This is a genomic window from Arthrobacter sp. UYP4 (genome assembly GCF_057291175.1).
Genome location: NZ_JBXAVU010000001.1, coordinates 737,161 through 794,831, shown reverse-complemented (window position 1 = coordinate 794,831; position 57,671 = coordinate 737,161). Strand labels below are relative to the sequence as shown.

Below are 57,671 nucleotides of genomic sequence, written 5' to 3'. Positions count from 1 at the left end.
GGCCTCTGCCGCTCTGGTCACCCGGGGAGACATCTACGTGGAGGGCGCGCGCCAGCTCGACCTCACGGCCTTCCTCAACACCTACCGGAAGATCGGCGGCGCCTTCGACGTCGACGACGACGGCATCCGCTTCTACCACCCGGGCGGCGCGCTGAAGCCGCTGGTGCTCGAGACGGACGTGCACCCCGGCTTCATGACGGACTGGCAGCAGCCCCTCGTCGTGGCCCTGACCCAGGCCACCGGCGTGTCCATCGTGCACGAGACGGTCTACGAGAACCGCTTCGGCTTCACGGAGGCGCTGATCCGCATGGGCGCCAACATCCAGGTGCACCGTGAGTGCCTCGGCAGCGTGCCGTGCCGCTTCGGCCAGCGCAACTTCCTCCACTCCGCGGTGATCTCCGGGCCCACCCAGCTCCACGGCGCCGACATCGACGTGCCCGACCTGCGCGGAGGCTTCAGCCACCTGATCGCGGCCCTCGCGGCCGAGGGGGTCTCCCGGGTCACCGGCATCGAGCTCATCAACCGCGGCTACGAGCGCTTCCAGGACAAGCTCGAGGGCCTGGGCGCCGACTTCGACATCACGGAGGACGCCCCGGCTGCCGCCGTGGCTCTCTCCTAGGCGACCCGGCACATGGGGGAGTCACGGGGCTCGCGCGCCATGTTCACGTTCCTCGCCTCCTGGGTGAGGCCGGTCATGAACGCACTGATGGACAAGGAATGGCAGGGGCAGGAAAAGCTGCCCCGCGGGACGGGCATGATCGTCTGCCCGAACCACGTCACCGAGATCGACCCGGTGGTCGTGGGTCACTTCCTGTACAACCAGGGGATCATGCCGCACTTCCTCGCGAAGGCGTCACTGTTCGACGTGCCCGTGGTGGGGTTCCTCCTGCGGTCCATCAAGCAGGTACCCGTGGAGCGCAGCTCCGCCGGCGCCAACCGCTCCCTCGAAGCGGCGCGGGACGCGCTGGCCGACGGCGGCGGGATCATCATCTACCCGGAGGGTACCCTCACCCGGGATCCCGGCATGTGGCCCATGAAGGGCCGCACCGGAGCGGCCCGCCTCGCCCTGCAGACGGGGGCGCCGGTGGTGCCCATGGCACACTGGGGCGCGCACGAGGTCTTCCCCCGCTATGCCAAGCGCTTCTACCTCTTCCCGCGCAAGCGGTCCCGCGTGCTGGTCGGCGAACCCGTGGACCTCTCCGAGTTCCGGGACGCCCCGCTGACGAAGACGACGCTCGACGCGGCGACGGACCGCATCATCGATGCGATCACGGAGCTGCTCGCGGAGCTGCGCGGAGAGGAACCGCCGACGGAGCGCTGGGATCCCGCGCGAAAGCAGCAGAAGCGGACCGGGCGCGATTTCGAGGCACAGGACGGCGACGGGCAGCCCGGCGCGCCGATGGACGAAGGGACACCGTGACGATCCGAACCGACGTCCGCGCGACGCCGCCTGCGAAGATCGCGGTGCTCGGGTCCGGCAGCTGGGGGACCACGTTCGCCAAGGTACTGGCCGACGCGTCCGCGTCGACCGCCGTCATGCTCTGGGCCCGCCGTTCGGAGGTGGCCGACGAGATCACCGACGACCACCGGAACTCCCGGTACCTCGGGGACACCCTGCTGCCCGGGAACGTCACGGCCTCGGCCGACGCGGAGGCCGTCCTGGCCGGGAGCGACCTCGTGGTCCTCGCCGTACCCGCGCAGACCCTGCGAGCCCAGCTCCCGGCGTGGCGCCCGCTCATCCCGGCCCACGCCGTCGTCGTGTCCCTGATGAAGGGCCTGGAGGTGGGCACCGATGCCCGCATGAGCGAGGTGATCGCCGAGGAGCTCGCGCTGCCGGCGGAGCGGATCGCCGTCGTGTCCGGACCCAACCTCGCCATGGAGATAGCCCGTGAGGAGCCGACGGCTTCCGTCGTCGCGTGTCCCGACCACGACACGGCGACGTGGATCGCGGCCGCGAGCACGGCCTCCTACTTCCGGCCCTACACGTCCACGGACGTGATCGGGGTGGAGATCGGCGGGATCGTGAAGAACGTCATCGCCCTGGCCGTGGGGATCTGCGAGGGGCGCCGCATGGGCGACAACACCAAGGCCTCCGTGATCACGCGCGGACTCGCCGAGACCACACGCCTGGCCGTGGCGCTGGGCGGCAAGCCCGAGACGATGGCAGGCCTCGCGGGCATGGGCGACCTCATCGCCACCTGTTCCTCGGCGCTCTCGCGCAACCACACCGCCGGGCACCTGCTGGGCCAGGGACTGACCCTCGAGCAGGTGACGGTGCGGATGAACCAGACGGCGGAGGGCATCAAGTCGGCCCAGGCCGTGCTCGACCTGGCCACCCAGCTCGGCGTCGACATGCCCATCACCGGCAGCGTGGTATCCGTCCTCCAGGGGCACCTGTCCGTCAACGACCTCGGGCCACGCCTGCTGGCCCGCAACCTCAAGCCGGAAGGCGATTCCGCACCGTGACCACCGTGACCACCGAGACCCCCGCCTCCTCCCGCAAGCCGCGCGTGCTCGTCCTGTTCGGCGGACGGTCGAGCGAGCACGCCGTGAGCTGCGTGACCGCCGCCGGTGTGCTGGAGGCCATCGACCGCACGCGCTACGACGTGGTGCCGGTGGGCATCGCCAAGTCGGGGCAGTGGTCCCTCGTCTCCGCCGACCCGTCCACGTGGTCGCTGCGCTCCGACGTCCTGCCCGAGGTTCCCACCACAGGGCACGCCGTGGTGATGGGAACGGCGGCCGACGGCAGCGCGGGCCAGGAACTGCTGGTCGCCGCCCCCGGGGCGGTGCCGCGCAGCATGGGCGGTGTCGACGTCGTGCTTCCCCTCCTGCATGGTCCGTTCGGCGAGGACGGTACGCTGCAGGGCATGCTGGAGATGGCCGACATGCGGTACGTCGGTGCCGGCGTGCTGGCGTCCGCGGTCGGGATGGACAAGCACTACATGAAGGTCGTCTTCTCGGCGGCCGGCCTCGAGGTCGGCCCGTACGAGGTGGTGACGGACCGCCAGTGGCGCACCGACGCCGAAGCCGCCCTCCAGCGCGCCGCCGCCCTCGGCTTCCCGGTGTTCGTCAAGCCGGCCCGGGCAGGGTCCTCCATGGGCATCAGCCGGGTCGAGGGGATCGGGGATCTCGGGGCCGCCATCGAGGCCGCGCGGGTCTTCGATCCCAAGGTCGTCATCGAGGCCGGCATCGAGGGACGGGAGATCGAGGTGGCCGTCCTGCAGGGCCGTGGCCTCGACGCACCGCGCACATCCCTTCCGGGCGAGATCGCGATGCAACCCGGCGACCACGCGTGGTACGACTTCGAAGCGAAGTACGTCGACGGAGCCGCCGCGGAGCTGTCCTGCCCCGCGGACCTCCCGCCCGAGGTGATCGACCGCGTGCGGCGGCTCGCCGGCGAGGCCTTCGACGCGATCGGCGGCGAGGGGCTGTCCCGCGTGGACTTCTTCTACACGCCCGACGGCCGCCTGGTCATCAACGAGATCAACACCATGCCCGGGTTCACGCCGATCAGCATGTACCCGCAGATGTGGGCGAAATCCGGACTCGGGTACACGGAACTCATCGACGAACTGATCGGCCTGGCGCTCGACCGCGGTACCGGACTGCGCTGACGGCGGGCCGTCCGGGTCCCTGATGGGGTGCCCGAGCGGCATCCGGACGGAGTGCCTAGGCCAGCGCCAGGACGCCGAGGAGCGAGACGCCCGTCAGGAACAGCGTCGACACCGCCCCCACAGCTGCGAAGCGCCCGCCCGTGCGGAGCAGGCGCCGGACGTCGATGCCGGCCCCGAGACCGAACATCCCCGCGGCCAGCAGGATCGTGGTCAGTGTGCGGCCGGTGTCGAGGACGGGTCCGGGCAGGACGCCGAGCGACCGCACGAGGACCATGGCGAGGAACCCGACGACGAACAGGGGCACGAGGGGTGTGGCCGGACGCAGGGAGCGCTTCCCATCGTCGGTCCCCTCGGTCCCGGCCGCCGCGGCCGCGGTCACCCGCCGTCGTTCGCCGATGCTCGCCACCGCCGCGACCGGTGCCAGCAACAGGACCCGGCCGAGCTTGACCACCGTCGCCGCTGCGAGCGCGGTGGCCCCGGCGGTGCTGGCTACGGCCACCACCTGCGCCACCTCGTGGACGGCGAGCCCCGACCAGATCCCGAACTCCGTCGCATCGAGGCCGAGGACCGCGTTGAGCAGCGGCAGGACGAGGATCATGAGGGACCCGTAGAGCGTGACCATCGCGACGGCGGAGGCCACCTCGTCGTCGTCGGCGTCCACGATGCCCTGCATCCCCGCCACGGCGGACGCGCCGCAGATCGAGAAGCCTGCTGCCATGAGCAGTGCGCCGGCGCGGCTGAGGCCGAGCCGTTGGCCCACCCACTGTGTGGTGTAGAAGCTGCCGGCGACGCACGCGACGATCAGCAGGATGACCTGGGGGCCCAGGGCCAGGATGTCCGGAAGGGCCAGCTGGAGCCCCAGCAGCACGACGCCGGCGCGGAGCAGGCGCTTGGTCCCCCCGCCGATGCCCGTGCGGAGCGTCGCCCCGTAGAACCCTGAGTTGCCCAGCAGGATCCCGAGCACCAGGGCGATGACCAGGGCACCGAGCACGGTCTGGACGCTCGACAGCACCAGGGACGCGGCCACACCGGCGGCCATGACGAGAAGACCCGGGACCCACGCCCGAAGCTGTGGGTCCCGGGTCTCCGGGGTGGTGCTGCGGCTGCTCATCCGGGGGTCGATCCTTCCGGCCGCCCGGAGGCGGCGTGGTGCTGTCCGGATCGATTGTGCCAGAGGAAGGACTCCCTCCCCGGCCGGCGGCGGCCTCTTGCGACGGCCGTCAGATGATGGTGTCCGTCAGCGCATTGGGTGTGCCGAACCGGTGGGCCGTGATGCTGATCGCCTGTTCCTGCACGAACGGCAGCAGCTCCACGCGGCCCGACTCGGTGACGGGCTGCGCATAGATCGCCAGATCGGGTCGGCCACCGGTCGCGGCGGCCAGCGGTGCCGGGTCCTGGCCGATCAGCCGGACGCGCCGTACGGGGAGCGAGGCCGCCCGGGCCAGCCAGGCGCCGTCGTCCTCGGTCGTGACGCTCTCGGCCTGGGCCTCGACCACGGTGCGGAGCGCGTCGGGAAGCTCGGCGGCGCTCGATACCGCGATCGGTGCATCGGCGGCGCGGGCGGCGAGGAGGACCCGCACGAGGTCGGCGATGGGTGCACCCTCGGCCAGGCGGATGGTCACGGGGTGGGCGAGGTAGCGGAAGAGGTTCCGTTCCACCGCCAGCGCCGAGATGTCCTTCACCTGCCCGAACTCGCTGTTCCAGCTCGCGGCATCCGACGCCGCGGAGCGTTCGAGGCGGGCGAGGTCCGTCCCGCTCAGGCCGGCGGCGCGGGCCGCGGTGAGCAGGGGAGCGGCTCCGGGGAGGGGAGCGTCAGTGGCGGTCGACTGCCGCGGGGACCAGGAACCGAGGCCCACGAGGTAGTTCGGGCCGCCCGCCTTCGTGCCCGCTCCCACCGCCGACTTCTTCCAGCCGCCGAAGGGCTGGCGCTGGACGATCGCGCCGGTGATGCCCCGGTTGATGTAGAGGTTGCCCGCCTGGACGCCCTCGATCCAGGTGTCGATCTCCCGGCTGTCGAGCGAGTGGATGCCTGACGTCAGCCCGTAGTCGATGTCGTTCTGCAGGGTGATGGCCTCCTCGAGCGTCGCGGCGGTCATGATGCCGAGGATCGGGCCGAAGTACTCCGTCAGGTGGTACGTCGATCCGCGCTTCACGCCGTCCCGCACGCCGGGGCTCCAGAGGCGGCCGGACTCGTCGAGCTGCTGCGGCTGCACCAGCCAGGACTCGCCCTCACCGAGCGTCGTCAGGCCGTCGAGGAGCTTTCCGGCGGCCGGTTCGATGACCGGACCCATCTGCGTGGCGGGATCCGACGGGTAGCCGACGGTCAGCGACGTGACGGCGTCGAGGAGCTGGTTGCGGAAGCGCTGCGACGTGCTGACGCTGCCCACGAGGATCACGAGGGACGCGGCGGAGCACTTCTGGCCGGCGTGACCGAACGCGGACTGTGCCACGTCCTTCGCGGCGAGGTCGAGGTCGGCACTGGGCGTGACGATGATCGCGTTCTTGCCCGACGTCTCGGCGAGCAGCGGGAGGTCCGTCCTGAAGGAGCGGAACAGCTCCGCCGTCTCGTAGCCACCGGTCAGGATGACGCGGTCCACCCGCGGGTCGGAGATGAGCCGGCGTCCGAGGTCGCGCTCGTCGACCTGGACCAGGCGCAGGACCTCGCGCGGCACGCCCGCGGCCCAGAGCGCCTCCACCATGACGGAGCCGGAGCGGCGCGCCTGTGATGCGGGCTTGATGATCACGGAGGACCCGGCGGCGAGTGCGGCGAGGGTGGAGCCGGCGGGGATGGCGACCGGGAAGTTCCACGGCGGTGTCACGACCGTGAGCCGGACAGGCGAGAACGAGGCGCCGTCGACGTCGTCGAGGTCCCGTGCGCGCTCGGCGTAGTAGTGCGCGAAGTCCACGGCCTCGGAGATCTCGGGGTCGGACTGGTCGAGGGTCTTGCCGGTCTCTGCGGCCATCACCTCCATGAGGTCCGCCCGGCGGGCCTCGAGGGCGTCACCGGCGCGGTGCAGGATCTCCGCGCGCTCCGCCCCCGTCAGGGAACCCCAGGACCCGGCCGCCTCCACGGCACCGGCGACGGTGTCCTCGAGGTCGGCGACCTGTGTGAGCGTGGTGGCGGCGACGGTGTCCTTGCCGAGGTCGGAGCCGGCGACGCGCTCGAGGATCGCCCGTCCCCAGTTCCGGTTGGCCGGAAGGGAGGGATCCGTGTCGGGTGTGTTCTCGAAGCCGGTGCCCGGATGGGGCGCTGCCGGGACGGTGCGGTCCTGGCGGCGGTTCGGGGCGGGGACGGAATCGTCGAGCTGTCCGAGTGATGCGAGGAAGCGGTTCTTCTCGCGCTCGAAGAGGGCCTCGTTGTCGGAGAGTTCGAAGACGGCGGACATGAAGTTGTCCTGGCTCGCTCCCTCCTCGAGGCGGCGGATGAGGTACGCGATCGCGACGTCGAACTCGCTCGGGTGCACGACGGGCGTGTAGAGGAGCAGCGAGCCGACGTCGCGCTTGACGGCCTCCGCCTGTCCCTGCGCCATGCCGAGGAGCATCTCGAACTCGATGCCGGAGCGGACGCCGCGTTCGCCGGCGAGCAGCCAGGCGAAGGCGAGGTCGAAGAGGTTGTGGCCGGCGACGCCGATGCGGACGTTGTCGATGCGGCCGGGCTGCAGCGCGTAGTTGAGGACGCGCTTGTAGTGGGTGTCCGAGTCCTGCTTCGAGCCCCACGTGGCGAGCGGCCAGTCGTGGAGGGATGCCTCGACCTGTTCCATCGGGAGGTTGGCGCCCTTGACCACGCGGACCTTGATGCCGGCGCCGCCCCGGGCCCGCCGGGCGGCGGCCCACTCCTGGAGGCGGATCATCGCGGCGAGGGAATCGGGGAGGTAGGCCTGCAGCACGATCCCGGCTTCGAGGTCCAGGAACTCGGGGCGTCCCAGGATCTCCATGAACACCGCGATCGTGAGGTCGAGGTCCTTGTACTCCTCCATGTCGAGGTTGATGAACTTCGGCTTCTCGGACCGGGCGGCGAGGGCGTAGAGGGGAGCGAGCTTCTCGGCGACGTGCTGCACGGCTTCCTCGAAGGCCCACGCCGGGTGCGGCGCGACGGTGGAGGACACCTTGATGGAGACGTAGTCGACGTCCGGCCGTTCGAGGAGCCGGACGGTGCCGTCGAGGCGGCGCTCGGCCTCGTGGTCGCCGAGCACCGCTTCGCCGAGCAGGTTGACGTTCAGGCGGATGCCCTCGCGCTTGATCCTGCCGATCGACCTGCCCAGCTTCGCGTCGGAGGCATCGATGATGAGGTGTCCCACCATCTCGCGCAGCACGCGGCGGGCGATGGGAATGACCACCTGCGGCAGCACCGGGGCGACGGCGGCGCCGACCTTCACGGCCGAGCGCATGTACCAGGGGAGGAAGCCGGGCACCTTCGGGGCGATGGCGCCGAGGTTGCGGGCCGCGACCGAGAGGTCCTCGGGTCGGATGACGCCGTCGACGAAGCCGACGGTGAAGGCGAGCCCGTCGGGGTCCTTGAGGACGCCGGCGAGCTGCTTGGCCGAGGAGTCGACGGGCACCTTGGACGCCTCGGTCAGCCAGTGCCGGACGAGGGCGATCGATGCGTCCGGCAGCGTCGCCGGGATCTCGGTGGTTCCGTCGGCGCCGCCGGAGAACCGGGGGGTCTCGTCGTCGCGCTCGGGGTGGGAGGCGGTGGACGGGACCAGGGGCGCCGGGGTGCCGGCGATGCCCTCGAGGGGCGGTATCTGGGTTGTCATGGCAACGGCTTTCGGTTGGACGGCTTGCGCCGGGCACAGGATGAAGCAGCTACTTCACGTCCAGTATCCGCGGACCCGTAGGATTAGGAAAAGCGATGATTACCGAACGGTATTCGTTGGAAGAATCGAATCGACGGAGTGCCCAATGCTCGATCTGCGCCGACTGCGCCTGCTGCGCGAACTGGCGATCCGCGGCACCCTCGCGGACGTCGCCGCGGCCCTGAGCTACAGCCCGTCCTCGGTCTCGCAGCAGCTCGCCCTCCTGGAGAAGGAAGTGGGGGTGGAGCTGCTGCGGAAGTCCGGCCGCAGGGTGGTCCTGACCCCGCAGGCGGAGGTCCTCGTGGGACACACCGCGGAACTCCTCGAGACCCTGGAGCGGGCCGAGTCGGATCTCGCCGCCTCCCTGACCACGGTGTCCGGTTCGGTCCGCGTGGCGGTCTTCCAGTCCGCGGCCCTGGCGCTCATGCCGGAGGCATTGACGGCCATGAAGCGGGACTATCCGGACGTGCGCGTGGAGATGGTGCAGCGCGAACCGGAGACCGCGCTGTACGAGACGTTCGCCCGCGACTTCGACCTCGTGATCGCCGAGCAGTATCCGGGCCATGCGGCGCCGCGGCACGCGGAGCTCGACCACATCCCCCTGACCGAGGATGCCATCCGGCTCGCCGTCCCGCCGCCCGGCCTGGACTACGCCGGGATCTCCTCCGTCGCGGAGGCGTCGGGTGCCGCCTGGGTCATGGAACCGCGCGGAGCGGCGTCCCGGCACTGGGCGGAACAGGCGTGCCGGCGGGCCGGCTTCGAGCCCGACGTCCGCTACGAGACGGCGGATCTCCAGGCGCAGATCCGGCTCATCGAATCGGGCAACGCCGTCGCCCTCATGCCGGACCTCGTGTGGACCGGACGGAGCGTGCCGGTGCAGCTCCTCGACCTCGACGACAGCCCCCGGCGCTCCATCTTCACCTCCGCGCGCACGGCCGGCGCCCGGAGGCCCGCGGTCCTGGCCGTCCGAGAGGTCCTCGGGCACGCCGCGGCCGGCGTGCGTCCTCCGCAGCAGGCGCAATAAACGGCACGCAGGACCCGTTAAGCCCTGAGACGCATGTTTTCGTGTCGCCCCGCCTCGCTTCTAAGGTTGTTCCATGTCCATCCAGTCCACGCAGCTCGGGTCCGCCTCCGTGCCTGCCACCATCGAGAGGGTCGTGGAGACCGTCCTCCCCACCCGGCACGGGACATTCCGCATGGTCGGCTACCGTGACAACGGCGGGACGGAGCACGTCGCGCTGGCGCAGGGGATCGACGACGACGCCCGGGGTACCGCCCACGCGGCACCCCTCGTCCGCGTCCACAGCGAGTGCCTCACGGGCGACGCGTTCGGTTCATGGCGCTGCGACTGCGGGGAACAGCTCGACGCCGCGCTCGCGGCCATCTCGGAGGAGGGCCGCGGCGTCGTGGTCTACGTGCGCGGACACGAGGGACGCGGGATCGGGCTGCTCGCCAAACTGAAGGCGTACGCGCTGCAGGACGAGGGCGTGGACACGGTGGATGCGAACACCGCCCTCGGACTGCCCGTGGATGCCCGCCGCTACGACCAGGCGGCCGAGATCCTCCAGGACCTCGGCATCAGCGCCGTGCGGCTGCTCTCGGGGAATCCCGCGAAGGAGGAAGCGCTGGAGGACCTGGGGATCAGTGTCCTCGAGCGCCGCGGACTGCCTGTGTCGGAGCGGTCGGAGAACGCGGCATACCTGGCGACCAAGCGTGCACGCATGCGCCACGACGCGGCGCCGGCCGACGACGCCTGGGCCTCGCTCCTCGACGGCACCGTCCCGGCGGCCCCCGCACCGGGCGAGGCGGAGGAGCTCACGCACCGCTACGGGTACCTCGCGGCCGCGACCGGGCAGATCGTCGTCGGACAGCTGCGCCAGAGTCTCGACGGCTTCATCGCCTCGCGGTCCGGCGACGCCGGCTTCCATGAGGATCGCGGCGACCACGGGCACCTCCAGCGGCTGCGGGCCCTGGCGGACGCCGTCGTCGTCGGCGCGTCCACGGTGCTCGCGGAGGACTGCTCACTCTCGGTCGACGACGTACCCGGCAGCAGCCCCGTGCGCGTCGTGCTCGATGCAGCGGCACGGGTGGACGCCGGCGCGCGCGTCCTGGCCGACGACGGCGTCCCGACCCTCTGGATCATCGCGCGCGACGCCGCGGTGCCGGAGGCCCTGCCGGCCTCGGTGGAAGTGGTGCGGCTGCCCGCGGAGGACTTCGCTCCGCGGCGTGTGCTGGAGATCCTCGCCACGCGGGGTCTGCAGAAAGTGCTCGTCGAGGGCGGGGGCAACACCGTCTCGCGGTTCCTCGACGCCGGCCTGCTCGACCGGCTGTACCTGACCACTGCTCCTGTGCTGGTGGGCGACGGCGTGCCCGGTATCCGCTTCTCGGGCTCGGATGCCCTGGCCGAAGCGCGGACTGCGCCGGTGCGGCGCTTCGTCTTCGGTCAGGACATCTGCACGGAGTTCAACTTCGCCGCGGTGCGGTAGGACGGCTCAGATCTGACCCTGAACCGACGGGTGTGGCCTATAAGGTCAGTTATCGATCGACCCTAAGCAATGGATCGGTGGATCGGTGCGCTGGTGCGCTGGTGCGCTGGTGCGCTGGTGCGCTTGTGCAATGCTGCATGATAGGCACTCATATCAGAATCCCCAAGGTAACCGCTCCGCGCCCTCCTACTATTTGTGGAGCCCCTTGCGAGCACTCGTGAACGAATCGCTTGCCGCACGACGTGGGCGCAAAGCCCGAGCAACTCGAAGGCAGCGAACGAGAGGTCCCGCGCTTCAGCGACCGCCAGCGGTCAGGGGTCAGGAGTCCCATTGATAACATGAAGGCAAGTAGCCCGGCTATAGAGCAGGTAGTACATGTCGCCGTACACGGAGAATCAGGTCTCGTTCGATGCACGCAAAGCGCTAATGGGATCGCCAGTAGCACACGGTGACATCAACAAGATCGCCGGTCGGAGTATCACGGGGTGGCTCTACTCACCCACACGGGAAGTCACCCCGGTACTCTTCGTTGACGGGAGGCCGGCGACCCTCGTCAAGTGGCCGCTGGCACGGGGTGATGTATCCAAGACCCTGGGGATCAACGACGCCACAGGATTCGAGTTCCGAATCAACGGAGCGGCATCGGGAGCAGCGATCCAGCTTTTCGCCCTGAGCAAGCAGCAGCTGTACCCGGTCAGCTCGCGTCGCATACACGAGCCCGTTTCGGATTCGAATCCGTTCCGTCAACTCGAGCGCATAGCCACCATCTCTCGCCATAGCGACGCGGTAGCGGTCACCTCGTGGGACGGCGCGCACAACCCGATCGGCAGGGCGAAGGTGCTCTACGACATTGCTGTCCATAGGCGCCCAGCTGCGATCATCACGTACTTGTTCCGTGAGTTCGGAGGGAAGCTATGGGAGCCTTTAGCAGAAAGTGACATCGCACTACTGACCATTCCATGGGAGGATCGCGCTCGCTATCATAAAATGCTGCGTCAGATGAACGTAAACTTTGACACAGTTTGGATCGCTAAACCGAGGCTTCCCAACTTCGAGTTGGCCGCGCAGGTAGCCTCGCCAGACGCCAAACTTATCCTCGATCTGGATGACAACGACGACCATTTCTCCGAGTCTCCTCCGTCTCGCACGAAGGTCTACGGGTTGGCCGGGCTCGGGCAGAGCAAGTACTACCGGAACCGAATCTCCGCAAGAACGGTTGCAAGCACGACTCTTCGTCAGACCTTTGGTGGCGAGGTGGTCCGTCACGCCCGGTCGCAAGCGCCGGACGACTCGGTTCACCCGGGGTCGTCCGATGGCGTAGGAACGCATATTGGTTTCATCGGGACGGTGCGTCCTCATAAGAATATTCTCACCGCGGCAAAAGCGATCGCCGTGACGAACTGGCGCCACAAGCAGAACATTCGCTTCCATGTGTACGGCGACGTTCAACCGGAGTCGCTTCGAAAAGAGTTGGTGGCTCATGGTGTCGAATTAGGTGGCATTGTTCCGGCCCACGAGCTGTATTCGAAGCTTGCGAAAATGGATGCAATCCTGACTGGCTTCCCCTCGCTTGAGGAACAGGATGAAGAAGTAACGAAGTATCAGATAACCTCCAAGATCGGAGACGGTCTGGCCGTGAAGCGCCCGGTGCTCGTTCCATTCGGCCCGAGCGTGGCAGATCTGGAGGGAACCCAGGGCGTCTTCCTCTTCGATGAGGGCAACTTTTCGCAGAAGGTTGTCGACGCCCTGCGTTTTCGGGACGATATCGCACTGCCGGCCCAATTCACCTTTGAAGGAGCGTACGAGGGATTCGAATCGGCAGAAACGGAGGCATCAACCAACCCACCGGCATCTGTGGTGTTCGCAAACTCCGTCCTTTGGCAGGAGCGAGACGTCAACAGCACGGTCCGCCCAACTCTGCTCCTCCTGTGGAAGCAGCACGATGCAGGAATTTATGGCCGGCGGGTCGATCAACTTGCCCGAGCATACAAGGAGCGGTACCCCGGACACGACGTCAAGATTCTGGAACTGTGGCACGAGAAGCAGGAAGAAGCATACACCCGGCGTTCCGCAAGTCATTTATCGGATGCCCGAAACGTCCTCTCGTGCGCTAGTCAGAAGCTTGATTCTTCGTATGTGGATCTAGACGGCGTCGATTATGACATGATTCGTTTTAGGTCCAGTGCGGACCTGGAGAATCTGATGTTCGAATATCTGACGAATAGGTCGATCCTGCCTACCAACTCGGTCGTGGTCCTGTTTCCGTTCATCCAGTTCTACGACAAAATCCAGGATCTCCTGTCGGCCTACTCGAAGATCGTCGATGTCGTGGACAACCAGTTGTCTTGGTCCAAGTCGAATCGCGAACGGAGCCGAGACATCGCGCTGCAGTACAACACCATGTTGTCTGATGTCAAAGCGGCAGTTTTCAACTCAAGCGTTAATAGACAGTACTTCCTGGATGCGCACATCGTCGTCGATGATGTCACGCACGTAATTCCGAACTGGTATCTTCCTCCGGCAGGAATAGAGCCACTCGGTGGGATCACGGACAGCGAAACCGAAAAATCCTTCAACGTCGTCTATAGCGGCAACATGAATGACCGGATCAACTGGAACATCCTGGGTTCGATAGCGGACCTCGGCGAGGCTCTAGTCCTTCATCTCGTCGGCGCAGCCGATCGCGCTCCCGATAGCTTCTTTGACTTGTTGAAAATGCCGAACGTGCTCTACCACGGGCCTCAGACTGAGCGCTTTTCGCTCGCGTTGCTTGCCAATTCACAACTGGCAGTGATGCCTCATCTACACGACGACGTGTCAACGTACATGAATCCGATGAAGCTGCATATGTATCGAGCTGTTGGTGTGCCGGTTGTAGCCACACACGTGGAGGGAATTGATCCTGACGTAGAAGCTGTAGCTATCTGTCCGTCGCAGATCGAATTCGTGGAGAACGTGCGGCTCGAGTTCGCTTCATGGAGCGCGGAGGACGAAAAATTCCGGCCCCGTGAGTTGCGACGCCATCCATCACCCCATCAGCAGCGGTACATCAGTCTCATCGAGTCGGTCGCTCCCTGGAACGAGCAGGATGAGCCGGCACAACGTAGTACTGAAGACGAAACGAATCGATCTTTGGTCGGTTGAGGGCCGGGTGAACCTGGAAATCTGGTTGGTCTCTCCCCGCCAATCATGCGATCCTCATGATGCTGAGCGGTTGCGGCGCCGGCGCGTACTCGGTCGGCTCCTGGTCCCTTTGCTCTGGCATCGAGGAGTCCGTCAGACACCACTCCTCATCGGATTCCGCTGAGCCCAGACTCGATCCCACGTCGTGCGTTCGTAACGTCCGTCGTTGCGCGTCGATCTGCGCAGGGTGCCCCAGGGCGGTGCGTCGTGCACCTCGAGGACGTGGAGCTCGCGATCGACGCTGAAGCTGTCAATACGTTGGCCCTGCCGAACGACGACGGAAATCCCCTTCTCGGTTGTCGAAGGGGCCCCGATCTCAATCTGGAATTCGAGGGACCCTCTTCCTGCGAAGTCCCAGCGGATATCCGAGGTCGTCAGTTGCCGTCTGATCCATCGGTTGCCAACTGGCGTAGCTGCCCATACTTGCTGAAAGCCTGATTCATCGTACTTATGGCAAACAGCGATCGGTTGCCGGCCAGGTAGGAATCCCAGCCGCACGTTGTTGGTGATGAGGCCGTGTCGAGGGGGGCCGGATCCACTACCACGCTCGCATCATCCGTGATCGGGCGGTCGAGCGCCGTGCTGTTCGACGCTCGCCATTATGTGAGGTCCTCGCTCGTGGCGTAATTACGGTGTGTGTCGACTCTGCCTCCGGCGAGTCGCGCCATACCGATAGCATGTGCCATGCCCGGTCTTGTCCGAGGATCGGCGCATCAGTGTCGAGGTACGGATTCCGACGACCACCGCCATCGATGAGCGGGTGGATCGACAGGGCCTTATGCCGCCCGGTCTCCTCATTCCAAACAAGGCAGACGAAGCTGCCATCACCACTAGTCCCGATGCGACACGTGAAAAGCAGGCCACCCACTTTGTCCCGCAGGAATCTCGGGTAAGTGACTCGCTTTTCCTGCGCCTCCTCGCAGAGAATCGGCAGTTGACGAGCTCCCTTGTGGGAATCGTGCATGTCCAAAACCCAGTACTTCAAAGGTGATGCGTGCATGTTGCCAGCGATGTGCAGGCGGCCGGGACAATCCATGCCGAGGTCGATGTCGTTGTGACTGTCCCACCTCACAAGGGATCCATTCGTACGAAATTCCAAGGATCACGCTTGCTGTCCCGTCTGGCTACTGTCAGGCGTCGTGCCGGATCGAAATACGCTACTACCTGTTCAGACCTACCTGAAGCAGAGTCGGCCTAATGGCGACATCTGCAAGCGCGGGACCGACGACGTCGATGGACTGGATTGCCCTTCCCTGCCAAGTTTGTCCTACGTAGAACGTGCTAGCGTGTCCGGCTCCGATGGAGGAGGTCATCCACACGCTTCTACACACTCGATTTCCTTACCCTGGGCCGCTCGTTCCAGCGAGGGTTCAAGTCGGCCCAGGGCTCCGAGCGAGTGCATCAGCGATCGTCGCAACGCTTAGATAATGACGTGGCGCCCCTCAGGAGTCGTCGCTCAGCCGCTTGCTCTTGCCCTGCAGTCGATCGATGTGTTCGGACGCCTCGGCCTTGTTGATGTCCGCAGGGATCTCCTCGCCCGCCTCGCGTGCGAGGGTGTCCAGGTAGCTGCGCTGTGCTGCGGTCATCGGCTCGTCGCCGGTGACCCAGTCGGAGGGATCCCGTTCGAATCCACCCTCGGGCTCGGACGTCGGACTTCCCAGTGTGTCTGCCATATCGGTTCCTCTTCGCTCGTTTCCAGCGTGAGCCATCAGTGTACTTAGTTTCCGGGGAGCTCCACGCCCCGCTGCCGCAGCCGGCGCTCCGAGTGCGCGGCGAGGCGCATCCTGCCTCCGGCGTACGGCACGCCACCGCGGGCCCTGCTGGCGACGGCGAGCCAGCTGCACACCGACCGCTCGAGGAGCCAGGCCGGCGCCCACAGGGCGGCGGTCGGGCTGAACACCTGCCGTCCGCCCCGCCGTCGTCGGCCCAGTTCCGCGAGCGCGACGACGCCGATGCCCGCCGCGGCCAGGTGCTGCGCCGCCGGCCGGGCCAGGACGAGCGCCGGCAGCAGGCTCAGTTCGACGGCGAGCCTCGCGGGCTGCGCGAAGCTGTCATAGGCCTGCCGGACGCGCTGTCCGAGGAAGTGCCGCGACGAGCACGGGAGCCGGGCCACGAAGAGATCGTCGGCGCGCGCCTCGACGCCGCCGGCGGCACGCACCGTGCGGATGAGCTCGAGGTTCTCGAACAGGGCGTCGGCGCAGTAGCCGCCCGTCGCGCGCAGGGTGCTGCGCCGTACCGCCAGCGTCCCCGAGTAGTCGGAGGCCAGTGCGCGGTTGAGCAGGGTCCGCCCGGTGTCCCACTGCGCATGCCACGGCAGGCGGGCGAAATAGTTCTGCGGCCGCACGACGTCCGCGGTCCAGAGGAGCTCGAGGATGCGCTGCAGATCGGTGCGCCGGTAGCGGACGTCGTCGTCCGCCAGGACGACGAGCTCGTGCCGTGCCTCGGCCAGCCCGGTCAGGACGCCCTGCACCTTCCCGTTGCCGCCCTGCCGGACCCGCTCCGGATCGGGCCGGAGGTGGCGGACGTCCGGCGGGAAGGCGCGGGCGTGCCGGTCGAAGCAGGGGTCCGCCGAGCCGTCGACCACCGTGACATCGATCCAGCGCACCAGGTCCCGCAGGTACAGGGCCAGCTCGGCCACCGGGCCCTCGTCCGTCCACTTCAACGGCAGGATGTATTCGGCTGCGTAGCGCATGGGAGGTCGGCATGCTCCTCGTGCAACGGGTTTCCGGACCGGCTGTCCGCTTCCCTTCAATTACTAAGGGTGCTTACGGTGGGGCCGCAAGGAACCCACTTGCCGGATTGCCCGTAGACACCAGGAGGAACAGTGACGCAGCCAGCGCTGCAGCAGGAACCACCCGGCACCACCGACGCCATGGAGCCGACTCCCGACCACGGTGAGCAGTCCTATCGCGGCACGGGCAGGCTTCTCGGCAAGAAGGCGGTGATCACCGGTGGCGACAGCGGGATCGGCCGCGCTGTCGCGATCGCCTATGCACGTGAGGGTGCGGATGTGCTCATCAGCTACCTGGACGAGGACGACGACGCGCGGGAGACGGCCCGCTGGGTGGAGGAGGCGGGACGGCAGGCCGTCCTGTTCCCCGGAGACCTCGCCGACCCGGCGACGTGCCGGGCCGTGATCCATAAGGCCGTGGAGGAGTTCGGCAGGGTGGACATCCTCGTCAGCAACGCCGCCTTTCAGATGACCCACGAGAGCATCGAGGAGATCCCCGACGAGGAGTGGGACCACACGATCGCCACCAACCTCAGCGCCTTCTTCCACCTCACGAAGGCCGTGCTGCCGCACATGGGGGCGGGGGGCTCGATCATCGGGTCCAGTTCGGTGAACTCCGACAACCCCGTGCCCACCCTGCTGCCCTACTCGGCGACGAAGGCCGGCATCGCCAATATGACGGCGTCCATGGCGCAGCTCCTCGCGGAACGCGGCATCCGCGCCAACTCGGTGGCTCCCGGCCCCATCTGGACACCACTCATCCCTGCCACGATGCCGGAGGACCAGGTCGAGAGCTTCGGCCAGCAGGTACCCCTCCAGCGGGCCGGGCAGCCCGCCGAACTGGCTCCGGTCTACGTGCTGCTCGCCTCCGACGAGGCCAGCTACGTGTCCGGCGCCCGCATCGCCGTGACCGGAGGCCAGCCGATCCTCTGATCGACCGATTCGCCTTCCACGGACGCTTCGCAGCGGCGGTCCGTGGAAGGCTCAGGCCCCTACCCCCTGAACATCGGCAGGGGAGCACCCGCAATTCCTGGCTCGACGGCGAACAGGGCGCCCGCCTGCGGTTCGGACCCCTCCGGGACGTTCTCCTGCGTGGTCGTGATGAACAGCGTCGACAGGTCCGCCCCGCCGAACGCGCAGGCCGTCACATTGGTGACCGGGAGGTGGATGAGCTCCGAGAGTTTCCCACAGGCGTCGTACCGGGCGATCGCGGCGCCCCCGTACAGCGCCGTCCAGATGCCGCCCTCCGCGTCGATGGCCATGCCGTCGGGCATGCCGAGTGCCGGCTCGACGACGGCGAAGGTGCGCCGGTCGGTGAAGCGGCCGCTGTCGACGTCGTAGGCGAGGGCGTCGATGCGTCCTGTCGGGGTGTCGCTGTAGAAGGCGGTATCGCCCGACGGGGAGAAGTGGAGTCCGTTCGAGATGGTGCCTCCCGTCAGCACGGTGGACACCGAGTGGTCCGTCCCGAGGGAGTACAGGGTGCCGGCGCCGAAGCCGCCCTCCCACCCCATCGACCCGCAGAGGAAGCGGCCGGCGGTGTCGCAGCCACCGTCGTTCATGCGGACGGCCGGGTCGCTGAACGCAGCCGGCCCCTCCTCGAGGATGGAGAACGACTCGTCGGCGAACAGGAAACCCCGTTCCACCCCGATCACGTAGCCCCCTGACGCACGGCCGCGGATGACACCCGCCAGGCGCGGATGCACGTCGTGCCTGTCGATGCTGCCGTCGTCGTGGCGGACCAGGACGTCGCCCTCCATCATGTCCACGAGCAGGAGCTCGTTCCGGCGCGGATCCCAGTAGGGGCCTTCGCCGTGGAAGGTGCAGACGTCGGAGATTTGCTCGGCCTTCACAGTGCCTCCTGTAGTGGTGCGGATGCCTTCTGGAACTGGGGACGGCGTCAGCCGCCCGATGGAGCCGGGGTCGCATCGGCCAGGCCGACACACGCGCGGGTCTGCTCGACCCGCGCCACGGCGTCGCCGAGCTCGACGAGGACGGTGCTCGAGGCGACGTCGTCCGGGTCGAAGAGGACCTCGACGGCGGGGTCGCGTCCGTAGGTGGTGGCGGTCCAGGCCGGATCCCCCTCGCGGACCACCCAGTCGACGTCGTTCACCGTGACGCACGGATCGGTGGTGGGGCCGGGGACGTCCACACCGCACCGCAGGACCACCTTGGACGGGTCCCCCCAGGCGGACGTGGCCTGGCTGTTCGTGTCGCGCTGTTCGTTCTCGGCGACCGTCGGAGGCAGCGCGATCATCACCTCGGCGCACCGAACATTTGCGGCGTCCTGCGCCGGGTCGACATCCACCACGGACGCGCAGCCCGCCATCCCCATCAGGAGGGCCGCGGCGGGCACCAGGAGCATTGCGGCGCGGGGGAGGGCAGGCATGGTTCCACCCTAGTAGGTGGCCCGACGCCGGGTGGGACCGCCGTGCGCGAGAGCGCGACACGGAGCAGTCGAGCACGACACGGAAGACCCGTGCACGGCAGGAACCGGGAGCGGGAACCGGCCGCCCGTAAACTTCAGGAGCCGCAGTCCGTCTCAGCTGCCGGTACCACCCCCGCACCGCGGTGCCGCTTTCCGGCGGGCCGCGTGCGAGAGCCCGATCCGAGGAACCATGACCGCGCCCCACCGCCGCCCCCTGCCCGCACCCGCCCTCACGAGGACCCTCACCGGAGCCGCCGGCGCGCTCCTCGCTGCCGCCGTCCTCGCCGCGCCGACAGCCGCCGTCGCGCTCCCGCTGTCACCCGCGATCATCCCCGCCGTGGTTGCGCAGCAGGAGCCCGCCGTCGTCGAGCAGCCGCAGCCGGAGTCGACCTTCGTCGAGCCGGCCCCGGTGGTGCCCGATCCGACGGCGACGAGCGGGATAGACCCGGTCACGGGATTCGCCATCAACACCCGCACCGGGTTCCTGGTCCACCCGCCCACCGGCCACCTGATCGAACCCGGAACCGGGCAGCTCCTGTTCGCCGACACGCTCATCTACACGAACCTGCGCTACGACGCCGAGACAGGGCAGGTCGTCGATCCCGCCGGCGGGACGGCAGCACCGGAACCCGGTGCAGGTGGTCCGACGGCGACGGCGTCGTCCGCGCCCTCCGCCACCGCGTCGGCCTCCGCACCCGCCACGGTCACACCCACTCCCACGGTCGCTCCCGTCCCCGTCGCGACGTCGATCGCTCCCGTGGTGACCGCCTCGGCCAGTCCGACCCCCCGGCCCAGCCGGTCGAGCACCCGCACGCCCTCGAGCAGCCCGGAGGCCGCGGTCGAGGAGGAGCGCATGTCGTCCCTGGCGCCCGCCGCCTGGATCGGTGCCGGCGTCGTCGCCGTCGCGCTCGCCGTCATCGGTGTGCTGGCCGCGCGCCGACGCGGACGCCACCAGTCCTGACGCCCGAGCGCGGCCGGTAAGGTGCAAGATGTGAAAAATCTTCTGGTCACCGGCGGCGCCGGCTTCATCGGGTCCAATTTCGTCCACTACCTGATGGAGCATACGGACGTGTCCGTCACGGTGGTGGACAAGATGACCTACGCAGGCAACCACGCCTCGCTCGAAGGACTGCCCGCCGACCGCTTCGAACTGGTGGTCGGGGACATCGCGGACGCCGCCGTGGTGAATCCGCTGACCGAACGGGCCGACGCCGTCGTGCACTATGCGGCGGAGTCGCACAACGACAACTCGCTGCACGACCCCCGGCCCTTCCTGGACACGAACATCATCGGCACCTACACGCTGCTCGAGGCCGCGCGCAGGTTCGGCACGAGGTTCCACCACATCAGCACCGACGAGGTGTACGGCGACCTCGAGCTCGACGATCCCGCACGCTTTATCGAGAGCACGCCCTACAACCCCTCGAGCCCGTACTCGTCGACGAAGGCCGGCTCGGACCTGCTGGTGCGCGCCTGGGTCCGCTCCTTCGGCGTCCGGGCGACCATCAGCAATTGCTCCAACAACTACGGGCCGTACCAGCACGTGGAGAAGTTCATCCCGCGCCAGATCACCAACGTGATCGACGGCGTCCGTCCCAAGCTCTACGGCGAGGGCCTGAACGTGCGCGACTGGATCCACGCGAACGACCACTCCTCGGCCGTATGGACGATCCTCGACCGGGGCGAGATCGGGCAGACCTACCTGATCGGGGCCGACGGCGAGCGGAACAACAAGGACGTCGTGGAGCTGATCCTGACGGAGATGGGCCTGTCCGCCGACGCGTACGACCACGTGGTAGACCGCGCCGGCCATGACCTGCGCTATGCCATCGACTCGACGAAGCTGCGCACCGAACTCGGCTGGACGCCGGAGTTCCACCACTTCGAGCAGGGCCTGCGCGACACCATCGCCTGGTACCGGGACAACGAGGACTGGTGGCGCCCGCAGAAAGCCGTGACGGAGTCCAAGTACACCGAGCTGGGGCAGTAAGGCCATGGGACCCGACTTCTCGAAGCCGCTGGCAGCCCGCGAAACACCGATCCCCGGCGTCGTCCTCTTCGACCTCCCCGTGCACGGCGACAACCGGGGCTGGTTCAAGGAGAACTGGCAGCGCGCCAAGATGACCGGCGCCGGCCTCGCCGACTTCGGTCCGGTGCAGAACAACATCTCGTTCAACGAGACCGCGGGCACCACCCGCGGTATCCATGCCGAGCCGTGGGACAAGTTCATTTCGGTCGCCACGGGCCGGGTCTTCGGCGCCTGGGTGGACCTGCGCGAGGGGCCGTCCTTCGGTGCGGTCTTCACGGCCGAGCTGGATCCGTCGACGGCGATCTTCATCCCGCGCGGCGTCGGCAACGCGTTCCAGACCCTCGAGGACGGGACGGCCTACACCTACCTGGTCAACGACCACTGGTCGGCCGACGCGCAGGACCAGTACGTATTCCTCAACCTCGCCGACGAGACGGCCGCCATCGACTGGCCCATCCCGCTTGTCGATGCGGAACTGTCCGAGAAGGACCGGAAGCACCCGCGCCTTGCCGAGGTCACGCCGCTCGCCCCGCGCAGGACGCTCGTCGTCGGTGCCGACGGGCAGCTCGGCAGGGCACTCCGCAGTGCCCTCGCGGACCATCCCTCCGTCGAATTCGCCGGGCGCGCCGAGTTCGACCTCCTCGCTGGCGACCTCGACGGCGTCCGACCCTGGGCGGCCTACGACACCATCATCAACGCGGCCGCGTACACAGCCGTCGACGCCGCCGAGACGCCGGAGGGCCGCGCGGCCGCCTGGGCCGTCAATGTCTCCGGCGTGGCAGCACTCGCCCGGGTGGCCGCGGCCCACCGCCTGACCCTCGTCCATATCTCGAGCGACTACGTGTTCGACGGATCGCGGGAGCTCCACGACGAGGGGGAGCCCTTCAGCCCACTCGGTGTCTACGGACAGACGAAGGCGGCAGGGGACGCGATCGTCGCGACAGTGCCGCGATACTACATCCTCCGCACCAGCTGGGTCATCGGGGAGGGCAGCAACTTCGTCCGGACGATGGCGGGCCTCGCAGGCCGGGGCATCTCGCCGAGCGTGGTGAACGACCAGATCGGCCGCCTCACCTTCACCGAGGACATCGCCGGTGCCATCCTGCACCTGCTCGGCACGGGAGCGCCGTACGGCACCTACAACGTGACCAACGACGGTGACGTGCAGAGCTGGGCGGACATCGCGGCCGAGGTGTACGCGCTCGCCGGCAGGGATCGCGCCGACGTCACGGGCGTCAGCACGGCGGAGTACTTCGCGGGCAAGGAGGCTGCGCCGCGGCCCCTCCAGAGCACGCTCGACCTGTCCAGGATCAAGGCATCGGGCTTCGCGCCGGCTCCGGCTTCACAGCGACTCGGCGCCTATGTCCGCGCGCTCACCGGCTAGGATCTCCGGCGGGCTGGGCGGTCCTCTCAGCCCGGCCCCGTATCATTGACCCGAATCCGACCCGACCACTGCTCTTCGACTGGGGACCCCGATGGCACTGAACGACACCGACGCGCCCGTGAAACGAAGGCGTCAGCGCCATCCCGTGCGCACCACCCTGCTGGTCTTCGGTGCCATCGTCGTCGTCGCCGCCCTCGTGGCCGGCGGCTACCTGTTCTCGCTCGCGCGATCCTTCGATGCAGGGTCCGAGACGATCGAGACGGCCTTCCCCGCGGAGGAATCGCGGCCCACGGTGGCTCCCGAGGCCGAGGGTGCGGTCAACATCCTGCTGCTCGGCAGCGATTCACGGGCGACGCCGGAAGAGCTGGGCGACACGGCGTCCACCGATCCTTCGGACAGCCGTGCGGACACCATGATGCTGATGCACGTCCCCGCGGACCGCCAGGACATCCAGGTCATGTCCATCATGCGCGACACCTGGACGGACATCCCGGGGCACGGTGAGGCCAAGGTCAACGCCGCCATGGCGCTCGGTGGCGTACCGCTCGTGGTGCAGACCGTCGAAGGCCTGTTCGGCACGCGCATCGACCACGTGGCGAGTATCGACTTCGAAGGGTTCAAGGGCCTCACCGATGCGCTCGGCGGGGTGCAGGTGGACAATCCTGTCGCGTTCCAGTCCCGAGGCAGCGAGGGTGAGTCCTTCGCAGCGGGACCGATCACCCTGCAGGGCGAGTCGGCGTTGAAGTTCGTCCGCGAACGCTATGCGTTCAGCGACGGCGACTACCAGCGGGTGAAGAACCAGCAGCTGTTCGTCAAGTCGGTCATCAGCAAGGTACTCACTGCGGACACCTTGACCAATCCGCAGAAGGTCTACGAGGTCGTCGATCAGGTGTCGCCGTTCGTGGCCGTGGACTCATCCCTCGACGCCGGGGCCGTCGGATCGCTGGCCGTGTCGCTCCGAGGCGTGCGGAGCGGCGATATCGACTTCTTCACGCTGCCCAACCTCGGGACCGGGACGTCGGCGGACGGGCAGTCGATCGTGATCAAGGACGACGCCGCCATCGCGCAGATTGCGGAGGCGCTGCAGGGCGACACCCTGGCCGACTACCTGACCGCCAACCCGGAAGCCGGATCGTGACACTCGGAAGGGCTGCGCGGCGGACAGCAGGGTCCGCGCTGCTCGGGCTGTCCCTTCTCGTCGCCGTGCCGCTGGTGCCTGCCGCGGCTGACGATACTGCGGTCGTGCCGGGGCCCGAGCAAACGACGGCTCCCCCTGCGCTGCCGACGACGCCAACTGTTCCGACAACGGCTCCGGCAACGCCTCCGACAACACCTCCGACTCCGGCTCCCGCCCCGGTGCCGGCTCCCGCCCCGGTGCCGGCTCCCGCCCCGGCACCGGCTCCGGCTCCCGTACCCGCTCCAGCACCGCCTGCGCCGTCGCCTTCCCCTGCGCCGACCCAAGAACCCTCGCCGTCAGAAGAACCCGCCAGCGATGTCGATCCAGCCACAGGTTTCGCGATCGATCCTGCGACCGGTTGGCTCATCCATCCACCCACGGGATACCTCATCGAGCCCGGAACGTCCGTTCTGGTAATTCCTGGCTCGCTCGAGTACACGACCTTCAGATGGGACCCGCTCACGGGCCTCGTCGAGAACGTCCAGGAGGAGGAGTCGACTCCCTCGGCGTCTGCTGAACCAACGAAGGGCACCGCCACGCCGACGCCGACTGCAACGGCATCGCCGAGCGCAACGGCTTACCCGTCAGCTACCTCACGACCGTCGCCCTCGGCGGAGCCCTCCGGAATCGCAACCGGGGCGGAGCAGGCGGGGACCCGCGTGCCGATCGGGGAGCATCCTGTTACGCGTGCCCTCGTCGTCCTCCTGCTCGTGGGTCTCGGGGTTCTCTACTACGCAAGGCTCCGCCCAGGCGGTAGAACCACCAAATAGCGGGATTCTCCCGGATCAGCGCTAGGCTTAGCGCGATAATTTGGTCTCGGCTGAGCTCTGGGGGTTCTTCAATGCGGGTCATGCTGCTCACGCACTCCTATGCACCCGAACACAGCCCTCCCCAGCGTCGTTGGACGGGGTTCATTCGTTCGTTCGTCTCGGAAGGGTGGTCGGTCGATGTCGTCACCCCGGTGGCCCATGCGCCCCACGGGCGGAGGACTCTTCCTAGGCGCATTGCGGGCCGCGCCTTCCGCACGGATGTCGGCGGTCACGGGGAGCGGATCCGCCGCGTACCATACCTGCGGCACGGAACCACCCGCATGGGGCGCCTCCTGAATCACCTCTTCTCTGCGGGCATGTCCGTTCCGATCGCGTTGCTCGCTCCACGGCCCGACGTCGTGATCGTGACGGTGCCGAGTCTGCCGATCCTCGGTGCGGGTTTCGTGGTGTCGCGCCTGCTGAAGCGGCCGCTCGTGGTCGACATGCGGGATGCCTGGCCGGATATCGCCCGTGATGCGCGCATCGTCCAGGGCAGTGCGAAGGGTCTCGCCGAGCGTGCCATCATCGCAATCCAGGACCGTGCCGAACTCGTCGTCACGGTGACGTACGGCTTCGCCCGGACGCTGAGGGAGCGGGGCCTGAAAAATGTTGCGACTGTGACCAACGGTGTCGATGTCGACCAGTTGCGGACACTTGATCCGGTGCCTCTCGATAAGGAGAGGCTGGACGTCCTGTACCTCGGAAATCATGGGGAGAGCCAGCACCTGGAGGTCCCCATCAAGGCCGCGGCACTCGTCGGGGAGCGCATGCGCCTGACGATGGTCGGACACGGGGTCCGACGCAAGGACCTCAAGTCCCTGGCGGCGGCCCTCGACGCCCCCGTCGACTTCGACGATCCCGCCTACGGGCCAAGCGTCATGGACTACTACGCGAAGGCCGACAGCTGCATTGTGGCATTACGTGACGACTGGAAGTCCTTCGAGACCACTATCCCGTCGAAGACCTATGAAGTCCTGTCGATCGGGCGACACGTCACCGGGATCGTGCTCGGTGAGGCACGCAAGATCCTCGAGGAAGCAGAAGCGGGTCACGTCGTCGCCGCGAACCCTCGCGCGCTTGCCGACCTGTGGTTGTCCCTCGCCGCAGATCGGGGGCAACTCCGCGTCAACGGCGCCGGCCGGCAGTGGGTCCAGCGCAATGCCGACGTCGCGGCACTCGGTCAGGCATACATCGAGCTGCTTCGAGAAGTCGCCCGCGGAGTTTCGTCGCGGTGACCGTGCTGCACAACGTGCTGCTCGCTTCGATAACAGCAGCGACGCACCTCGGGGATGACCCCGTGCTCCTGGTGGCGCAGATCGTTCGCAGGCTGCCCGCGGCCCTCGGTCCTGGGGCAGCACGTGTGCTGGGCTCCGTGCCGACATTCAGCACACGTGCCCTCGGCGCTCATCTGGCCGGCGACGGCCACTCGCGGGATCAGGTGATCGACGGCGCGCTCGCCGGCCGAATCGGGGGCCGATCGGCAGCGCGGCTCGCCGAGGTAGCGCTTACGGCCAATGACGTCGAACGGGCAGACTCCCTGCTCGCCCGCGCGGGCGCGGCCGCGGCGACGCGCGCGCGACGGCGCTGGCATGCCGGTGATATGACAGGTGCCATTGCCGTTCTGAGGACTGCAGGCATGCGACGGAAAGCAGAACGACTGCAGAGCGAACTGCGCGTGTACCAGGACTGGCAGCCGACGCTCGGTCCCGTGGAGTCTTATGCGCCGAAGGCCGGAACGGTCCTCCATCTGTTGACCAACTCCCTGCCGCACACCGGCAGTGGCTACGCCCAGCGCTCCCATTCGATCCTTCAGGCGCAGGCGGCCCTCGGCTGGGATGTCCATGCTGCTACCAGGGTCGGCTACCCGGTTCAGATCGGCAAACTGTTCGCCCGCGACCAGGACGACGTGGAGGACGTCACCTACCACCGGCTACTGACGGCGCGTCTGCCCGGAGGGTTCGACGAGCGACTCCAGTTGCAGGCGGAACTCCTCCTGAAGCTCGCGCTCGAGGTGCGTCCGGCCGTACTTCATACCACCACCCACTTCATCAACGGGCTCGTCGTGCGTGAGGTTGCGCGTGTGCTCGGAATTCCCTGGGTATACGAGGTACGTGGGCAATTAGCCGATACGTGGGCGTCGGTCCGAGGCGCCGATGCACGCCACAGTGAGAAGTATCTTCAGTTCCAGAAGCGGGAAAAGGAGGTGATGCTCGACGCCGGTCTGGTGGTCACCCTTGGTCACGCGATGAAGGCGAATATTCTGGCCGTGGGTGTGCCGGAGACCAAGGTGCTGCTGATGCCGAATGCTGTGGGAGGTGACTTCCTCGACGAACCACTGACTCAGGTCGATGCCCGCCGGGAGGTGGGGCTGTCCGCGTCAGGGCAGTACATCGGAACCGTCTCCAGCCTCGTACCCTATGAGGGAATTCGATACCTCATCCAGGCTTTTGGACTGTTGGCAACTGATCATCCCGACCTCAGGCTGCTCATCGTCGGCGACGGTGTCTCCATGCCATCCCTGCGCGCCCAAGCCGAGCAGAGTGCGTACAAGGACCGCATCATCTTCACCGGTCGCGTCCCTCGGCGGCTAGCTGTCCGATACCATCAAGCGCTGGACGTCTTCGCAGTCCCTCGGGAGGACCTCGAGGTGACTCGTGACGTCACGCCACTCAAGCCCGTCGAGGCCCTAGCCTGCGCCAGGCCGGTAGTGGCGGCGGATCTTCCCGCGCTTCGGGAGATCGTGGAACCGGGCGTCACCGGTATCCTTACTAAGTCCGGAAGTGCGAACGCGCTTGCAGACGGGCTTTCTGTCCTTCTCGCGAACCCGGTGCTGGCGGCGGAACTGGGTCGAGCCGGACGGGAACGCATGCTGCATGAACGAACATGGGCAGCCAACGCGGCCGCCCTGGCGAATGAGCTGGAAAAACTGGGAGTCACCAACGGATGAGCATTGAAGAAAGGACGGGGACGCCGGCGGTCACGGTCCCCGTCAACCTCAAGCGACTCAAGAGGATCGGCCAGCGCCCGGATTTCCTCGATTACCTGGTTCAACTGTGGGACCGGAGGAGCTTCATCTTCTTCGACGCGCGGGCGAGGGTGCAGAGCGGCAACGAGAAGAACATCCTCGGCAGTGCCTGGCTCGTCCTCACCCCCGTCCTCTCCGGCCTGTCGTTCTACCTGATCTTCGGCCTGCTCCTGGACACCAGCAAAGGCATCGAGAATTTCATCGGCTACCTGATCATCGGTGTGTTCACCTTCCAGATGAGCACACGAGCCATCACCGGCGGGGCGGGGTCCCTCACCGGCAACACGGCGATGATCCGGGCGTTCCAGTTCCCGCGGGCATCGCTTCCCATCGCGATCAACGTGCGGGAACTGCTGTCGAACGTCCCGGTCACCATCGTGATGCTCCTGTTCGTCATCCTGCTCGATCCCGCGGAGGAGATCACCTGGCGGTGGTTCCTGATCCTGCCCGCCATCTTCCTGCAGTTCCTGTTCAACCTCGGTGTCGGGATGCTGCTGGCACCACTGGTGCTGAAGATTCCTGACTTCAGCATGCTGCTCTCCTTCGTCATGCGGCTCTGGATGTACGCCTCTGCGGTCTTCTTCTCCGATCACCGCTTCGACGAATTCCCCGTCATCCGCACCATCATGGACTTCAATCCCATCTACCTGGTCATCAAGGCCATCCGCGACTCGGTCCTGTATGCCACCACCCCGTCCCTGCGCGACTGGACCGTGCTAACCCTGTTCGCGCTGGTGACCGTCGGCGCCGGGCTCCTGGTGTTCTGGCGTGGAGAGGAATCCTATGGACGGGTCTAGCGAGCACGGTACGGTCGTGTCCGAACCGACGGTCGTGGTGGACGGGATCTCCGTCGTGTACCGCACCAGGCAGCAGTCCCCCGGCAGGACGACGTCGCGGCCGTCGGTCCTCGGCGGCCTCCGGAAAGGGAAAGTGACCGGCGGAACGGTCCGGACCACCGCCTTAAAGAACGTATCCTTCGTGGCCAACCAGGGGGATTCGATCGGAGTCATCGGCCGCAACGGGTCCGGCAAGAGCACCCTCATGAAGGTGCTGGCAGGCCTGATCATCCCCGATGCCGGGACGGTGTATGCGGCGAGCAACCCCATCCTCCTGGGCGTCAATGCCGCGCTGATCAGCTCCATGTCGGGCGCCCAGAACATCCGTCTGGGCTGTCTCGCCATGGGGATGAGCCATACGCAGATCGACGCGAAGTTCAACGACATCGTCGCGATGTCGGGGTTGGAGGACGAGATCTACCACCCCATGAATTCCTACTCCTCAGGAATGGGCGCACGCCTCCGCTTCGCCATCGCCGCTGCGGTGGATCCCGAGATCCTGCTGGTCGATGAGGCGCTCAACACCGGTGACGCCCAGTTCAAGGAGCGTTCGAAGGAGCGGATGAAGCAGGTCACGAGCCAGGCCGGCACGGTGTTCATCGTCAGCCACAGCCTGGACACGATCAAGTCGACCTGCAATCGCGCCTTCTGGATCGACAAGGGCGACTTCATCATGGACGGTGCGCCCGATGACGTGGCCAAGGAATACAAGAACTTCATCTGGCGCATCAATGAAGGCAACGCCGATTACGGCCGGAAGATCCGCGCCGAGCTCATGGCCGGCCTGCCCGCCATGCAGACGACACTCCTGCCCAACGGCTGGAAGCGGTCACGGTAGCAATGGGAGCACGTGATTGGGTCGCCTACTGGCGCCGTGCGCTGTGGCACGCCCGCCAGGGCGGTGTGCAGCAGGTGCGCAGCTACCTGCACCGGAGCTCGCCCGAACGGGACGAGGCGAGCCTCGCCGGCGTCCGGGGAGCGGAGGGGGCCTGGAGGGGATTCGGCCGCAACCGCCGGCTGGTCTTCCGGGAAACCACCACGACGGCGGTCGCTCCCCGTCGCCCCGACGTGCGGGTCGGGATCATCATGGATGACTTCTCCGCTGCGGCCTTCGCGTTCGAGTGGACCGTGCTGGCCATCAGCCCGCACGACTGGGAAGCCCAGCTCCGGGACCACGACCTCGACTTCGTGGTGGTGGAGTCGGCGTGGGCCGGCAACGGCGGGGCATGGCGTGGCAAGATCGCCGGGCCGCACGGGCCTGCGCGGGTGCTCGAACAGTTCGCTGCCGGCTGTCGGGCGGCGGGCATCCCGTCCGTCTTCTGGAACAAGGAGGACCCTCCGCACTACGACGACTTCCTTCCCGCGGCCCGACTCTTCGACCACGTCTTCACCACCGACGTCGACAGGCTCCCCAGCTACCGCAGGGACCTCGGTCATGACCGGGTCTCCGTGCTGCCCTTCGCAGCGCAGCCGCGGATCCACAATCCGGTGCGGCCGCGCCACGGGTGGCATGCCCGCAACATCGCCTTCGCCGGGATGTACTTCGCCCACAAGTACGAGGATCGCCGACGGCAGATGGATCTCCTGCTGGGCGCGGCCGTCGACGCGACGACCGGATTCAAGGACGGCTTCGAGATCTTCTCCCGCCAGCTGGGCAAGGAGCAGCAGTACCAGTTCCCTGGAGTCCTCGCCCGGCATGTGGTGGGTTCGCTCAGCTACGGACAGATGCTCACCGCGTACAAGGCCTACAAGGTCTTCCTGAACGTCAATTCCGTCACCGAATCGCCGTCCATGTGTGCACGACGGATCTTCGAGATCACTGCGGCGGGGAGCTGCGTCGTCTCCACGCCCAGTGCAGCCATCAGCAGGTTCTTCCCGAACGGTGAGATCCTCACCGCCTCCTCCCGGGACGAGGCTTCCCACCTGCTGAGGGCCGTCACCGCCAATCCCGAGTATTCGGAGCGGCAGGTGCACAGGGCCCAGCGACTGATCTGGTCGGACCACACCTTCAGCCACCGGGCAGCCACCATTGCGGGCACTGTCCGGCCCCAGGCGGCTGCTGCGGGCGGGCGCCCGCGCATCTCCGCGCTGGTGGCGAGCTTCCGCCCCCACCAGATGCAGCACGTCATCGAGTCCATCGCCGGCCAGCAGGGCGTCGACGTTCAACTCGTGTACCTGGCGCACGGGTTCGACGTCGATGAGAGGCTCTTCCGGGAGCGTTGCCGCGAAGCGGGACTCGCGGACGCCGTCCTCCTGCACGAGCCGGCAGCCACACCCCTGGGGGAGTGCCTCAACGCCCTGGTGCGCAGTGCTGACGGCGACCTGTCGACCAAGTGGGACGACGACGACCTCTATGCGCCCCTGTACCTGGGCGACCTGGCTCATGCCACCATGTACTCGGAGGCGGACATCGTGGGGAAGCGGGCGCACTACATGCACCTCGCCGGCCCCGACGCGACCATCCTGCGCAACCCGCACCTCGAGCATCGGTTCGTCACTGCCGTATCCGGCCCCACGATCTTCGCGTCCACCCAGACGTTCATGGACCTGCCGTTCCAGGCGGTGACGACCGGCGAGGATACCCGGTTCCTTCAGGACGCGGTGCGGGCGGGTGCACGAATCTACTCCACCGACCGGTTCAACTACTGCCAGATGCGAGGGCGCGACGCCGCCTCGCACACGTGGGCCATCACCAACGAGCAGCTGATGGCGTCATCCAAGATCCAGTTCTTCGGCTCGCCCGAAGACCACATCGTCGTATAGGGGAACCATGAAGACGACCGTTTTCGACCTCGCCGTGATCGGCCTCGGCTACATCGGCCTGCCCACCGCGGCCATCTTCGCCGCCAAGGGGAAGCGGGTAGCGGGTGTGGACGTCAAGCAGTCCACCGTCGACGCCGTCAACCGGGGTGAGGTGCCCTTCGTGGAGCCCGACATGGGGGTGGTGGTCTCCGGTGCCGTGAGCCTGGGAAATCTCGTCGCCATGACGGAGGTGCCGCACGCCGACGCCTACATCATCGCCGTACCCACCCCGCTGGCCGACGGCAAGGGGGCGGACATGTCGTACCTCACCAGTGCCCTCCAGGCACTGGCACCGAAACTGCGCGGTGGTGAGCTGGTGATCCTGGAATCGACCTCGCCCCCCGGAACGACCGAGCGCCTGGCCGCGCACCTGAAGGAGGTGCGGCCGGATTTGTGGTCGGATGGAGCGCAGGGGGCCGGACCGGTGCACGTCGTGCACTCGCCTGAACGCGTTCTTCCCGGCCGGATCATGATCGAGATGGCGACGAACGACCGCGTGATCGGCGGCCTCACCGACGAAGGCGCCCAACTGGCGAAGAAACTGTACGAGGTGATCTGCCAGGGCGAGATCCACCTCACGGATGCGACCACCGCGGAGATGACCAAGCTCGTGGAGAACACGTTCCGCGACGTCAACATCGCCTTCGCCAACGAGCTGTCCGTGATCTGCGACAGGCTGGGCATCGACGTGTGGCGGCTCATCGAACTCGCCAACCACCACCCGCGTGTGGACGTCCTGCGTCCGGGGCCCGGTGTCGGCGGGCACTGCATCGCCGTGGATCCGTGGTTCATCGTCGATGCCGCGCCGGCTGAATCCGGGCTGATCCGTACGGCCCGCGAGGTCAACGACGCGAAACCCCACCACGTTGTGAGCCGCGTCAAGGAACTGCTTCGTGACAGGCCGGACGCCACCGTGGCCGTGCTGGGCCTGGCCTTCAAGGCGAACATCGACGACGTCCGGGAATCCCCGTCCATGACCATCGTCCAGGAGCTCGTACGGCAGCTGCCCCAGGCGACGCTCCTTCCGGTGGACCCGCATGTGGACGAGGTCCCCGCCGTGCTGAGGGCCGCCGGGATCGGTCGCATGTATGCGTTGGACTCCGCCCTGGCCGCGGCCGATGCCGTCCTGCTCCTGGTCGACCACGACCAGTTCGTCGACGTCGCCGACGAGGACCTCCGCGGCAAGACGATCATCGACACGAAGGGCATCTGGAACGACCGGCAGGCGGATCGGGCAGCCCCCGCATCCGTCCTCGCAGCTTCAGAATCAGCGGGCTAGGGCAGCGTGACCACGACCATTCCCGAGGACCTCGCCGCACTGGGCATCCAGCTGAAGCCCGTTCACGGCCCGCGCGGAGCAGTCAGCCTGATCAGTGTCGTCGTCCCCGCCGATACCGCGACAGAGATCGAGGTGGCGGCCACCGCCGCAGCCCTTCTGGCCTCGGCCTGTCAGGACTTCACGGTGCACATCGTCGGTACGTCGGAAGCGACCACCGCCAGGGCCAGGGCCTGGCTGTTGCCCGACGCCAGATTCCGCTGGGTTCCCGACTCCGAGGGACTGCCCATGGCGTCGCGGTTCACGCTGGTCCTGCACCCGGGAACGAGGGTGGGCACCTATTCCCTCGAAGCGCTGGTCGACGTGGCCCTGTCCACCGGCGCCACGCTGGTGCGTGCCCTGGTCGATGGGCGAACGAGTGCGGCCGAGTTCTGGGTGAGCGACGTCCTGTCGAAGCACAGGGCGTCCGGCGATCCGGAGAAGGCCGTACGCGCGGCAGGAGCGGAGCGCTGGATCGCAGGCAGTTCGGTGGGACTGCACGATTACCGGCAGCTGGCTCCGCGCATCCACCTGCGCAAGGGGGCGGCCGGCCGCCACGACCTGACCATCGTGGTGCGGGACGCAGCGGACCGCGACGTGCGCGCCGATTACGAGGAGCGACTCCGCCACCTTGAGGCCCGACTGGCGAGATCCGAGAAGGCGCGCCGGCGCCTCGAGGCAGGTCTTCCTCCGAAACGTGGTGTTGCGCGTCTGGCTGCTGCTGCCCGTCGGGGCCCCGGCTATGTGACAGCCCGGGCCGCCACCATCCTGCGCAGGGGAGGAAGCCGATGAGACTGACGAGTGTTGCCGTCGGATTCGACACCGAACCCATCGCGCCGGTCATGACGGCGCTCAGCCTCGACTATGCCGCGACCCCCTGGGAGAGGCGTTCCTCCGACGACGTCGCCGGGTGGCACCACGACACTCCTCCGGATGGGCGGTGGTGGGGTACCTACCTCGTCCGCGCCGACTCCCTGGTCGAGGCCCGCAGCATCCTGCCCCTCCTCCGGGGCGAAGGCAAGGCGCAGCGATTCGTCCTGGTCATCGACGGCCATGTGCCTCACCAGGCCGCCGAGGCATGGACGAGCCGCCACCTGGGCGACAGGGCGGCCGCCGTCGCGTCGATCATCCCGGGCCTCGGCTTTGCCTCGACCATCGAAGGCGGGAAATGGGTTCCCGTCCATGCTGCAGCCCTTGCCGCCCTGGCAACCGCCCTCGAGACAGGAGCCGCCCCGGTGCTCGGCGGCCTCCGTGCAGGATTCGTCGAGCCGCGGACACGGAACTGGGCTGCAGGGGACACGCTGGCGAGCCTGATGACGCCCGAGCTGTTGCACCCGGAGGATGACGACATCTACGCGGTGGACGTGATCGTGGGGCAGCCACCCCTGCCGCTGCCTCGCGTCGAGGGCCGGGTCACGCCGCCGGTCTGGACACCCGGGCCGCAGGACCTGCCCCCCGTGGACACCGCCGTGATCAGCCCCCGCGGCTTCCTGCCCGATACCGGCGAATCGATCGTGGAGCTGCGGCCGGAGGACGTCTCCGCCGATGGTCGCCTTCCCGAGGGTGAACTCGCAGCACTGCGAGGCGCCGGTTACGTGGCCGTCGACGGGTCGCGCTTCGCATCCCTCGAACGGCAGTTGGCGTGGCGCCTGGCGCAGCTCAGCGTCGCAGGGGTCCCGCTGCTGGCCTCGAACCTCCCGGCCGGAGTGCAGGCGATGCTCAAGCAGCCCCTGGTCGAACTCATCGGTGCCTTCGATCCCGTGGATGCGCCCGTGCAGCGGGAGTCGAAATCGATCGACCTCCGGCGTGCCGCCCTCGAACGGTTCGGACCGGCCCAGCGGTGGAACGCCATCCTGCGTGATCTGCACCAGGTTCCGGTACCCTCGCCGACGGTGAGCATACTGCTCGCCACCCGGCGGCCGGACAAGGTGGGCTCGGCTCTCGCCCAGGTGGCACTGCAGTCCTGGGACAGGATCGAGGTGGTCCTCGTGCTGCACGGGATCGACCCGGACGCTCCGGCGGTGCGGCAGGCCATCGATGCCTACACCGGCCCACTCACCGTGGTGGCGGTGCCGGCGCAGACGGTGTTCGGCGCTGCCCTCAACGAGGGCACGAGAGTGGCCGGCGGCGATTACCTCACCAAGATGGACGACGACGACTGGTACGGGCCGCACCATGTCAGGGACCTGGTCCGCGCAGCGGAGTACAGCGGAGCGCAGCTCGTCGGGTCCCAGGTCGAATTCGTCTACCTCGAAAGCATCGACATCACCACGCGCCGCCCGCACCACGGCGAGCGGTATTCCGACCACGTGGCAGGCGGCACGATGCTGCTGCGCCGCGACGACCTGCGGCGACTGGGCGGGTGGCGCCCCGTCCACCGGGCGGTCGACCGTTGCCTGCTCCAGTCGGTCCAGGCCGCAGGCGGGCTGATCTACCGCTCCCACGGACAGAATTACCTCATGCATCGCCGTTCTGCCGAGGATTCCCACGGCGGCCATACCTGGAATCCGGAGGACAGCGTCTTCCTGCAGAGCGTGTCCGAACAGTGGGACGGGTTCGTTCCACCCCCACAGATCCGCGGTGCCACCCCGGCCGTCACGGGCCGTAGCAGTGATCTCTCAAGTTACTTCAGAACTGGACTCAAGCAATGACAAGCACTCTTCCTCGCGGGACCACCACACCGGCGAAGCCCGAGATCTCGATCCGTCGCCTCGTGCGCAGGGTCGCCAAGACCTCCGCACGCAAGAAACTGGTGCTCGCTGCGGCGATCGTCGTGTTCCTGGTGGCCATCGTGTCCGCCTACTACCGCATGCCCGTCGTGCTCGTCCCCGCACTCATCCTGCTGGTCGTGGGTGGGGCCCTGGCCGCCCTCAAACTGGACGACCTCCTGAAGAGTGCCCGTGCCTCCCTGAAAGCGAGCACACAGCTGCTGCAGGCCGTTCCGGCCGGCACGCCGCGTGGGACGCAGGTCGCGCTCGGGACCGCGAGTTCCTGGGCTTCGAACGACGACCTCACACCGGCAAAACTGGTGCAACGACTGACCAAGCTCCGCTCCCTCGACGGCCGCGACATCCTGGTGAGGAAAGTGACCAACGGCGAGTGGGACTGGAAGGATCTGGAGACGGCCCTGGACATGTACCGACTGGGCGGGTCGGCCCGCAAGGGCGTGAGCCAGGTCCTCGACGCGACGGTCAAGACGAGGCTCCTGCTGGTCGCGGACCTGTGCTACCGGCAGAACCTGAGGCCCGAGGACATGCTCAACGCCGCCACCATCTACCGCTACGTCTACCAGAAGATGGGCGCCTCGCCGTTCGTCGGGAAGAAGCGCGGCGAGTTCTACCTCGATGCCCTGTCGCAGACGGGGAGGGGCGATCAGACCCTCAAGTTCCAGGGGCTCTACGATGCGGAGAAACTGAACCCGAACGACCTCCACCTGTTCCGGGCGAACGCGAAGAATCCCTTCCGTCACCAGAGCCATACCGGCGAGGAATGGCTTGCGGAGATCAACGCCGTGTACGAAGCGGCGGGCCTGGCGGCCATCCGGCTTCGTACCGGTGCTGGTCCCGCCTTCGCGCGGCTCTTCACGGATCCCGTGCCCGGCGTGGACGCGGGACCCCTCGTCACGGTCGTCATGCCCGTGTTCAGGCCCGACGAGTACACCGACCTCGCCATCCAGTCGGCGATCGACCAGAGCTACCGCAACCTGGAGATCATCATCGTCGATGACGGGTCCGGCGAGCCCTACACCAGCCGGCTCGACACGTGGGAGGCTGCGGATCCGCGCATCAGGGTGATCAGGAACACGCCCAACTCCGGCGCGTACACCTCCCGCAATATCGGGTACTCCCTTGCAACCGGGCAGTTCCTCACCATCTTCGACGGAGACGACTGGCAGCACCCACAGAAGATCGAGAAGCTGGTCGAGGCCGCAGTCGAGCAGGACGATCACCGCCTCGTCTCGGCTCCGTGGTCGCGCACGGACGTCGATCTGATGTTCCACTACCGGGGGTGGCGCGGAGCCTACGTGACGCCGGCCCACGTCTCCACCATGTTCCCAGTCGACGTCATTCGGGAGAAACTGGGGTTCTGGGACAGCGTTCGCAAGGCAGCTGACACCGAGTTCATCCTCCGCTACCGGCTGCTGGTCAACAGCGAGGAGCCACTGGAAGTGACCAACGTGCCCCTCACGCTGTCGCTCGTGAGCTCCACCAACCTGTCGATGGACGATTTCCGCCTGGGCTACCGATCACCGGACCGCGTGGCGTACCGAGACGCCTACGAACACTGGCACAGCAAGATCGAACGCGGCGAACACAGCGGATACCTGCCTTTCGAAGCGGACACCAGATGCTTCCCCGCGCCCGCCCGGTTCCTTCCCGTGCGCACTGCGCGGATCGACGTGGATGTCGTGGTGGTGGGCGACTTTGCCGCGAGGAGTTCGACCGCCGCCCAGATGTGGAAGACCGTCGAGGACGCCCGGGCGCAGGACCTGAGCGTGGGCCTCCTGCACGTTCCCAGTATCATCAACACGGTGTCCATCGACGCTTCCTACGGGGTTTCTGCACTGGACGAGTTCGAGAGGGGTGCCTTGATGAGGATAGAAATCACGGACTCCGTGTGCTCGAAGGAGACGCACGTCTTCGATCCGACTGCTTTCGAGTTCCTGAGGGAACTGCGCGGCGACCAGGTCACGGACCAGGTCGTCGTCCATGCGAGCTCCTCACCGTACGAGCGGGCGACGCGGGAGCAGCGCTATTCGGTCGCTACCGTTTCACGCAACCTGGTAACTCTCTTCGGCGGACCGGTCCGGTGGACGACCTCGGAGCCGAAGGTCTTCGAAGCGATCGGCAGGAACCTGGCGAGGGCGTCGGACCTCGAGCTCGTCTCACAGAGCGAGCCCGTGGACGAACTGGAGCAACCCACTCCGGTGGACGAGAAGGCAGTACCTGCATGACGTCGGATCCTGGAACTCGACCGACGACCGAGCACGAGGCGCCCGACTGGGACAGCGTGTACAACGTCCCACGGCTCACCTGGACGTCCGATGCCCCACTTCAGCACCTGCCCGACCGGCCCGTGCACCTGGTGGTCGAGCCCGGTGAGTCGGGTCCCCTTGCACGGCGGATGCTTTACCTGCCCTCCATCAGTAAGACGCTGGTCGTTTCAATGCACGGGGCGCTGAACCGGCGCAAGTACGGTATGCCCCGATTCGAGTGGCGCCGCACCCTCAGCCGCGTGGATTGTGCTCAGCTCTACCTGTCCGACAGCACCCTGGAACTGAACGGTTCAATCGAGATCGGGTGGTACATCGGTACGGCCGGACAGGATCTTGTTGCCGAGTACGCCGCGTTGGTTCGCTCGATTGCGGTCAGCGGGGGCTACACGCGCGTCGTATGTGTCGGTAGCAGTGCTGGTGGCTTCGGTGCCATGGCCCTTTCCCGGCGCGTGCCGGGCTCGGTGGCTGTCGCATTCTCGCCGCAGGTTACCATCGCTGGATACAAGGAGCTTCACCGAAAAGCTCTCTCGGCCGCTTCATTCAAGGGGTATACGTCGTTCGCGAATATCGAAGCGGACTTTGGGCATCGGGTGAACCTGCGGAAGCTCTACCAGGAGTCCGACGATCGGAATTATGTCCATTACGTACAGAACACCCGCGACAGGTTCCATTTCGAAGCACATTACGCGCCGTTCGCTCTGGTATTCGGCGTCGACCCGGAGCGCGGAGGGTCTGCGCTTGGCCGGCAGGCCAGCTTCCATCTCGAGAGCCAGGAGAACGGCCATGCACCTCCATCGCGAGGAAGTTTTCTGCGGAATATCGAAGAGGCACATCGACAGTATTACGGAGTCGGGTTGCGACTACTCCCACCGGACAAGACTCTCGAAGAGCAGATAGGGGGTCTGTGATGTCAGAGTCACACTCACCGAACGTTTCCTCCGCCGTATTCTTCCGCAACGGCTTCGTCATCTCAGAATCGGGCATGGAATTGGAGATTCCGAAGGGCTGGGGTCGGCGCGCGGTCGGAGCGCTAAATATAGCGACCCACCCCGAAACGTCGATCGTCGCGGGGACCGAAGAGGGGATCCACGTTGCACTGATCGGCTTGGCCTTCGATCCTGAGCATGAGATATACACGGAAGCGGGTGTTCTTGCTCGGCTGCTCGCCGACAGCCGGAACCAGGATGCACTGTACGAGACGCTGGACCGTCTGGCCGGACGGTTCGCCGTGGTTGTCCATTCGGTATCGGGCACCGAGGTCTACCAGGATGCTATGGGGTCGCGATCCGTCTTCTACTCAACGGCAGGACCGGCAGTGGCAGCGTCTCATGCCGAACTGGTGAGGGCAGCGATCGGGACGCAGTTTGCCGATTTCTTCGTCCCCTTCGTCACGTCCAGGAACTATATCCGGAGGGACGTGAAGTACCTGCCGGGCGTTGCCTCAGCTTACGAGCATGTCCTACAACTGACTCCGAATACCAAGCTCCTCATGCCGCAACAGATGATCGAACGGTTTTGGCCGCGTGAGACGCTGAAGCGCGGAGTCAGTAATGAGACCGCTGCCGCTGCCCTCGTCCTCCATCTGGAGGGGCTCGCGACCTCGCTCCAGCATCACGTGCTTCGTCCCGTCATTGGCCTGACAGCAGGAACCGACAGCCGTGGAGTGTTCGCAGCAGTCAAGGGCCTTGATCCCTATATCTTCACCTACGTGCGCAGCGAGACAGGCGATGCGGTCAATTCGCTAGATGCCCGGGCGGCAGCGGATATTGCAGGGAAATACTCGCTTCAGGCCCACGCGTGGCCAATTCCCAATCGGCTGACCCTCAATGACGCGGACGATGACTTTTCCTATGCCTATCGACTCGCGACCGGCTATTACCGCGGGACAGGTTCGGCCTGGTTGAAAACGCTTGCAAAGCTCAATAGCGGACTGTCACATGGCAAGTTCGTGCGGGGTTTCGGCGGCGAAGTCATGCGCGGCTTCTATCAGACCATGAGCAGGAGGATCGAGGAGGTCAGCGTTCGCCAGCTCTCCAACACCTACGACGTCAACTCGGGCTCGAATATCACCCGACGCCTGTTCGGGGAGATGATGGACAGGACTCAGTTCACGAGTTCCGCCCTGAAGGGCCATGATCCCAACGACATCTTCTACTGGGAACATCGGATGGGAACATGGGGGAGCGTCTCACTGACGGAGGCAGACCTCGCCATGCCCTCCATGGTGGGTTACAACTCCCGCAATCTCTTCTCGCTGTTCATGGGCCTCAGCGACTCCGACCGACGTTCCCGGGCTGCGTTCGAGTCGGCTACTCTCACCCTCGCGCCGAAACTCCAAGGCCTTCAGTAGTCACGACGATTCGCCCGAAACAAGAAGTACGGCCGGACAGAAGGAATTGCATCACGTGAACATTCACAACAAAGGCTTGGCCCCAATCGCTGAACGAGGGCAGCGCCTCCTGGACACCCTGGTCTTCGATGCGGAGTACTATGCCGCCGAGAGCGGCCGCGACTTCGATTCAAAACGGGCGGCGGCTCGGCACTTCGTCCAGTTCGGCATGAAGGCGGGTCTCAGCTTCCACCCCCTGTTCGACCTCGGCATGTTCCCTCTGGACGTCCGGGAAGTTTACAAAACGGGGAATGTCGAAGCGCTACTCTCCTACCTGAGAAGTTCACGATCCCGCGAGCACCGCTGGTCGTGGCTGTTCGACCCTTCGTCGCTCGACCATGACGCTGTCGAAGGTTCGGTGCTACTCTCGCGCTACCGTGCCGGTAAGGATCGGGATCTACCGGAATCGTTGAAGCTGATCGGTCGGGCGCCGAATTGGCTCGACGCTCGGGCCCTGCTCATTGCCCACGCCAGGAGCGCCAAGCAGATCGAGCTCGCCAAGAAGCCGCTACGGCGCACCTCGTGGTCGGAAATCGAAGAAAGCGTGTGGCTAGCGGGAATTAACGATGTCTCGGTCCCGGCCGAACCCGACGCACCGGTCATCAGCATCGTCATGCCAGCGTGGAACAGGGCACTGGTGATCGAAGAGGCCATCGAGTCCGTGCGTTCCCAAAGCCTCGGCGCCTGGGAATTGATCGTGGTGGATGATGGCAGCACGGACGACACACGCTCAGTCGTCCGAGCGTCGGCCCAGGCCGACCCGAGAATCCGCCTGATCGAAGCGGACCACCTCGGAGTCTGTGCCGCGCGGAACCGGGGCATCGACGAAGCGCGGGGAGAGTTTCTTGCCTTTCTCGACTCGGACAACACTTGGCGACCGGACTTCCTGCGCAACATGCACGCAGGCCTGTCATCGACCGGGAGCCTTGCCGCCTATTCAGCTGTCCGGATGCTCAATGACCGGGAAGAGTACACAGGACAGGCTGTCACGGCCGAGAACCTCCTCATGCGCAATTACGTGGATCTGAATGTGCTCGTGGCGCGAACCGCACTCATCAGGGACATCGGGGGCTTTGACGTCTCCCTGCGCCGCTGGGTGGACTACGATCTGGTGCTCCGTATCTCCGAGATCGCCACCATCCAATACTTCCCGTTCATAGGGTGCGACTACGTGGACGACCACAATGGGGATCGGATCACGCGCAGGGAGTCGGCTAATTGGGAGTTCGCCGTCCTCGGCAAAAATCTGCAGAACCGGTTCGTCCCCGACAGGGTGGTCGACCGGGAAGATCGCCCGACCTTGTCGATCATCATCCGGGTCACCGACACCATCGATCTGGCCATTCGGAACATCAGACAGTTTGTGGAGTCCGACGGTGCGGAGTCAGTGGAGCTGATCATCGTCGACGAGGTCGCGGGATTCCGTGCCTCACTTCGACTGCGGGCGGCGCTCGCAGGCCTTTCGAGTCTCAAATACATCAAGCTTCCCCGGCGATACACCCCTGCCATCGCGTACAACCTCGCCTCGGAACATGCCTCGGGCCCGGCACTCATGTTCCTGAGGGAGAGCGTCGAACTCCGTGCCGGCGCGGTGCACAAGCTCTCGCAGCAGTTGACCGACGCGTCGGTACTCGGAGCGCAGCCGCTAGTAACCGATCCAGTAGGCGTGGTGGTGTCTGCCGGAGCTGTTGGGCATCCCAACAGCCAAGCCGTCCCACTCTTCAAAGGACTGTCCGCCGACGATGCGAGGCGCCATAACGGTCGGGCTCTGGACGAGCTCGCGCCGGCGGTCTTCTGCGTCCGGACCGATGACTTCCACCGATTGGGCCGGTTCACGAACCTGTTTTCCGGTGATGCCGCACTCGTCGATTTCCTGCGGCGACTCAAGGACGGCTCGGACCAGGAGTTCGTGACAGTCAGCGCTGCCGTGGCTGTGGATCACATCGCTGACGCCTTCTTGGAGGAGCCTGCCTTCGCCGCTGCTGACGCGGAGTGGCTGAGTTCCGGCGGAACGCCGGTCAGGCAACTGGAGCAGCACTATGCCGACCTCGGGCTTCGCATCCATGCCCTTGTGGCGCCGAGGCTCCCCAGGCTCCAGCCCGCGTCTCCCATCGTTTCACGCTTGGGTCGTCCTGCTTCAGCCGAGCAGGGCCTGCGCTGGGCGATAAAGATCGGGGCAGACTTCAGTGTAGGCGGGGACCGCTGGGGGGACGTGCCGTATGCGGCGGATCTGGCTGAAGCGCTCCGCAGGGTGGGCCAGGAGGTCGTGGTGGACCGGGCCGGAGCCTTCTCTCGACCCTCCAACCACCTCGATGATGTCGTGCTGGTCATCAGGGGCCTCGTCCGATGTGAACCGCAACCGGGTAAGGTCAACGTCCTGTGGGCGATCAGCAGGCCCGACCTCATCACCAGGAACGAGCTGCTCGGGTTCGATCTGGTCTTCGGGGGATCGCAGATCTGGTGTGACTATGTCGCCAACGAGTGGGGAATCAACGCTCGCTACCTGCCGCAGGCGACCAACCCCCGCCGGTTCTACCCTGGTGCTGCGACAGCTGATGCTCCGCGGTACGACCTGACCTTTGTCGGCGGGCCGCGGAAGCCGGTCGGGCGCAAGATCGTCGCCGATTGCGTGGAGCTTGGTGAGAACCTGAGTGTGTGGGGCCCGCGGTGGGAGCAATTCATCCCGGCGGAGATGGTCATCGACGACTTCGTCAGCAACGATGATTTGGGAGCCCTGTATGGGTCCTCGAGGATTGTACTCAACGACCACTTCGAGGACATGGCGCGCTGGGGCTTCGCCAACAACCGTCTCTATGATGCAGTTGCCTCCGGCGCCCGAGTGATCAGCGACGAGGTGGCCGGAATCTCAGATATTTTCAAAGGCGCGGTGCGGACCTACTCGTCGCTCGAAGAGCTCCGGGACGTACTATCGGACCCGGGCGGGTTCCCTGATGATTCCCGGATGGCCAGCATCAGCAAGGAGATCCGAGACGAGCACAGCTTCGACAGGCGTGCCGCTACCCTGCTTGCGGCCGTCACTCAGAAGGAACAGTAGGTCGTGCAGGAATTGCATGTCACCGCCCGGGCTTCCGCGCGGTCACCGCAGCGACCCGAAGAGCGCGTCCACGCCGGCAATGGAACAACCTGCCCGGTGCAGGTCGACCGAAGCTGCCCGAACCAGCACCTGAAGGACATTGAATAAAGTGGACACCCTTGAGAACATCCTCGACGCCGAGTGGCGCAGCGCAAGCTCCCTGTCGTTCGCGCTCGGCTTACCGAGTACGAACGGCGGTAGCGGAGATTTCCTGAGCCAAGGCGCATCCATAGAACTGGGCAGCGTCCTCGAGTATGAGCGCATCCGAAAGGTGTTGTCCTCGCCGGTGAATCCGGACCACGCGTTCATGTTTCGGGATGCTCATATTCTTGGTAATGGATTCGTGGTGTACACGGCAGCAGGACGAGTGTGGGAGACACGGTATCTGGCGAACAACCTGCCGCGGCGTGTCGAACTCTCCCTGCGCGATGCACCGATCGAACTCGATGATTCCATCGCTTGGATAGTTGCTGGGAATGCATCTTCCTTGCACAATTACTGGCATTGGTTCGCGCAGGTCCTGCCGGCGCTCCTGCATGGCAGGGATTTCGGGTCGTCCATCGGGGAGACGAACATCGGTGTCGTCTGCGGGCCGCTCAAGCCGTGGCAGAAAGAAAGTCTGGACGTTCTCGGGATCCCGCTCGGTAAAGTCGTGGAGATTAATCAGTTCCAGAGTGCCGAGGCGAAGAAGCTTATCTACAGCTCATACCTTTCCGGCGCCTCAGTCTTCTCAGCGAACGAATACAGATCCCGAATTCGCAAGGTCTTCCTACAATGGGCCGACCACGGAGATGCTCCCGACGGCAAGATCGCCATATCCCGCCAAGATACTAAAAAACGTTTGCTCCTGAACGAGGACGAATTGCACCGCAGTCTGGCAGCCGATGGCTACCGCATCGTGTCCGGAGGCGACCTGACCCTCCGTGAGCAGATCCAGATATTCGGGAGAGCCTCCCTTATCGTTGCGCCTCACGGTGCTGGTTCGACCAACGTCCTCTTCGCACAAGCCGACGCAGCTTATGTCGAGCTTGGGCAATCCAGTTATCCAAATGCCGGGCCTCTCTCGCTCTGCAAGACTTCGGGGATCCGGGCATGGCTCGATCTATTTGCGGATGATGGTCGGGGGCAATCTACGAATGGTTGGCATGCGCCGCTGGATCTGGTGCGGGCGACGATCTCATTGGCGGAGAACCGTTAGGTGCCGCACTTCGCTTCACGGCGATCGATGGACGGTCGATAGACTGTCGTGACTCCTGTCCGAATAGACACCTAGAACGCGCGGGGAAATCCTAGCTCGTAATCGGTCCTCCGTGATCTCCCTGCACGGACGGTCGAGTTACATCCTGAGGACGATCGCAAGCTCTCCGTCACGACACGGGTCTGGGATCAGGATCCGGCGGACCGGGACAGGCATCATGGGTTGGGCGGCGGTTGTAGTTGCTGGGCCATCCTGCCCCTTGCCGGCGGTCCCCATGTCTCGGAGCCGCTGCGAGGGCCCCGCCGGGTCGCGATATGATCAGGAGCGTTTGTTGTGGCACGTCTGGTCTCAATGCGTGCCATCGAACTCCACACATTCGATTAACTGGGGGACTAGTGACACTGAAACTCACCGTGATCGGGACGGGATATCTCGGCGCTACCCATGCGGCCTGCATGGCGGAGTTGGGATTCGACGTCCTGGGCGTCGACGTCGATAAGGAGAAGATCGACAGCCTCAGCCGAGGTGAGCTGCCCATCCACGAGCCAGGCCTTCCCGAGCTCCTGCGGAAGCACACCGAGTCCGGTCGCCTTCGCTTCACCACTTCCTTCGAGGAGGCGGGAGCCTTCGGCGACGTCCACTTCATCGCTGTCGGAACACCGCAACGTGCCGGCGAACATGCGGCGGACATGACGTATGTAGACGCCTCCGTTGCTGCCATCGCTCGGGCCGCGAGCAAGGACTCCTTGATCGTCGGTAAATCCACCGTCCCCGTCGGATCTGCCCGGAGGCTCAAGGCCATGGCGGCTGAGGAAGCAGCGGAGGGTATCACCGTCGATTTCGCCTGGAACCCCGAGTTCCTCCGCGAAGGGTTCGCGGTCGAGGACACTCTGCGCCCCGACCGTTTGGTCGTCGGGTCCGATTCGGAAGCCGCGGTTGCTGTGCTGCGGGAAGTGTACGAGGACGCGCTCGGCCGAGAGACGCCCTTCATCGCCACCGACTTCGAGACTGCCGAACTCGTCAAGGTTGCGGCCAACGCGTTCCTGGCGACGAAAATCTCATTCATCAACGCTTTCTCAGAAGTGACAGAGACGGTGGGTGGTGACATCCGGACGCTCGCGGATGCCATCGGCCTCGACACTCGCATCGGGCGGAGGTTCCTGAACGCCGGGATTGGCTTCGGCGGCGGTTGCTTGCCGAAGGACATCCGCGCCCTACAGGCGCGGGTGTCCGAGCTGGGCCTGGATTCCACGATGCGCTTCCTGAACGAGGTGGACGAGGTGAACCTCCGCAGGCGTGACCGAGCGGTCCATGTCGCCGAGACTTTGCTGGGCGGCGCTGAGGGCAAGCGGATCGCCATTCTGGGAGTCGCCTTCAAACCCAACAGTGATGACGTGCGTGACTCGCCGGCGCTGGACGTCGCGGCCAGGCTCTTCAACAGCGGAGCGGACGTGAGCGTCTACGATCCGGCAGCGAATGCCAACGCGGCTAAACGTTACCCGCGCCTCGCCTATGTCGATTCGATGGCAGCGGCGGTCGAGAGCGCGGATCTCGTCATGCTGCTGACCGAGTGGTCGGAACTCGTTCGGGTAGATCCGGTAGAATTGGGGCAGTCGGTATCACATAAGCGGATCTTCGATGGCAGAAACGTACTGAACCATGACACGTGGAACGCAGCGGGTTGGGACATCGTGTCGCTGGGCCACAAGAGTCACCTTTTGCAGGCTACGACCGCAAGGTAGGCGAGGAACCGGCGTTCGCAGGAACTAGCTTCCTGTGAACGCCGGTTCTCGGGTGAGTTGTGTTAGAGCGAGGCGTATAGTTTTCCGGTGCTCGTAAGCGTTCCATCGCTCTTGAAGATGGTGGAGCACCCCATTTTTATGTCTCCTGGAGCGCGGGTCTTCCAGGCAAATCGCTCCACGAAGGGCATCGCACGCATTCCTGCAACCGTTGCGCGCATGAAGTTCTCTGTCTCAGCCCGACTGTACTTGCACGGGTTGGACGCGGTAGCGCCCCAGTCGGCAACGGCGTATTCCGTCACCCAGATAGGCTTTTTGTACATGTCGTGTAGTCTGGCCAACTTGTTGAGGAAGTCTGTCGCATTCGGCCAAGCGTAGATGTGCATCGTGATGAAGTCGACGCGAAGCCCCTTGTTCTTCGCCTTCGCCATGAAGTCGGCAAGCCACGGGCTGCTCGGGCTCACTGTGGCCGGAGAGCCCAAACGGAGCCCGGTGGCTTGGAGCCGCGGCCACAAGTTGATGGCCTTATCCACGCTCATATTCGCCTGTGCGGTCACATCGGGCTCGTTGAATCCCAGCAGGTGTGTAGTTCGTGTTTGCGCCAGTTGACGAGTAACGATGCCAATGGCGTCCTGATCCAGTACTGCGGCATTTCGGATCATGGGCACGAACGGCGGAGTGAAAACGTTGGCTCGGGAGCCCCAGGAGTAGTGCCACTTCAGGTTCAAGTTCTTGATCTGCTGAAGCGCCAGAGCGTCCTTTCCCGAGTGGCCGAAGCCCTTCAGCGCGGGTGGAGGAGTTGTGGCAGCAGGGACGGATAGGAGACTGGGTGACGCTTGTGTGGTCTGCGCGGTCGCCGCCAGCAGGGCGCTCGATGCAGCAGCTACCAGCGGTAGCTTGAGAAAGTCGCGGCGCTCCATGGAATTCCTTTCGGACGCGAGAAATCGGGGAAATCAAAAGGTAATAACCTGATCCTACCGAGGGAAACACAAGCTCCACGCCGCTTTTTTCGCAGGATACTCCCAATTTTTGCCCCTGAGCCCAGGCTTCGTAGGCGTCGGGGAACTACAGCGACTGGTACAGCTCGCCTGTCTGCGTCAGTGACCCGTCATCGCGGAACAGGGCTGAGGCGCCCATAATCGGATCATTCTCGGCGCGGGTCTTCCATGCGAACCGCTCCACAAATGGCATACCCCTCAGCCCTACGGCTGTCGCTTCCATGAAGGACAGAATTTGTTTCTCCGAATACCGGCTTGGGAATCGTGGGGTGGCTTCCCAATCCGCCACAGCATATTCGGTGATCCACACCGGTTTGCCGTAGAAATCATGCACTTCTGTGACATGCTGAAGAAATGCATCAGGGTCAGGTGAGCGATAGGAGTGGATCGCGATGAAGTCGACCTTCAAATCCTCGGAGGAGGCCCTTTCCATGAATTCTTTCAGCCAATCATTCAGAGGATCGATCGGAGCTGGCGAACCGAGGCGCAGACCCGACTCTTGCAGCCGGGGCCATAACCGGATTGCCCTCGTCACGCTCATGTCGGACTGTCCAGAATGGTCAGGTTCGTTGAATCCTAGGAGTTCTGCGGTGCGGGAGCGCGGTAGTTCCGCCAGCACTTTTTCTACGGAGCCGGTCTGTACGCTCCTACGCCCCCAAATCATAGGTACGAAGTCCGGCAATGGCTGGGCCGACGGGTAGGACGACCCCCACGAGTAGAACCAATCGACTTTCAGAGAGTTGAGCTGTCCGACTCCATACTTCTTACCAATCCCCAAGCCGATGCCCTTCCGTCCGATTGAGCGCCTAGTGACTCCTTCGGGAAATGGCGCGGGTGACGGCGGGGGCACCGTCGGCCTGCAAGCTACCAGGACGGGCGCTGCAGCAGCAGACAAGAGCGCGTTGCGGAGGAATACTCGCCGGTCCATCGATCCCTCCTGGACTTCCTACTCGCCGCTCGGTCCACGGGAGCCACCTGATATGTTCTCACGGTTCCCTGACCGACTGGTAAGCCCCCTACGCTGTCAAGACCACTTTGTCCGCCGCAGGTCGGCGCTAGACGCAGGGTCGCAGACGACGCGCATGATCAGGCGATGTTGAAAAGAGCGCCGGTGGAATGAATGCAATAAGTTCGATCGATCAAAGCCGCGTCGTCCCGTAGATTTGTCGCGGTGAATTCTGTCAAAAAGGGACGAGCCGCGGCAGGATTTTGCACAGAAGGCAGTTCCCCATCTACGTTGTCGAGAGCCCAAGCATGCGAGTGTTTCACGTTTCCCCGTGCTGGAGACCTTGAATGCCCTGGTTCCTGAGGCATTGCGCGGCTTCTTCGTCCTGACGTTTTCCAGCGACTGGTTCTTCTATGGGGTGATCCTTCCCGAATGTACGGGCGAAGACCAGTTTTCGAACCGCGTGGGGCTACGGTGCCTCAGCCCGAATGGTCCCGTCTTCGGACATTCATTCACTCGCCGGGCCGTGCGCATCAAGAAATCGTCACTCTTTCAGGCAGGCCATTGGCCACTCCACACTATCCTGTGGGTCACTACTTGCCGGCTCCGAACCGGTCACTGACACTTCGCTGGAGTCTGCTGAGGACTTGTCCACCGTGAAGCTCCGTTCTACCGCGCCTGGGCCGGATACGCTGACGGGAAGGGGCTAGGAGCGCCGAGCGGTTCAATATGTTCATTAGAAATCTGGCTGTGGACTGCGGTGAGTGATCCGGGACCGGTTGCGCCAGGCCAAGGAGGACTGAGAGCGACGGCGGAATCACTGCGGCGCTCGCTACTGGCCGAAATACTCGAACTCAGCGATGCGCCGGCCCAGTCCGAGCATCTCGGAGATCGCGGCCACCGTGCGATCGGCCGCTTTGCCGTCACCGTAGGGGTTCACCGCATTGGCCATGGACGCGTAGTGGTCCGGCTGGTGGAGCAACTGACGCACCTCGTCGACGATGAGCTTTTCATCCGTGCCGATCAGGCGCACCGTTCCGGCATCGACGGCTTCCGGTCGCTCCGTGTTGTCACGCATGACCAGAACTGGCTTTCCAAGGCTCGGCGCCTCTTCTTGAACCCCGCCCGAATCCGTGAGCACGATATGCGCGAGAGAAAGAAGCCGGGTGAATTCCCCGTAGGCAAGCGGCTCTGTCACCAGCACATTGGCTTTACCCTCGAGAGCGGGCAGGACGGCCTCCCGCACCACCGGGTTCTTGTGCACCGGCAGGACGATCACGAGGTTCGGCTCGGAGTCCGCGAGCCGGGCGAGCGCTCGCCCCATTCCACGCATCGCATCTCCCTGGTTCTCACGCCGGTGCGTCGTCACCAGCAGGATGCGGCGGACAGAAGTGGTCAAGTGCTCCAAGCGTTCGTCGGTGAAGTGCACATGTTTCTCGACGGTGTCCAGCAGCGCGTCGATAACGGAGTTGCCGGTGACCACCACGTCCGCGGCCGCCACGCCTTCTTCTAGGAGGTTCTGCTGGCTATTCACGGTGGGAGCGAGGTGGAGGCTGGCGATCTGGCTGGTGATCTTACGGTTGCCTTCCTCGGGGAAAGGCGAGGAGAGGTCACCGCTACGAAGGCCGGCCTCGACGTGTACGACCGGGATGCCCCTGTAGAACGCTGCGATAGCTGCCGCTGTCGACGTGGTGGTGTCTCCCTGAACCACGACAGCGTCCGGGTGCACTGTGGAAAAGAGGGCATCGAGCCCGCTGATGGTTCTCGCCATGATGTCGGCCAGGCTCTGGCCGGGCTGGAGAATGTCGAGGTCGTGGTCCGGCTCGATACCGAACAACTGATTGACCTGGTCGAGCATTTCCCGGTGCTGCCCGGTGACCGTCACCACGCACTCCAACTCGCTGGACTCCTGCAAAGCGAGGACTATGGGGGCCATCTTGATGGCCTCTGGACGCGTCCCGAAGATTGGCATGACGACCGGCACTGAACCCCCAGGTGAGAGATCGCGAAACATACGACGACGGCGGGTTGCCGTTGACGTTCAAAACACAAGCACCAGTGCCCCCACCATGGTGACGATTGCCAGGAAGGTGAGCACCACCAGCGCACCGGCGATCTTCCGCTTGGAGCAATGGCTGACACCGTGTGCTTCGGATGACATCTTCGGTCCTTCGGCCGCCTCCGGAGCAAAAGCACCGGCAACCTGAGTTACTCGCTTGGACCGTTGGCCCCTCATATGGCGAGGTCCCGTGGGAGGGGGGTGCTCGGAGGGTCCCAACAGTTCCCTTCCACCTCGCCCGGAGAGTCACCTTGATTCTAGCCGCGCTTCTCGGCTGCCTGGCCAACCCGCTGTGCTTGCCCGCGCCCGGGCCACCGGCAAGCCTCGTTGTAGCGTAGTGGAGTGTCCCAAGAGTCCTCGTCCCGCCCGGAGCAGCCGCTGACAGTCGCCGACCTCACCGAAAGTGAGCTCCTTTCAAGGATCCTCCCGCGACTGGTCATGCGGGAGTCGCACGCTGCGCCCGCCCTGCTCGGCCCCGGCGACGACGCCGCCATCGTGGCGTCCCCCGACGGCAGGACCGTGATCAGCATGGACACCCTCGTCGAGGACCACGACTTCCGGCTGCTCCGGCCCAACGGCTTCCGCACCACCGGGTACGACGTCGGATGGAAATCCGCGGCCCAGAACTTGAGCGACATCAACGCCATGGGAGGCTCGGCGACCTCCCTGGTGGTGAGCCTGACCCTCCCGCCGCAGACACCTGTGGACTGGGTCGAGGACTGCGCCCGGGGTCTCGCCGCCGCCATCCGCCATCTTGGTGCCGCCGGTTGCGCCGTCGTCGGCGGTGACCTCGGCGCCGGAGCGCAGCTCGTCATCACGGCGGCCGTCACCGGGACACTGGGAGGCAGGCCTCCCGTGCTCCGCTCGGGAGCGCAGGAGGGGGATGTCGTCGCCGTCGCGGGGACACTCGGCCGCGCCGCGGCGGGCCTCGCCATCCTCGAGGACGGCCGGCCGGTCGGGGAGTTCGGTCCGCTGGGCGAGGAGCTCGTCGCCGCGCAACTGCGGCCCTGCCCGCCGCTCGCCGCCGGACCGGCAGCCGCGGCCGCCGGGGCGCGCGCGATGCTCGACATCTCCGACGGGCTCGTTCGCGACGCCGGGCGGATCGCGACGGCGAGCGGCGCCGGGCTCGACCTCGACCCGGAGGTACTGCGGGAGTACGCAGCTCGGCTGGCACCGGCAGCGGAGCAGCTGGGGGAGGACCCGATGGACTGGGTGCTCGGCGGCGGCGAGGACCACGGGCTCCTCGCCGCCTTCCCGCGGAATGCCCTGCTGCCCCCCGGGTTCACTGCGGTAGGCTCGATGGTGTCGGGCAAGCCGCTGGTGACACTGGCGTCACGGCCGACAAATCTCCGGGGATGGGATCACTTTGCACACTAAGGTCACCGCTAACGCTGTTGCGATGAAGCGATGGTTGGGCAGGGCCGAAGAGTCGCTCGGCAACCACAGCGACCGGCTCAACGCCATCAACATCTTCCCCGTGGCGGATGGCGATACGGGGACCAACCTGTACCTGACGGTCCGCTCCGCAGCCCGCGCAGCACACGACGCCGAGACCTCCGACCTCGGGGAACTGCTCACCATCGCGGGCCGGGCAGCGATGGAGGAGGCCCTCGGCAATTCGGGGACCCTGTTCGCCGTCTTCCTCACCGCCTTCGCCGAGCCCCTCCACGGAACGACCCGCCTGACCTGCACCCTCCTCGCGGCCTCCCTGCACCGTGCGCAGATCCGCAGCTGGTCCGCGTTGAGCGATCCCGTCCCCGGCACCATGCTCTCGGTCCTCGAAGCGAGCGCGCGGGGATCGGCCGAGACCGCCGCAGGCCTTACCGCCGACGACAGCAACCATGCCCTCGCCCTCACGCTGAGGGCCTCCGTGCAGCACGCACTCCGGGCGGTCGTACGCACCGAGAGCCAGCTGGGCCCGCTCACCGACGCGAAGGTGGTCGACGCCGGAGGCGTGGGCTTTCTTCTCATCCTCGACGCGCTCCGTGCCTCCGCCCTCGGCGAGGAGCTGCAGGACGAATTGCTCGACGGCCTCCACGGCTACGACATCCAGTCCCCGCACATCCACAACGGTGGGGACGCCGACGGCGTCGAGGTCATGTGCACGATTAACCTCAGTCCCCTCGACGCGGCCACGCTGCGCCTCCACCTCGACGAGCTGGGCGACTCCGTGATCATGAGCGCCGTCACCGCGGTGGAGGAGGGCTACCGCTGGCGCGTCCACGTCCACGTGCCCGACGCCGCCCCCGCCCTCGCGCTCATCCACCAGGCCGGGAACCCCGTGAACATCACGGTGACCCAGCTCGCCTCGCCCCCCGTAGGAGCCGAGGCCGGTGACTCCTGACACGGTGCGGTCGGTGGCCGCCTCCGAGCTCGACGCGCCGCTCGACCGTCACCTCGGGCCGGTTGCGAAGCAGCTGGCCAAGCACTTCTCCATCTCCACCGTCGGCGAACTGCTAAACCATTTCCCGCGCACCTACCTCAAGCGGGGCGAGCTGACCCCCATCGCGGATGTCCCGGTGGACGAGGAGGTGACCCTGATCGCCCGCGTGCAGTCGGCGAACTCGCGCAGGATGCACACGCGCAAGGGGATGCTGCTGGAGGTCATCATCACCGACGACGCCGACGGCGGCATCGGCGGCATGAACCTGACGTTCTTCAACGGTTATGCCGCGGAGCGCGAACTGCGCCCCGGCGTCCGCGCCACGTTCTCCGGCAAGGTGACGGTGTACCGGGGGAGGCTATCGCTCACCAATCCGCGCTACGTCCTCCTCGACGAGGGCGACGACGACCCCGAGTACCTCAACCGGCCCATCCCCGTCTATCCGGCGGTGGAGAAACTCGCCAGCGACCAGATCGCCGTCGCGGTCGGCACCATCCTCGACACCCTGCAGCTCTCGGACCTCGACGATCCGGTGCCCGCCTCGATCGCGCGCCGCGACAAGCTCATGAGCCTCGCCACGGCCTACGAACTCGTGCACCGGCCGCCCCAGGTGGAAGACGCCTACCGCGCCCAGCACCGCTTCCGGTACCAGGAGGCCTTCGTCCTCCAGGCGGCCCTGGCGCGCCGTCGGGCACTGGCGGCCCGTGAGGAGGCCACCGCACGGCCGCCGCACGCGGGGGGCCTGCTGGACCAGTTCGACGCGCGCCTGCCCTTCACCCTCACGCAGGGGCAGCTCGACGTCGGGCGGACACTCGCCGAGGACCTCGCCCGCGACCACCCGATGAACCGGCTGCTGCAGGGGGAGGTCGGCTCGGGTAAGACCCTCGTGGCACTGCGCGCCATGCTGCAGGTCATCGATGCCGGCGGACAGGCGGCACTCCTCGCACCCACCGAGGTCCTGGCCGCCCAGCACCTCCAGTCCATCACCCGGACCCTCGGCCCGCTCGCCGAGGGCGGGATGCTCGGCGGTGCCGCGGACGGCACGCGCGTGGTCCTGCTCACCGGATCGATGTCCACAGCGCAGCGGAAGAGATCCCTCCTCGACGCCGCGTCCGGAGACGCCGGCATCGTCATCGGGACGCACGCCCTCCTGTCCGACAACGTGGAGTTCTTCGACCTCGGCCTGATCGTCGTGGACGAGCAGCACCGGTTCGGGGTGGAGCAGCGGGACGTGCTGCGCACCAAGGCCCGCACCTCCCCGCACGTGCTGGTCATGACGGCGACGCCCATCCCGCGGACGGTTGCCATGACCGTGTTCGGGGATCTCGAGACCTCCACGCTGTCGGAGCTGCCCGCGGGCCGCTCGCCGATCTCCACCCACGAGGTCGGCCTCACCGAGCACCCGGCCTGGATCGACCGCGTCTGGTCTCGGGCGCGCGAGGAGATCGACGCGGGCCGGCAGGTGTATGTGGTGTGCCCGAAGATCGGCGACGACGGGAAGGCGGAGGAGGATGCCGCGGAGGCGCTCTACGCGGAGCCCGGCGCCGAGCGGAAGTCCGGAGGCCCGCAGGAACTCACGAGCGTCGTCGGGCTCTTCGGGTCGCTGGCCGGGGTCCCGCAGCTCCAGGGCGTCTCCAGCGGGATGCTCCACGGGCGCATGGACCCGCAGGAGAAGTCGGAGGTCATGGCGCGCTTCGCCGACGGCGCCGTGCAGCTGCTGATCGCCACGACGGTGATCGAGGTCGGCGTCGACGTCCCGAACGCCACCCTCATGGTCATCATGGACGCAGACCGCTTCGGCATCTCCCAGCTCCACCAGTTGCGCGGGCGCATCGGTCGCGGCGGGCACGCGGGCACGTGCCTCCTCGTGACCAAGCTCGAGCCCGACCACCCGAGCCGTGAGCGCCTCGCCGCCGTCGCCTCCACGACCGACGGCTTCGAGCTCTCCCAGAAGGACCTCGAACTCCGGCGGGAGGGCGACATCCTCGGCGCCTCGCAGTCCGGTGGCCGGTCGGCCCTGCGGTTCCTCAAGATCACGCAGCACGGGAAGGTCATCGAGAAGGCGCGCGCGGATGCCCAGGAGATCGTGGCGGGGGACCCGGACCTGCGCGACTACCCGGGTCTCGCCCTCGCGATCGACCTCTACCTGAACCCCGAGAAGGAAGCATTCCTCGAGAAGGGCTGAGGATTTCTTCTCCGCACCTGAGGATGTAGCATCCTTTCCATGACGCAGATACGGATCGGTGACGCCGCTCGCTTCCTGGGCGTCAGCGACGACACCGTCCGCCGATGGATCGACGGCGGCATCCTCGGAAGCGCCAGGGACTCCTCGGGAAGGGCCGTGGTCGACGCGCTGGAACTGGCCCGGCTCGCACGCCGGAACGCCGTCCTGCCCGGGGACCCCTCGGACATCGGGCGTTCCGCCCGCAACCGGTTCGTCGGCATCGTCACCGACATCGTGATGGACACCGTCATGGCGCAGGTGGAGCTCCAGTGCGGGCAGCACCGCGTGGTGTCGCTGATGAGCAGCGAGGCCGTCCGCGACCTCGGACTGGAGCAGGGCTCCATCGCCATCGCCGTGGTCAAGGCCACCACCGTGATCATCGAGACCCCTGGCGGGAAGGCCTGATGATGCCGCGACCGGCCCCGGCCCCGCGCCGGCGCGCCGCCCCGCGATCCGTCGCCCGATCCGCCGTCGTGCCGGTCGCCGTCCTCCTGTTCACCGCCGCCTGCGGCTCGTCCGGCGCGCCGGCCGGGGATGCCGGGGGACCGGACGGAGCGGCCGACGGCAGCGTGACGGTCTTCGCCGCAGCCTCGTTGCGGGCGTCCTTCACCGACCTCGCGGCCCGGTTCGAGGAGGCGCACCCGGGCGCGGACGTCCGGCTCAACGTCGCCGGTTCGTCCGATCTCGTCACGCAGATCATCGAGGGTGCTCCCGCGGACGTCTTCGCCCCGGCCGACACCGCGAGCATGGACCGGGTCGAGGCCGCGGGCCTGCTGCGCGGGACGGCGGTCGATATCGCCACCAACACGCTCCGGCTGGCCGTCCCGTCCGACAACCCCGCCGACATCGCCTCGCTCGCCGACGCAGCCCGCCCGGGCGTGAAGACGGTCGTCTGCGCGGAACAGGTCCCGTGCGGAGCGGCTGCGGCAAGGATCGAGGAGGCCGCAGGCATCGACCTGGACCCTGTCAGCGAGGAATCGTCCGTCACGGACGTCCTCGGGAAGGTGGCCTCCGGTGAGGCGGACGCCGGCCTCGTCTATGCCACCGACATCCGGGCGGCAGGAGACACGGTCCTCGGCATCGACGTCCCCGAGGCCTCCGACGCCATCACCACCTATCCCGTCGCGGCCCTCTCCGATGCGGCGGACCCCGCGACGGCGCAGGCGTTCGTCGACTTCGTGGCCGGTCCGGACGGCCGGGCCGTCCTCGGGGCAGCGGGTTTCGGTGCGCCCTGACCCGCCCCCTGATTCGCTGTCGGTCCAGCCATGGGAGGCACAGTGGTGAGGACGACGGCGGCCCTTCCCCGCTGGGTGGTGCTGATCGCTGTCATCGGCGGTCTGTTCGTCGTCGTCCCGCTCGCGGCCATGGCGCTCCGGGTCGACTGGCCCCGGTTCATCCCCCTCGTCACCTCCGAGAGCGCCGAGGCGGCCCTGCTGCTCAGCCTGCGGACCTCCCTCACCGCGACGGCCCTGTGCATCGTCTTCGGCGTGCCGATGGCGCTCGTCCTCGCCCGGACCTCGTTCCGCGGACAGCAGGTCCTCCGGTCCCTCGTGCTGCTGCCCCTGGTCCTCCCACCGGTCGTCGGCGGCATCGCCCTGCTGTACACCTTCGGCCGGCGCGGGCTGCTCGGGAGCAGCCTGGACGTCCTCGGGATCGACGTCGCCTTCTCGACGACGGCGGTCGTGATGTCGCAGGCCTTCGTGGCCCTGCCGTTCCTCGTCCTCAGCCTCGAGGGGGCGCTCCGCTCGGTCGGTACGCGCTACGAGGCCGTCGGAGCGACCCTCGGCGCCGGACGGTGGACGGTGCTCCGGCGGATCACGCTGCCCCTCGTGCTGCCCGCACTGATCTCGGGGTCCGTGCTGTCCTTCGCGCGGGCGCTCGGAGAGTTCGGAGCGACGCTGACCTTCGCGGGCAGCCTCCAGGGGACCACGAGGACGCTGCCGCTGGAGGTCTACCTACAGCGTGAGACGGACCCGGACGCCGCCGTCGCGCTCTCCCTCATCCTCGTGCTCGTCGCCGTCGCCGTGGTGGGTGTCGCGCACCGTGTGAGGCCCCTCGACGGGGCGGCAGGACCGTTGCCCTTCCGCGCACCGGCCACGGCACGGCCATGAGCCTCACCTTCAGGGCCCTGCTCCCGGAGCGCAGTTTCGACGTCGCCTTCGACCTCGCCCCGGGGGAGACCCTCGCCGTCCTCGGGCCCAACGGGGCGGGGAAGTCGACGCTGCTCACGCTCGTCGCGGGGCTCCTGGCGCCGGCGGAGGGCCGCGCGGAGCTCGACGGGAAGGTCCTCTTCGACGTCACCGCCCGCCGGAGCGTCCTCACCGAACCCCGCCACCGTGGCGTCTCACTCCTCGCGCAGGAGGCCCTGCTGTTCCCCCACCTCACGGCACTGGAGAACGTGGCCTTCGGTCCGCGCAGCCGCGGACAGCACCGGGCGGCGGCCCGGTCCACGGCCCGGGACTGGCTCGACCGCGTCGGGATGGGCGAGCTCGCGTCCCGCAGGCCGTCCCAGCTGTCCGGTGGACAGGCACAACGCGTCGCCGTCGCGCGTGCGCTCGCCGCCGATCCGTCGCTCCTCCTGCTGGACGAGCCGCTCGCCGCCCTCGACGTCACCGTGGCCCCCGCCCTCCGCACCCTCCTGCGGGACGTCCTCGCGGACCGCTCCGCGATCATCGTGACCCACGATCCGCTCGACGCCTTCCTGCTCGCCGACCGCGTGCTCATCCTCGAGGACGGCAGGATCGTCGAAGCCGGCGCCACGGCGCACGTGCTCACGCGACCCGTCACGCCCTTCGGTGCCCGGCTGGCCGGACTGAACCTCGTGGAAGGACAGGCGACTCCCGCGGGATTCAGGGCGGCCAACGGGCTGGAGGTGCCGCTGGCCGAACACGCACCGGTCGGGGCGCGCCTCGCCCTCACGGTCCGTCCGGCGGATGTGGCCGTGTCCCGCAGGGCGGAGAGCGGGCAGGGCTTCAGCTCCGTCGGAGCGGAGATCGACGACGTCGAGCACCGCGGCGACCACGTGCGCGTGCA

Annotated in this window: 43 protein-coding genes (2 of these 43 only partly in view); 33 read left to right on the top strand and 10 right to left on the bottom strand. The window is 66.5% G+C overall.

Going from position 1 to position 57,671, the window contains the following annotated elements; translation table 11 throughout:
* The 4 genes in view from murA to AC0Z9V_RS03665 are tightly spaced (at most 12 nt apart) and all read left to right on the top strand, a layout consistent with a single transcriptional unit that may run on beyond the window.
* On the top strand, positions 1-619 hold the end of the coding sequence (murA, locus tag AC0Z9V_RS03680; RefSeq protein WP_133080749.1) for a UDP-N-acetylglucosamine 1-carboxyvinyltransferase. 731 nt of this gene lie to the left of the window's left edge; only the last 619 of its 1,350 coding nucleotides appear in the window; the start codon falls outside the window, past its left edge; its stop codon occupies positions 617-619.
* Between the two features lie 12 nt (positions 620-631).
* Positions 632-1,420: a lysophospholipid acyltransferase family protein gene (locus AC0Z9V_RS03675; protein WP_485140734.1), complete on the top strand. Its 789-nt coding sequence runs from the start codon at positions 632-634 to the stop codon at positions 1,418-1,420.
* Between the two features lie 2 nt (positions 1,421-1,422).
* Entirely contained in the window at positions 1,423-2,466 is a 1,044-nt protein-coding gene (locus AC0Z9V_RS03670) for an NAD(P)H-dependent glycerol-3-phosphate dehydrogenase (protein WP_485141274.1), read from the top strand.
* Positions 2,463-3,614: a D-alanine--D-alanine ligase family protein gene (locus tag AC0Z9V_RS03665; protein WP_459268690.1), complete on the top strand. Its 1,152-nt coding sequence runs from the start codon at positions 2,463-2,465 to the stop codon at positions 3,612-3,614. Before AC0Z9V_RS03670 ends, AC0Z9V_RS03665 begins: the two co-directional genes overlap by 4 nt.
* A 55-nt stretch (positions 3,615-3,669) precedes the next feature.
* On the opposite strand, the gene AC0Z9V_RS03660 is transcribed toward AC0Z9V_RS03665, so the two are convergent.
* Both AC0Z9V_RS03660 and AC0Z9V_RS03655 read right to left on the bottom strand, forming a co-directional pair.
* Positions 3,670-4,725 carry a YeiH family protein gene (locus AC0Z9V_RS03660; protein ID WP_485140733.1) on the bottom strand — a complete coding sequence of 352 codons (1,056 nt, stop codon included), beginning with the start codon at positions 4,723-4,725 and terminating at the stop codon, positions 3,670-3,672.
* A 109-nt stretch (positions 4,726-4,834) separates the two neighbouring features.
* A complete protein-coding gene (locus AC0Z9V_RS03655) occupies positions 4,835-8,371 on the bottom strand; it encodes a bifunctional proline dehydrogenase/L-glutamate gamma-semialdehyde dehydrogenase (RefSeq protein ID WP_485140732.1) in 3,537 nt (1,178 codons plus the stop codon).
* A gap of 145 nt (positions 8,372-8,516) precedes the next feature.
* Between AC0Z9V_RS03655 and AC0Z9V_RS03650 the strand changes: the two genes are divergently transcribed.
* From AC0Z9V_RS03650 to AC0Z9V_RS03640, 3 genes are all read left to right on the top strand, one after another.
* Positions 8,517-9,434 (top strand): LysR substrate-binding domain-containing protein, encoded by a 918-nt coding sequence (locus tag AC0Z9V_RS03650; RefSeq protein ID WP_208739333.1) that lies wholly within the window; start codon positions 8,517-8,519, stop codon positions 9,432-9,434.
* 73 nt (positions 9,435-9,507) lie between these two features.
* On the top strand, positions 9,508-10,896 hold the full coding sequence (gene ribA / locus AC0Z9V_RS03645) for a GTP cyclohydrolase II (protein WP_485140731.1): 1,389 nt from the start codon (positions 9,508-9,510) through the stop codon (positions 10,894-10,896).
* A gap of 375 nt (positions 10,897-11,271) precedes the next feature.
* A complete protein-coding gene (locus tag AC0Z9V_RS03640; RefSeq protein ID WP_485140730.1) occupies positions 11,272-14,040 on the top strand; it encodes a glycosyltransferase family protein in 2,769 nt (922 codons plus the stop codon).
* A gap of 577 nt (positions 14,041-14,617) precedes the next feature.
* Here the strand turns inward: AC0Z9V_RS03640 and AC0Z9V_RS03635 are convergent.
* The 3 genes from AC0Z9V_RS03635 to AC0Z9V_RS03625 form a co-directional block, all read right to left on the bottom strand.
* Positions 14,618-15,178, bottom strand: coding sequence for a BNR-4 repeat-containing protein (locus AC0Z9V_RS03635; RefSeq protein ID WP_485140729.1), 561 nt, complete (start codon positions 15,176-15,178; stop codon positions 14,618-14,620).
* A gap of 343 nt (positions 15,179-15,521) precedes the next feature.
* Positions 15,522-15,752, bottom strand: a complete 231-nt coding sequence (locus tag AC0Z9V_RS03630) for a DUF3072 domain-containing protein (RefSeq protein WP_244185908.1) — start codon at positions 15,750-15,752, stop codon at positions 15,522-15,524.
* Between the two features lie 44 nt (positions 15,753-15,796).
* Positions 15,797-16,771, bottom strand: coding sequence for a glycosyltransferase family 2 protein (locus AC0Z9V_RS03625; protein ID WP_485140728.1), 975 nt, complete (start codon positions 16,769-16,771; stop codon positions 15,797-15,799).
* 132 nt (positions 16,772-16,903) lie between these two features.
* Between AC0Z9V_RS03625 and AC0Z9V_RS03620 the strand changes: the two genes are divergently transcribed.
* On the top strand, positions 16,904-17,743 hold the full coding sequence (locus AC0Z9V_RS03620; RefSeq protein WP_485140727.1) for an SDR family oxidoreductase: 840 nt from the start codon (positions 16,904-16,906) through the stop codon (positions 17,741-17,743).
* A 59-nt stretch (positions 17,744-17,802) separates the two neighbouring features.
* Here AC0Z9V_RS03620 and AC0Z9V_RS03615 read toward each other — a convergent pair whose 3' ends face one another.
* Positions 17,803-18,660, bottom strand: a complete 858-nt coding sequence (locus AC0Z9V_RS03615; protein ID WP_485140726.1) for an SMP-30/gluconolactonase/LRE family protein — start codon at positions 18,658-18,660, stop codon at positions 17,803-17,805.
* A 47-nt stretch (positions 18,661-18,707) separates the two neighbouring features.
* Positions 18,708-19,196 (bottom strand): DUF3515 domain-containing protein, encoded by a 489-nt coding sequence (locus AC0Z9V_RS03610; RefSeq protein WP_485140725.1) that lies wholly within the window; start codon positions 19,194-19,196, stop codon positions 18,708-18,710.
* A gap of 229 nt (positions 19,197-19,425) precedes the next feature.
* On the opposite strand from AC0Z9V_RS03610, the gene AC0Z9V_RS03605 reads away from it, so the two are divergent.
* From AC0Z9V_RS03605 to AC0Z9V_RS03520, 18 genes are all read left to right on the top strand, one after another.
* Entirely contained in the window at positions 19,426-20,196 is a 771-nt protein-coding gene (locus tag AC0Z9V_RS03605) for a hypothetical protein (RefSeq protein WP_485140724.1), read from the top strand.
* A gap of 30 nt (positions 20,197-20,226) precedes the next feature.
* Positions 20,227-21,225 (top strand): dTDP-glucose 4,6-dehydratase, encoded by a 999-nt coding sequence (gene rfbB, locus AC0Z9V_RS03600; RefSeq protein ID WP_485140723.1) that lies wholly within the window; start codon positions 20,227-20,229, stop codon positions 21,223-21,225.
* A gap of 4 nt (positions 21,226-21,229) precedes the next feature.
* Positions 21,230-22,648 (top strand): sugar nucleotide-binding protein, encoded by a 1,419-nt coding sequence (locus AC0Z9V_RS03595; RefSeq protein ID WP_485140722.1) that lies wholly within the window; start codon positions 21,230-21,232, stop codon positions 22,646-22,648.
* A 91-nt stretch (positions 22,649-22,739) separates the two neighbouring features.
* Positions 22,740-23,786 (top strand): LCP family protein, encoded by a 1,047-nt coding sequence (locus AC0Z9V_RS03590; protein WP_485140721.1) that lies wholly within the window; start codon positions 22,740-22,742, stop codon positions 23,784-23,786.
* 880 nt (positions 23,787-24,666) lie between these two features.
* The gene (locus AC0Z9V_RS03585) at positions 24,667-25,869 is read left to right on the top strand and encodes a glycosyltransferase family 4 protein (RefSeq protein ID WP_485140720.1); all 1,203 of its coding nucleotides are present in this window, start codon (positions 24,667-24,669) and stop codon (positions 25,867-25,869) included.
* On the top strand, positions 25,866-27,581 hold the full coding sequence (locus AC0Z9V_RS03580) for a glycosyltransferase family 4 protein (protein WP_485140719.1): 1,716 nt from the start codon (positions 25,866-25,868) through the stop codon (positions 27,579-27,581). Before AC0Z9V_RS03585 ends, AC0Z9V_RS03580 begins: the two co-directional genes overlap by 4 nt.
* Positions 27,578-28,456 (top strand): ABC transporter permease, encoded by an 879-nt coding sequence (locus AC0Z9V_RS03575; protein ID WP_485140718.1) that lies wholly within the window; start codon positions 27,578-27,580, stop codon positions 28,454-28,456. The genes AC0Z9V_RS03580 and AC0Z9V_RS03575 overlap by 4 nt, the downstream gene beginning before the upstream one ends.
* Positions 28,457-28,472: 16 nt before the next feature.
* Positions 28,473-29,333, top strand: coding sequence for an ABC transporter ATP-binding protein (locus AC0Z9V_RS03570; protein ID WP_485140717.1), 861 nt, complete (start codon positions 28,473-28,475; stop codon positions 29,331-29,333).
* 2 nt (positions 29,334-29,335) lie between these two features.
* Entirely contained in the window at positions 29,336-31,258 is a 1,923-nt protein-coding gene (locus tag AC0Z9V_RS03565; protein WP_485140716.1) for a glycosyltransferase family protein, read from the top strand.
* Between the two features lie 7 nt (positions 31,259-31,265).
* Positions 31,266-32,576: a UDP-N-acetyl-D-mannosamine dehydrogenase gene (gene wecC / locus AC0Z9V_RS03560; RefSeq protein WP_485140715.1), complete on the top strand. Its 1,311-nt coding sequence runs from the start codon at positions 31,266-31,268 to the stop codon at positions 32,574-32,576.
* A gap of 6 nt (positions 32,577-32,582) precedes the next feature.
* Entirely contained in the window at positions 32,583-33,404 is an 822-nt protein-coding gene (locus tag AC0Z9V_RS03555) for a hypothetical protein (RefSeq protein WP_485140714.1), read from the top strand.
* Positions 33,401-35,263: a glycosyltransferase gene (locus tag AC0Z9V_RS03550; RefSeq protein ID WP_485140713.1), complete on the top strand. Its 1,863-nt coding sequence runs from the start codon at positions 33,401-33,403 to the stop codon at positions 35,261-35,263. Before AC0Z9V_RS03555 ends, AC0Z9V_RS03550 begins: the two co-directional genes overlap by 4 nt.
* Positions 35,260-37,566, top strand: coding sequence for a glycosyltransferase family 2 protein (locus AC0Z9V_RS03545; protein WP_485140712.1), 2,307 nt, complete (start codon positions 35,260-35,262; stop codon positions 37,564-37,566). Before AC0Z9V_RS03550 ends, AC0Z9V_RS03545 begins: the two co-directional genes overlap by 4 nt.
* Positions 37,563-38,516, top strand: coding sequence for a hypothetical protein (locus AC0Z9V_RS03540; RefSeq protein WP_485140711.1), 954 nt, complete (start codon positions 37,563-37,565; stop codon positions 38,514-38,516). Before AC0Z9V_RS03545 ends, AC0Z9V_RS03540 begins: the two co-directional genes overlap by 4 nt.
* Before the next feature lie 74 nt (positions 38,517-38,590).
* Positions 38,591-39,958, top strand: coding sequence for a hypothetical protein (locus tag AC0Z9V_RS03535; RefSeq protein ID WP_485140710.1), 1,368 nt, complete (start codon positions 38,591-38,593; stop codon positions 39,956-39,958).
* Between the two features lie 55 nt (positions 39,959-40,013).
* On the top strand, positions 40,014-43,052 hold the full coding sequence (locus AC0Z9V_RS03530; RefSeq protein WP_485140709.1) for a glycosyltransferase: 3,039 nt from the start codon (positions 40,014-40,016) through the stop codon (positions 43,050-43,052).
* A gap of 148 nt (positions 43,053-43,200) precedes the next feature.
* On the top strand, positions 43,201-44,289 hold the full coding sequence (locus AC0Z9V_RS03525; protein ID WP_485140708.1) for a glycosyltransferase family 61 protein: 1,089 nt from the start codon (positions 43,201-43,203) through the stop codon (positions 44,287-44,289).
* A 401-nt stretch (positions 44,290-44,690) separates the two neighbouring features.
* Entirely contained in the window at positions 44,691-46,031 is a 1,341-nt protein-coding gene (locus tag AC0Z9V_RS03520) for a UDP-glucose dehydrogenase family protein (protein WP_485141273.1), read from the top strand.
* 62 nt (positions 46,032-46,093) lie between these two features.
* Here the strand turns inward: AC0Z9V_RS03520 and AC0Z9V_RS03515 are convergent, their stop codons facing one another.
* The 3 genes from AC0Z9V_RS03515 to wecB all read right to left on the bottom strand — a co-directional run bounded on the left by AC0Z9V_RS03515 (position 46,094) and on the right by wecB (position 49,956).
* Positions 46,094-46,948 carry a glycosyl hydrolase gene (locus AC0Z9V_RS03515; RefSeq protein ID WP_485140707.1) on the bottom strand — a complete coding sequence of 285 codons (855 nt, stop codon included), beginning with the start codon at positions 46,946-46,948 and terminating at the stop codon, positions 46,094-46,096.
* A gap of 145 nt (positions 46,949-47,093) precedes the next feature.
* A complete protein-coding gene (locus AC0Z9V_RS03510) occupies positions 47,094-47,954 on the bottom strand; it encodes a glycosyl hydrolase (RefSeq protein ID WP_485140706.1) in 861 nt (286 codons plus the stop codon).
* An 850-nt stretch (positions 47,955-48,804) separates the two neighbouring features.
* Positions 48,805-49,956, bottom strand: coding sequence for a non-hydrolyzing UDP-N-acetylglucosamine 2-epimerase (gene wecB / locus AC0Z9V_RS03505; protein WP_485140705.1), 1,152 nt, complete (start codon positions 49,954-49,956; stop codon positions 48,805-48,807).
* 417 nt (positions 49,957-50,373) lie between these two features.
* On the opposite strand from wecB, the gene thiL reads away from it, so the two are divergent.
* The 7 genes in view from thiL to AC0Z9V_RS03470 are tightly spaced (at most 42 nt apart) and all read left to right on the top strand, a layout consistent with a single transcriptional unit that may run on beyond the window.
* The gene (gene thiL, locus AC0Z9V_RS03500; RefSeq protein ID WP_485140704.1) at positions 50,374-51,408 is read left to right on the top strand and encodes a thiamine-phosphate kinase; all 1,035 of its coding nucleotides are present in this window, start codon (positions 50,374-50,376) and stop codon (positions 51,406-51,408) included.
* A 22-nt stretch (positions 51,409-51,430) separates the two neighbouring features.
* The gene (locus AC0Z9V_RS03495) at positions 51,431-52,375 is read left to right on the top strand and encodes a DAK2 domain-containing protein (RefSeq protein WP_459268110.1); all 945 of its coding nucleotides are present in this window, start codon (positions 51,431-51,433) and stop codon (positions 52,373-52,375) included.
* Entirely contained in the window at positions 52,365-54,599 is a 2,235-nt protein-coding gene (locus tag AC0Z9V_RS03490) for an ATP-dependent DNA helicase RecG (RefSeq protein ID WP_459268111.1), read from the top strand. The genes AC0Z9V_RS03495 and AC0Z9V_RS03490 overlap by 11 nt, the downstream gene beginning before the upstream one ends.
* A 39-nt stretch (positions 54,600-54,638) precedes the next feature.
* Entirely contained in the window at positions 54,639-55,043 is a 405-nt protein-coding gene (locus AC0Z9V_RS03485) for a TOBE domain-containing protein (protein ID WP_459268112.1), read from the top strand.
* Positions 55,043-55,873: a molybdate ABC transporter substrate-binding protein gene (gene modA / locus AC0Z9V_RS03480; protein WP_485140703.1), complete on the top strand. Its 831-nt coding sequence runs from the start codon at positions 55,043-55,045 to the stop codon at positions 55,871-55,873. Before AC0Z9V_RS03485 ends, modA begins: the two co-directional genes overlap by 1 nt.
* Positions 55,874-55,915: 42 nt before the next feature.
* A complete protein-coding gene (locus AC0Z9V_RS03475; RefSeq protein ID WP_485140702.1) occupies positions 55,916-56,749 on the top strand; it encodes an ABC transporter permease in 834 nt (277 codons plus the stop codon).
* Positions 56,746-57,671, top strand: the 5' portion of a protein-coding gene (locus AC0Z9V_RS03470) for a sulfate/molybdate ABC transporter ATP-binding protein (protein WP_208739499.1). It continues 118 nt past the right edge of the window; 926 of the gene's 1,044 nt are visible here — the first part of the coding sequence; the start codon lies at positions 56,746-56,748; the stop codon falls past the right edge of the window. The genes AC0Z9V_RS03475 and AC0Z9V_RS03470 overlap by 4 nt, the downstream gene beginning before the upstream one ends.

Excerpts from the sequence above, each read along its gene's own strand:
- AC0Z9V_RS03675 (WP_485140734.1), top strand. The coding sequence starts at position 632 with ATGGGGGAGTCACGGGGCTCGCGCGCCATGTTCACGTTCCTCGCCTCC.
- AC0Z9V_RS03660 (WP_485140733.1), bottom strand. The coding sequence starts at position 4,725 with ATGAGCAGCCGCAGCACCACCCCGGAGACCCGGGACCCACAGCTTCGG.
- AC0Z9V_RS03655 (WP_485140732.1), bottom strand. The coding sequence starts at position 8,371 with ATGACAACCCAGATACCGCCCCTCGAGGGCATCGCCGGCACCCCGGCG.
- AC0Z9V_RS03650 (WP_208739333.1), top strand. The coding sequence starts at position 8,517 with ATGCTCGATCTGCGCCGACTGCGCCTGCTGCGCGAACTGGCGATCCGC.
- ribA (WP_485140731.1), top strand. The coding sequence starts at position 9,508 with ATGTCCATCCAGTCCACGCAGCTCGGGTCCGCCTCCGTGCCTGCCACC.
- AC0Z9V_RS03640 (WP_485140730.1), top strand. The coding sequence starts at position 11,272 with ATGTCGCCGTACACGGAGAATCAGGTCTCGTTCGATGCACGCAAAGCG.
- AC0Z9V_RS03630 (WP_244185908.1), bottom strand. The coding sequence starts at position 15,752 with ATGGCAGACACACTGGGAAGTCCGACGTCCGAGCCCGAGGGTGGATTC.
- AC0Z9V_RS03625 (WP_485140728.1), bottom strand. The coding sequence starts at position 16,771 with ATGCGCTACGCAGCCGAATACATCCTGCCGTTGAAGTGGACGGACGAG.
- AC0Z9V_RS03610 (WP_485140725.1), bottom strand. The coding sequence starts at position 19,196 with ATGCCTGCCCTCCCCCGCGCCGCAATGCTCCTGGTGCCCGCCGCGGCC.
- AC0Z9V_RS03605 (WP_485140724.1), top strand. The coding sequence starts at position 19,426 with ATGACCGCGCCCCACCGCCGCCCCCTGCCCGCACCCGCCCTCACGAGG.
- AC0Z9V_RS03595 (WP_485140722.1), top strand. The coding sequence starts at position 21,230 with ATGGGACCCGACTTCTCGAAGCCGCTGGCAGCCCGCGAAACACCGATC.
- AC0Z9V_RS03590 (WP_485140721.1), top strand. The coding sequence starts at position 22,740 with ATGGCACTGAACGACACCGACGCGCCCGTGAAACGAAGGCGTCAGCGC.
- AC0Z9V_RS03585 (WP_485140720.1), top strand. The coding sequence starts at position 24,667 with ATGCGGGTCATGCTGCTCACGCACTCCTATGCACCCGAACACAGCCCT.
- AC0Z9V_RS03575 (WP_485140718.1), top strand. The coding sequence starts at position 27,578 with ATGAGCATTGAAGAAAGGACGGGGACGCCGGCGGTCACGGTCCCCGTC.
- AC0Z9V_RS03565 (WP_485140716.1), top strand. The coding sequence starts at position 29,336 with ATGGGAGCACGTGATTGGGTCGCCTACTGGCGCCGTGCGCTGTGGCAC.
- wecC (WP_485140715.1), top strand. The coding sequence starts at position 31,266 with ATGAAGACGACCGTTTTCGACCTCGCCGTGATCGGCCTCGGCTACATC.
- AC0Z9V_RS03550 (WP_485140713.1), top strand. The coding sequence starts at position 33,401 with ATGAGACTGACGAGTGTTGCCGTCGGATTCGACACCGAACCCATCGCG.
- AC0Z9V_RS03545 (WP_485140712.1), top strand. The coding sequence starts at position 35,260 with ATGACAAGCACTCTTCCTCGCGGGACCACCACACCGGCGAAGCCCGAG.
- AC0Z9V_RS03540 (WP_485140711.1), top strand. The coding sequence starts at position 37,563 with ATGACGTCGGATCCTGGAACTCGACCGACGACCGAGCACGAGGCGCCC.
- AC0Z9V_RS03535 (WP_485140710.1), top strand. The coding sequence starts at position 38,591 with ATGGAATTGGAGATTCCGAAGGGCTGGGGTCGGCGCGCGGTCGGAGCG.
- AC0Z9V_RS03515 (WP_485140707.1), bottom strand. The coding sequence starts at position 46,948 with ATGGAGCGCCGCGACTTTCTCAAGCTACCGCTGGTAGCTGCTGCATCG.
- AC0Z9V_RS03510 (WP_485140706.1), bottom strand. The coding sequence starts at position 47,954 with ATGGACCGGCGAGTATTCCTCCGCAACGCGCTCTTGTCTGCTGCTGCA.
- AC0Z9V_RS03495 (WP_459268110.1), top strand. The coding sequence starts at position 51,431 with ATGAAGCGATGGTTGGGCAGGGCCGAAGAGTCGCTCGGCAACCACAGC.
- AC0Z9V_RS03485 (WP_459268112.1), top strand. The coding sequence starts at position 54,639 with ATGACGCAGATACGGATCGGTGACGCCGCTCGCTTCCTGGGCGTCAGC.
- modA (WP_485140703.1), top strand. The coding sequence starts at position 55,043 with ATGATGCCGCGACCGGCCCCGGCCCCGCGCCGGCGCGCCGCCCCGCGA.